Genomic DNA, 57,671 nt, shown 5'->3' with positions numbered 1-57,671 from the left:
AAAAAACGTCACGATCAGAATCATCCTCTAAAAACGTCACATCAATTTTTCCAAAATAAGGAACTTTCAATAGGCGTTCTACTTTTTCTAATTGTTTTGCTGCAGTGGCATTTTGGATATTTAATTGATCGATTTCTCGATTTTTCATTTCCATCATAGCAAAAGTCTCTAAGTTATCTGAGTAACTATCAAAATTTAGTTTGGTATCGCCGCCAAATTGTTCTAGCACCGATTTTCCTGTAGTGTTGACTTCGTCAATAGCTGTTTGATACGTGTCTTTTGCTTGGCTTAATTCTTCGTAAACCTGTTGCAAATGTTGGGTTTCTTGTGTGCGGTCATTTGACATATTGGTTCCTCCTGACATAAATTGCCGTGACCGAATAGTATAAGCTATTTTTTTGAATAAAGCAATTATAAGAAGCTGATAATTTATCGGTGCTGTCCATTCAGCTTTTGGCTAAAATGTGATAAAGTATAGAAGATAGAGGAGGGGTTTACTTGATTTTTGATTCTCATACCCATTTAAATGCAGAACAATTTAATGAAGATATTCCAGAAACAATCGAACATGCAAAAGAATTAGGTGTAACAGAGATGGCGGTAGTAGGGTTTGATACACCGACAATTGAGAAGTCTCTGAAACTTAGCCAACAATATAAAGAAATCCAAAGTATTATCGGATGGCATCCAACAGAAGCTGGAAGTTATACGCCTGAAATCGAGAAAAATCTTCAACAACTATTAACAACACCAAAAGTAGTGGCACTTGGTGAAATCGGGTTAGATTATTATTGGATGGAAGACCCAAAAGAGGTTCAAGATCGTGTGTTTAGGCGCCAAATCGCCATTGCCAAAGAAATGAATTTACCAATCAGCATTCATACACGAGATGCGATGGAAGATACGTATAAAATTTTAAAAGAAGAAGACATTCGTGATATTGGCGGGATCATGCACAGCTTTAGCGGAGATCCTGAGTGGATGGCGAAATTTTTAGATATGGGCATGCACATTTCTCTAAGTGGTGTTGTGACGTTCAAAAAAGCGCTAGAAGTGCAAGACGTAGCCAAAGCAGTTCCGTTAGATCGTCTACTGGTTGAAACAGATGCTCCCTATTTAGCCCCTGTACCGTATAGAGGTAAACGTAATGAACCAGGCTATACCCGTTATGTAGTGGAAAAAATCGCAGAACTACGAGAAGTTCCCTTTGAAGAAATAGCAAAACAAACAACAAACAATGCACATCGCTTATTCAGGTTAGCCGAATGACAGATAAGTTGAGAATTGAAGAAATTATTGTCGTTGAAGGAAAAGACGATACCAGACGAATCCAAGAAGTTGTTGATGCAGATACCATTGAGACGATTGGTTCCGCGATTAATGATGATATTTTAGAACAAATCGAACATGCGCAAGAAACACGCGGTGTTATCATTTTTACCGATCCAGATTTTTCAGGTGAAAAAATCCGAAAAACGATCATGGAAGTTGTTCCTGATGCCAAGCATGCATTCCTTTCACGTCAACTTGCGGCACCTAAAAAAAGAGGAAGTAGTTTAGGGGTGGAACATGCTAGTGATGAAGCGATTTTAGAAGCGCTAGAAAAAATTGTGACCCCTGTTAACGGGTCAGACGATTACCAAGAAATACCTAGACAAACGTTGATTGAATATGGTTTAATAGCTGGAGCTCATGCGAAAGAACGTCGTGAAAAACTAGGCGATGAATTACGTATTGGCTACACAAACAGCAAGCAACTGACCAAACGTTTAAAAATGTTTCGCATTACAGAGAATGAATTGATAAAAGTTATGAATAAATTAGACGTGTTAGCCAATGAAAAATCGGAGGAATCAATTTGACAGAATATAAAGAAATAGCCACACCTTCAAGAACCAAAGAAATTTTGAAGAAACATGGCTTTTCATTCAAAAAAAGTTTAGGCCAAAATTTTTTAACGGAACCGAATATCTTACGGAAAATCGTTGAGACTGCCGGAATCGATACTCAAACCAATGTGGTAGAAGTAGGACCTGGAATTGGTGCTTTAACGGAACAATTGGCAAAAAATGCTGCACAAGTTTTAGCATTTGAAATCGATGATCGTTTGATTCCTGTTTTAGAAGACACAATGAGCCCCTATAAAAATGTTACAGTTGTCCACAACGATGTGCTAAAAGCAGATTTGGTTGGTACGACCAATGAAGTCTTTGAACAAGCACGTCCAATCAAAGTCGTAGCCAATTTACCTTACTATATCACTACGCCAATCATGATGCATTTTTTAGAATCTGATTTAGATGTAGAAGAAATGATCGTCATGATGCAAAAAGAAGTCGCAGATCGTATCTCAGCCAAACCAGGAACGAAAGCTTATGGTTCATTATCCATCGCTGTTCAGTATTTTATGGAAGCAAGTATCGCATTTATCGTACCAAAAACAGTGTTTATTCCGCAACCAAATGTTGATTCAGCAATCATCAAACTGATCAAACGAGATAAACCGGCTGTCGAAGTAACTAATGAAAAAGAATTTTTCAAATTAACGAAAGCGTCATTCCAATTACGTCGCAAAACATTATGGAACAACTTGATTCATTTTTACGGTAAAGATGACCAAACGAAAGCTTGGTTGACAGAAAGCTTAACGGAAGCTGAAATTGATCCATCACGTCGAGGAGAAACGTTGTCATTAGTGGAATTTGGCCGTCTAAGTAACACCTTGGAAAAAAATCGTTAACTTACTAAAGTAAAAAAGTCCTATCTCATATGAGGTGGGACTTTTTATTACTCTAAGTATGCGGATATTTTCAAAAAGATTTTAGTGTGTTATAATTTGTATAGACAAAAGAAAGACGTTGACATTACTACCGCCTAAAGTAAGTAATATCAACGTTGACCGATTCACTAGGAATCTTTTTTTGATAAGATAAGTGTATCATATGTTGATTGGATTTACAAAATCATGAGACAAAAATTTTCAGAATTATCTGATCAAATTGCACTTTTTATAAGAGAGCGTATTTCTTAGAAGTATAGTTAGAACAAATAGTGATAAATAGGATTGGATTATTAAACATTATATGCGTTTTATGAAGTGTAACAACACTTTTGGTAGGTATTTTTGTGGTAATATAAACTTATTAAATTTTATTTAATAAACGTCGGAAAAATCAACTATTGCCAATTCTGTTATTATGGAGTAGAATGAGAGACAGTTTAAATAGACTAAATACTTAATTAAATAAACTAACTTTTGATAACCAGCGCCGGCTGGTTATCAGCAAAAGTGTAGACCGACAATTCTTAGGCCGTAGATAGAATTGTTGGTAGACACTTTTTTTATTTGTTCGCAGTCTAACCTTTCGGAAAAAAGACAAAATCTGCATGTGGCAAAGAGTACCACAACTATTTTTTCTATTTTCCTGTTAAGGCAGAACAAGCTCTTTCATCTTTTAAAATTAGGAGGTATTTACATGAATAAGGATTGGACAAAATTAATGATTGGTGCATTTTTTGAAGTATTATGGGTTATCGGATTGAAACATAGTAATACGTGGTGGGAAGTTTTATTGACGATTGTCTTTATTTTTATCAGTTTTTACGCGTTAGTAAAATCAGGAGAGACGTTACCTGTTGGAACAGCGTATGCAGTATTTGTTGGATTGGGTACAGCAGGTACAGTGATTACAGGTATTTTATTTTTTGGTGAAGAATTCAAGCTTTCTAAAATTCTATTAATCGCAGTCTTGCTGGTGGGTGTAATGGGATTGAAATTTGTAACAGGTGAGAAAGGAGCAAGTCAAAAATGAGTTGGTTATTTTTAATTGTTGCAGGTACATTTGAAATGTTAGGTGTCGGATCGATCAATCGTTTCAACCAAAAAAAAGATAATAAGTCTTTATTTTTATTGTTTCTGACCTTTGGTTGCAGTTTTATATTTCTTTACTTGGCAATGAAGACTTTGCCTATGGGCGTTTCGTATGCTATTTGGACCGGGATTGGAGCGGCTGGAGGAGCTATTTTAGGAATGATTTTTTATGGTGAATCTAAAGATTGGCGTAGAATGATTTTTATTGGTGTTATCTTGGCATCGGTGATTGGATTAAAGCTGATTGGATAATTTAATAAACGGTTTTTTTCTCGCTGTTTATTTGGATTTAGAGCGTGATGCAAAACGAATCTTTTGTTTTGTCTCACGCTCTTTTTATTATGTACTACTTATAATATGAGCAGATACTTAAAGTGTGTATAATAAGTAAATTGTTCTTAGTTTTTATGTGTAAATACTGTGTGTGAGTTTAATTTACTTTTCTGAGTAAGTTTTGTTTTTTGATATGGTTGTAAACTGTTGGGACAGATACATTACACTTTTTTGCGATTTCAGGAACCGATAGATCCGAATTAGTATACAGTTTCATTGCTTCGCCTACCTCTTTTGTTCTTGGTGGTCTTCCTAGCTGTTTGCCATTTTCTCTGGCTGCTTCAAGTCCGGCTATTACCCTTTCACGAATCAATTCAGCCTCCATTTCAGCAAATGCACCCATAACAGTAAAAAAGAAGCGGCCCATTGCGGTCGTTGTATCTATATTATTTTGAATACTGACGAAATGGATGTTTCTCTTATCGAATTCTTCTAGTAAACTGAGTAATTGTTTCGTACCTCTAGATAAGCGATCAAGCTTAAAAATAACGAGTGTGTCGCCAGATTTCAAAGAGGACAAGACTTTATTGAGTTCGCTTCTAGATGCTTTTCGACCACTTTCACGTTCCTTATAAATAAAATCTACTCCGTAGCGCTCAAGCGCTTTTTGCTGAGAATCAAATTTTTGTTGATGCGTACTGACACGCATATAGCCAATAACTGCCATGAATAAACACCTCTATATTTTTAATAGTTTTATTGTTGCTAGTATAACGATGGGCCTTTTTCTTAAATAGTTATTAGTAGAAAAATAAAGCACACTGTCACATCGTAATCACCACCTTTAAGTTCAATAATACAAAGAGTAAAAAATTTTTTTAATACTATTGACATTAAGTTTTCTCTATAATAAACTAATGATTTTTATAGAGCAGAAACGCCTGCATTTTTTTTTAAAAGAAATCATCTGGAAATACGTTATGAAAGGATTTATCCATTCAAGCGTATTTCTTTTTTGCGTTTTAGTTGATTTTCTCAATATCATTAGTTTTTTGGACACTTCAAAAGATGTCAATTCTCTAGAAAAAGAGGTTGTGTTAGAGACTAGTAGCAAGAAAGTGTGAAGGATACTAAAAATTAGTTATTTTTGATAAGTTCGAAGCAAAGTGAGGGTTCAGAAAAATGGTGAGAGAACGAAGCCAGAAACAATCGTCAGACAAAAGACAAAAGAAAAAGCGACCACCAACGAAACAACAAATAAACGATAAAAAAGGAACGAATCGTTCAAAACCAACGAGTAAGGCAACCAATAGGAATGCACATCCTAAAAATAAAAAAAGGAAACCCAATCCAGATTCTAAAAAAACTAAGAATGTCACTCGTCATAAGGATAAGAACCCTGTTTATACGCTGTTATTTAATATTGTTTTCTATGGTTTTATTTTATTTATGATTGCTGGATCGATTATTTTTGCAACCACTAAAAATGCGGATAAGAGTGTTCTAGGTTATCGATTTTTTGGTGTTTTGACGGATTCAATGGTGCCAAGAAATCCTGAAAAACAAAAAGGGGGATTTCATTCTGGGGATGTGATTATCGTTAAAAATATTGCTGGTGAAGCAGCTGAAGTGGGGGATATCATCACCTTTCGCCCAAGTATCAAAAGCCAGGCGTTTTTGACCCATAGAGTGAAAAAAAAGTTAGATCATCTAGGCGAAACCAAAGGAACCTACTATATTACGCAAGGGGATGCCAATTTAGCTGAAGATGTTCCGGTCAATGAAAAACAAGTAGTCGGTAAAAAAATTCTAGTAATCCCTAAAATAGGAGCATTTTTAAATTTTGTACGTGAAAATCCATTCGTCTCAATCATTTTTTTGATATCAGTTTTCGGGTTTATCACGATCATCAGATACTACATTTTGAATAAATAAAGATATTTACTTTTTAATAATGGAGAAAGAATATATCTGTCACTATTGTTAAAAGGTTGATAATAAAAAAATTGGGAGGAAGTTGAGAAATGAACAAAAACAGAAAGAAAAAAGTCCTTGCGTTAGCAAGCACCTTTGCACTTGCAGCACTAGCAGCAGCAACGTTTGCTTGGTTCGCTAGTGAAGACCAAAAGACCAACCACTTTGAAGGTCAAATTGCAACAGGTAAAGATATTGAAGTGGTGGAAACCTTTGAGCCACCAACCGAATGGGATCCGGGTTCAGAAGTAAATAAAGATGTGGCAATCCAAAATATTGGTAAATACAAAGCCTTGATCCGTGTTTCATTAACTGAAACATTACAGTTATTGAAAGACCATCAAGCAAAACCAACAACAGGTGCTGAACTTGAAGGGAAAACAAATAAAAATATTTATGTATTACCAGGAACAGATGCGCCAGCAGGCTTCACAGATTCTACTTTTGATAGTACAGGTGCGCCAAAAATAACTGTGGCAGCTGGTGACTTTGCTGGGGTTTACACATTGAAGGTTAAAGAAAAAGCTGAAACGGTTGGAACCAAAACAACTTATACGTATCGTTATGCTTTTGAAAAAGGTGGAGTTTTATACTATGCAAGCGGCATTGACGGATTTGAACGTAATGCAACCAATCAAATCAAAGTAAAATCAGGTACACCAACCCTTAGTTATGTAGCTTTAGAGTATAACACCTTTGAAAAAGAGTGGACGACAGCACCAATTTATGCACCAACATTTACACAAGACGGGACATTGGTTTGGAATGTGCCAGCAGCAACAGGATCTTCTAATATCCAAATTTCATTTAACAATATCACAACAGATCCAAAAGTTGCGGACAAGTGGTATTTCAATGCTGCTGATGGTTATTTCTATTATACAAGCGTACTAAATCCAGGTGTTAACACAACACAATTGATGGACGCGGTGAAATTACTAGGAACAGCAGGTAATGAATACAGTAAATTGATCTATGACTTAACTGTAAAAGGTCAAGGAATCGCGGCATATAAAGATGCTGTAGATGACTGGCTTCCTGCAGGTGTCAACGATCCTTTAGCAACAGCGCTAAAAGGCTTAGTGCCAGCTAAATAATTGAAAGTAGCTATCTATTTAAGGAGGAAAAAGGATGAAAAGAAGACGCAGGAAAATAAAGTGGTTGCTGGCAAGTTTATTCTTACTAATCAGTTTGCCGCTTGCATTAAAACCTGTTGAAGCAAGTTCTGAATCTAATCTTCCTCCTGGAATAGTAGCTGGCGATGATCAAGGCATTAAAATCAAAAACGATGGTCAATATCTCGTTGATATTCGAGATGTAGCACCAGGGAAAAAATGGTCTACAAAAATTACGATCATCAACATTGAAAAAGATATCCCTTATCACTTAACAATGAATATCAGTAAACCCACAATGGTCAATGGGTCCTTAGATCTGTCTAAAGCTATTCAGATGACTTTGATTTATGAAGGGAAAGAAGTTTATAAAGGGCCATTATCCGGCATAAACAAAACGCTAAATCTACAAGACACATCAACGCCATTAAATTTAGGTACTTTCAAAGGTGGCGATACAAAAATGTTAGAAGCTCATTTTGAATTAGATGGAAAAGCCTACACCAACAGAGATTTTTTTGAAAAAAACGTTGTAGAGAATATCTGGCATTTTAAAGCTGTGAAAACAATGTTGCCGAATACCTTAGATCCAGAAAAACCGGAAAAACCTTTTTTGGAAACGTTAATAAGTAAATTTAAATTACCGAACACAGGTGAAGAATGGCGAAACGCCTTGCTTTTTTCATGCATAGGATTGTTCTTGATTTTAATTTCCTTACTGATAATCAAACATAAAAAACAAGAAAAAAATGGATAGACCAAATAGAAACGACAGTAAATACATGAACGCCAATTGGATTTTTTAGAACGATCAAATGATAGGAGGCGGTACAGCATGAAAAAGAGTAAGCAATATTCAACTAAAAGAAATAGACGAAGAAAAAAGAAACAAGCAAAAGTAAACACGAAGCTGATCATTGCTGTTAGTACCTTTCTCTTTTCTGGTTTGATGGTTCTAGGAAGTACATATGCTTGGTTTGTCTCAGAAGATAGTGAAGTCAACCATTTTGAGGGATCACGATTATCAGCCAAGATTGTAGAAGAATTTGAACCTGAATTTGAATGGCAACCAGGTATAATCACAAAGAAAGTTATACAAGTCAAAAATACTGGGAATATTCCTACCTTTGTCCGAATCAGTTTATACGAGTATTTATTGACGTTCAAAATAGATACAGCAGATCAAACTGGCAATGGTAATTTAGCTATTTCTCCAAACGAGGTACGACCAATAGTTGATCAAAAGGATACAACCTCATGGAAGCCAGCAGCTCAAGCTGGTGGAACGTTTTTGCATGAAGGGCACAATTTCATTGCTGAAAAAGCACTCGTCCCCAATCTGCTAACTGGAACTGAAATGTATAAATTTAAAGATAGTGGCAGAGAAAAAACAGAACTACATTGGTTTCAATTAGCCTTTCCTGATAATATCTATGTTTCCACACCACCAATGGGAACGAAAAATTATTGGTTATATAAAGATGGATACTTTTATTATTCTGAATTGCTTCAGCCTAGCGAAATAAGTGCGCCGGTGATGAAAAACATCCGATTAAGCGAAAGTGCGCCAAACAAATTTAAAGGTGCACTCTATCAATTAAACCCAATCATGGATGCACATGATGGAACTAAAGGACTTTTAAGTTCATGGAATATAGGGACTTCTGGAGAGTTGTATGACTTATATTGGGATCGATTAAGTGACTAAAAGGAGTGGAAAGCGTGTGAAAAAAAAGCAAGGGTTAAAAAAATATTTAAGCACCAAACAACTCTTTTTATTTACAGGATTTGTCGTGATGTTTGTCAGTTTTTCATTTGGTATATATCAAACTTATGCGGCCTTAACAGATAGCGATCAAAAGCAGAATGAATTTAGAGTAGGCAATCTCCAGACGACAATTGAAGAAGAATTCGATCCGCCAACATCATTTGAACCTAACATAGACTATTCGAAAAAAGTAAGGATAAAAAACACGGGAGAACAAGAAAGTTTTATCCGAGTATTAGCATTGCCTATTCTTACAAAGAAACAGGCAAACGGTTCAATCACATTATTACCAGCAACAACTGAGGGTACGGCTCCTGTTTTGAGTATCGATTACAATTTAAATGACTGGATCGATGGGAAAGATGGCTATTTTTATTATAAAAATAAACTAGGAAAAAGCATGTACACCGCTAATTTATTTACGAAAGTAACAATGAATCAGGCAACTATCACAGAAGAATATAAAGGGGCGTTGCTATCATTTGAAATCAAAGTAGAAGGAATCAGCGTAACTAAATTTGCATATAGAGATGCTTGGTGGAACGGAGAAATACCAACTACTAATCCATTATTGCAAATAGATGACCTATTAAAAATTCAAGTAATCAATGAGTAGCCTAGAAATTTACAGACAGGGAGGAATGCTGTTTTGAAGAAAAAAATACAACTAAGATTTTTGAAATGGATCATGCTTATTTTTTGCTTGATTGGTTCTGTATATGTCGTCCAAACTTCATTATTATACACGAATGCACCAATTAAAGCCGCTAAAAAAACAGAATTACAACCTGGACAAGTAAGATTAAGTAAAAAGGCAGAACCTGTAGCTGGTATGGTCAATCAATGGGATATCACACTGCGTATTGAAGGACGTAACCAATTTCCACCGCCCCCAACAGATATTGTTTTGATCGTAGATACATCTTGGAGTATGCATGAAAATGACCGAATGACCAAATCAAAAGCTGCTGCTGAAAAATTTGTAGACTTGGTTTTAAGAAAAGATTATGTGAATAGAATTGCCCTTATTTCATACAACACAGTAGTGACAAATTATACCTTTAATGAAGCTGGTTGGAGCAATCAGTTTGTCGATTCAAAACATAAACAATTATTGATCGATAAAATCAGAGAACTCGAACCAGTGGAAAATGGAGGAACCTTTACTCAAGCTGGAATCAAATCTGCATCAGAAGTGATGTCTAAAGCAAAGGGAGAAAAAAGGAAAATCGTTTTAATCTCTGATGGGGTACCTACATACAGCTATCCGCCAACGGCACCATATAATCAGCTAATAGGTATGCAAAAATTTGATTACTTACAAAATGGATATGACTACTATGAAAGTGTGAAAACAATTCCCAAAGAAAATTTTAATTATGACTATGTCAACAAAGAGGGCGGTAATTATTATGGAAATGGGGCGAAATACCGTATTGGTGCATTTTATCCAGAATATGAACAAATGCCACCAAAATCAAAAAATCGCTTGATGGCGAACCATGCTCATAGCGCAATAGCGGAAGCCACGATTACTAAAAATGAGAAAATGTCGAACGGTGAGCGGTTGATTGATGATTTTTACACAATTGGTGTGGATATGGATTCTACCTCTCAAGATGATGAAGTGGTCACTGGAAATCAAACGATGAAAGAAATGGCTTCTTCAGTAGATAAAAGCTTTTCGGCAACTGCAGATAATCTGGAAGATATTCTCAGCGGTATTGCAGGAGAAATCGTCGGGGCCATCAAATCAGCATTTGTTGTTGATCCAATGGGAGCAGGGTTTGAAATGGAGGACAGTGTCACGTCTACTCAAGGAATCACTGAAATTAAGAATGTTCTTGGCAGTCCTACGATTAACTGGAATGTAGGTGCACTCAAAAAGCCAGTCTCAAATGATCCTGATGAAGATGTTATGTTTGCTGAAATTACGTATCGTCTCAATGCCGAAAATGAGATTTTAAAGCCAAATATTATGGATGATAATGGATTAGCAGCAACTAATGGGAAAACAACTATTGTTTATAAAGACTACAATGACTCGATGAAACAAGCAGAGTTTCTTGTGCCAAAAGTGAAGCCGATCATCGTTAGTTTACAAAAAAAATTGCATAATGAAAATGGAGAAGAGATAGAGAATCAGACAGAATTATTTGATTTCAACTATGGAAAAGATCAATATACAACAAATGATCAATTCTCACTTCATGCAAATAACATAAAAAAAATAGTCCATCCATGGAAAGCCGATCAGGATTATTTTGTAGAGGAAACTTTAAAAGAGAAGCAAGAATATGAAACATCAATAGATATTAATGGCTTAGTCACTCTAGGCAACAAAAGCAAATTTAAATTTGCCGCAGATGCTAATACACGTGCCCATCAGCAAATAATTGTTACGAATAAGAAAATATCCGAAAAGAAATCAGTGATTCTGCACATTCGGCAAAGTGTGCTTAAACCAAACTCGGAGTTAGTCATCCCTTCAAAAGGGTTTTATCGAGCCGTTATAGATGACTCCGATCAAAAATTAAATTTGAATTCTAAAAGTACAACGAAAGACACTTCAACGGAAGTATCAGAAGAACTTTTCGCTCAATATGAAATCACATTGACCAAACAACAAAAACAACTAAAAGTCACTGATTTAATACCAGAATATTATAGAATAGTTGGATTTATTGCTACACCAACAAACGATAACTTAAACGTAACGCATTTATCAACCAACACATCAGCATTAGTGAAGAGTAACAATGTTGTGTTAGATTATCAAAAAAATCATGCGTATTGGGTAACGATGTTCATTGAACCTGAATTGGGGAAAGATAGTCATGGAGAACTCGTTACTTCACCCAGACCTTACAGTTGGGATTATAAAGTAAATACGTTTGGACAGTAATTAGTAACGATTAAAAAAACAAATAAAGGTCAATAAAGTTTACTTTTATTTAAAATTTTTTTATATTCATTTACTGTTTCCTGATAGTTTAAGTTTTCTAAAATAGAAAGATACTTAGTAATGTGATCGCTAACAGGTATTTTTTTATCCGCTACTTGAGCAATCTCGTAATTTAAATTTGCAACAAGCAATTCAAATAGGCGGTAATCAGTTTGAGCGTTTTGCTTTGCCAATGTTGAAAAAAGCTTAGTATTTTCATAATCTTGGTAATTTAGACATAAGGAAGAAAGATTTAGATAAATCCTTAATTTGATTTCTTGATACTGTTCCAGTGTGCTAAGTGAATCGATTTTTGTCCCGACTAAACTTCCTAAAGCAATTGCTTCATGAAGTTCAAAACAATATAAGGAATTATTCAAGAGCTTTAATTCATAGAGGTACCATTTGTCGATACCAACTAAGTAATGTTTGATTGGCTGCATCAATTTTTTTGACGATTCAAAAGCTTTAGGGTCAGTCTCTCCTTTATTCAAACAAGCCATGGCTTGAGTGACCAAGTTTAGGTGGAAGTATTTTTTATTGTTTGTCATTGTATAGATTTCTTGCGTTTCTTTGATAAGTGATTCAAATACTGGCTGATCTTTTTTGAAAACAGCTTGGCTTAATTGATGGTACAAATTATTTTCTGGTGGAAAAGACTCATGATCAAGTAAATCCAGAAATTCTTCAACAGAAATAAAAAGTTTTTCCAATATCATTAAAAATTTGTCAAACGATGGCATACTGACATTTGTCTCAATTAAATAATAAGTTTGTCTGGTCATGATTCCATCATAGATGTCCTTTTGACTAAGACCTTTGTCTTGTCGTATTTTTTTTAACAATGTTCCATAATTTTTCAAAATAGTTCTCCTCTCTATCGGTATAAAATAATTTACCTAGTGAAAAAATTTATAATACTTATGTTATTATAGCAAAAACATTAAATAACTAGTTGTAAATGAAAAGAAAATTAAATTAATTTTTGTTTTTTTTGAAAATATATGAAATATGAGAGGAGTTGGGTGCAATGATCAAATTATTTATTTGGTTTATCACATATTAAATTTATAAGCCAGCAGAGTCAAAAATCAAAATTTTTTGGGGGAGTTTTATTGTATGAAACGGAAAGTTAGCTATTTATTTTATTCACTTGTTTTAATTTTATTAACAATCAGTGCCTTAGGAACGAAGAAAGTTGAGGCAGCAACAGAGAATAATGGATCATGGTCGACGACATCCATTACGAGTAATCAAGCAGGTAATACGCTGTCGAATATACAAAAAGGATATTCTGTAACGCCCAAAGCAACTCCAAGATTCTTTATTCCAGTATTACGTGGGGGCATACAAATAATCAAATCTGATGAGCACACAAAAGCGAGACTATCAGGCGCTCAATTTACGATTTATGATCGTTTTAACCGAGCTGTTCAAGTCATTCAGACAAACTATAATGGTATTGCTGAGACGAGATCATTGCCTCTTGGTTATTACTCGGTCCGTGAAACGAAAGCACCAACGGGTTATCAGTTAGAAAAAACGCCAATGTACTTCAACATTTTTTTACCAGGGCAATTTATTTGTTTAACTAAATGCAATATCCCTTTACCGAGTCAAAAAGGGAGTCTTAAAGTCATTAAAAAGAATGAAAGTAATCAACTTTTAGCTGGTGCTGTTTTTGATGTTTACAATGCAAGCAATCAAATTGTAGGAAGAATTACTACGAATGCTAACGGTGTAGCATCATTAGGGAATCTTTCATATGGAACATATAAGCTAATCGAAGTTAAAGCACCAGATGGTTATCAACTAGATTCGACACCTAGATATGCCACTATTTCTTCAACTGGCGTAGTGACTATCAATGTAGTGAATAAAAAAGTAGTCACAACAGGTGATTTGGAAATAATTAAAAAAGATGAAAATGGTAAAACTTTAGCTGGAGCTGGGTTTATAGTTATGAATAGTGATAGGGTTTTAGTTGGGCAAGTGACCACGAATGCTAATGGAATTGCTGTAGTGAAGGACTTACCATATGGCAAATATACAGTAGTTGAATATATAGCGCCAAATGGCTATGAACTCGATACAACAGCCAAACAGGTTACATTATCTAAAACCGATCCAAATGGTAAGGCAAGTATTACTGTAGTAAATAAAAAACAAATCACAACTGGAGCGCTTGAAGTTATTAAAAAAGACGAGACAGGCAAACGATTAGCTGGTGCAGAATTTGAAGTTCGAGACAAAAACGACAAAGTTGTTGGTAAAATCACAACGAATGCTAACGGAGTTGGGACACTGAAAGATTTACCATTCGGTCAGTATCAGCTTATCGAAACGAAAGCGCCAGAAGGATATGAATTAGATACAACACCGAAAACAGTCGTAATCTCCAAAGGTGATCCAAATGGTCTAATTAGTGTAACTGTGGAAAATAAAAAAGAAAAAACAACAGGAATGCTTGAAATAGTGAAAAAAGATGAATTCTCAACGGTACTAGCTGGTGCAGAATTTGATGTGTATAACGCCAATGATCTGCTAGTTGGCAAAGTCACGACAGATGCAAATGGTATTGCTCATCTAAATGATCTACCTTACGGAATATATAAATTGATCGAAACGAAAGCACCAGAGGGATATGAACTAGACACAACACCAAAATTTATCACACTCTCTAAGAATGATCCAAATGGCAAGGCTACAATTGACATCATCAACAAAAAAATAGAATTACCTGTTACAGGTTCATTGAAAATCATTAAATTTGTGAAAGATTCAAAACCAGTCGTTTATTTACCGGGTGCAGTCTTTGAAGTCTATGACAACAATACGCAATTAGTCGGCACATATACAACGAATGATAATGGAGAAATCCTTTTAGATAATCTAGAACCAGGTAAATACTATGTAATCGAAATTCAAGCACCGCCTGGCTATGAACAAGATTCAACATTTTATGAAGTAACGGTTGAATCTGGGAAAATAGCTGAAATTAGTCATGCCAATATTAAGAAAGAAAACTTAGGTGGTTTGAAAATCACAAAATATGCAAAAGATGAAGATGGTTATGAAACAGATACCGTTTTACCGAATGCAGAGTTTGAAGTAACTGACTCAGCTGGGAATAGTCATAAAGGAGTTACAGATGTACAAGGGGAGCTCTTCTTTCCAGATTTACCTGCGGGAGAAGCCACAATCAAAGAAACGAAAGCCCCAGATGGCTATGATCTTGATGCCCCAGTACAAACTAAAAAAATCGTAGCAGAAGAAATTGCAGATGCAATTTTTTATAACAAACCAAAACAAGAACAAGGTCGTGCGCTAGTTTATCTTTCAAGTAATGATACAAAGGAAGGACTAAAAGGTTTGGAATATAACATCACTTGTACTAAAGGTACAGCTTTTGAAACGACAGTAGTATCGAATACTTTTGGCCAAATCAGTATTTACTTGGCCCCAGGAGAATACGAAATCGAACCCATGGTAAGAGGGTATTCAAAAGAAGCTACACCGACAAAATTCAAAATTGAAGCGAACAAATTCACGGTTATCAGATTAACAATTTAATCTGATTCAGTGAAGAAAAATTGTTTTAGGATAGATTGCCTAAACAACAATCTATTTTAAATAAATGATAATAAAAGTGCACATTTTATTATCCAAAAAACATTTAGGAGGAAAACACACTATGAACAAACAAGCTGAGAAAAAAGTTGGAAAATCTTTCGAGGAATTAACACCAGAAGAAATGAATAAGGTACAAGGGAGTTTCTTTGGATGGAGCTGGTCTTCATCATCATCGTCATCATCATCAAGTAGTTGTTATTCTACAAGATGTAGTTATAGCTGCTGCTCTTCAAGATGTTGTGGATGGTAATCTAAAATAATCAAGTTGAGCCCGGGACAAAACTAAAATTCAGTTTTGTTTCGGGCTTTATATCCGAATAAACGATGGTAAAAAGTAGACTATACTTTGTTTAGATCATATCAACTTCTAAGAGCTGAACCTCTAAGCGATGAAGGCCTTCTTATTTAACGGAGCTAAACGTTTTTGTCTAAACCATACTTGTTTTTAACGAAAGAAATTTTACATAAATAAAAAGAGAAAAGGAGTTTGACATGAGTCTTAAAAATCTAGCAAAAGGCACATCGATCCGACAACGATACGATGCTCTAAAAGAATATTATCAACAAAAGCATATGACCTGTCCTGAAAATCAACGTGAAAATTATAAAAAATGGCGCAAGCGTCCTACGACTGTGACGGATGAGCGATTCAAAGAGATTTTGGACTCATTAGAGTTAACAGAAGAGGATTTCGGTTTAGCAATAAAAGAATTAACGACACAGGAAAAAGAGTATATTGCTACAATAATTTCTAAAGAGCAATGGGTGCAGACTACGAAGCTGATTTTATCACAAGAAGATCGCTTATCTGAAGATGTTTTCGATGAGGAAAAGGCGAATTTTACGTATTCTCTACGTCTGCATATTGATTACTTTGAGAAACAATTACAGCAAATAATAGCTGAATTTCCAACACTTAAGATTCATCCAACCGCCTTAGCAGATTATATCGGTGAAGTGATCAATCGTTTTATGGACATAGGATTACGGACTTTTGTGTACGACTTACATGTAGAAAAAGAAAAGATATCTTTTTCAGAATCACTTGATGAAAAAGAAGGGTTTAAACAATACTTGATCAATCGTTTTGATACACGAGAAAAGCTGATTGATTTTTTTGATCACTACCCAGTCTTAACTAGACTTTACGCAGAAACAATCGATTTTCAGCTTGCTAATTTCCGAGAGTTGATGCAAGCACTTGCTGAAACTGAAACGGATCTAAACCAAGTTTTCCAAGTCGAAAGACCTATTTGTTTAACTGGCTTAAAAATGGGAGCGGGAGATTCGCATGACCAAGGAAAATCGGTAGCGATCCTAACATTTGGTAATGGAATCGATGTTGTTTATAAACCTAAAAATTTGATGATTGGTGCGCGGTTTGATTCTTTTGTACAAGAAGTCAATACGATGGAACCAGCATTTGATTTTTATTTAACCACAAAAATAGTAAAAGAAAATTATACATTTGAAGAGCGCCTGATTTATTCAGAATGCTTAACACAAGACGAAATCACCCATTATTACCGTCAATTTGGTCAAACGGTAGCTTTAGTTTATTTATTGAATGGGAATGATTTTCACTTAGAAAATGTTCTTGCCTTTGGAAAATATCCAGTTTTGATCGATCTTGAAACGATCATCCAAAATCATTTTCCAATGCCGGACAGTGAAAATGCAATCGTGAAAGTAATGCAGGAAAATGGTGAATCTGTCGTTATGAGTGGCTTAGTGCCAATCTATTTGTTTGAAGAACGAGCAGAAGCAGATGTGGAAGGGGCAACAAAAGGAATTCAGTTGAGTGCTCTTAGCGGTGGAGAACAGAAATTACCTTATAAGGTCTTGAAACTAATTAATTTCGATTCGGTCAATATGCAATTTATGTACCAAGAACATATCACGGATGCAGCTGAAAACATTCCTTTATTTAATGGTGAGAAAGTTGATTTTGTCCCGTACATCGACACGATCATTGAAGGATTTAAAGAGTTTTCAGCATTCGCTATGGAAAATAAGGAGACATTGGCTCATTTAGCAGAAAAAACATTTTCAGATTGTCTAGTTCGTAATGTGATCAAAACAACGCAAAGTTATGGTGATTTATTAGATTACTCGACACATCCTACCTGTATGATCGATTATATCGAACGTGAAAAACTCTTTGAAAATCTATGGATGCACGGTTATTCCAATTCAAAACCTGTTCCTTATGAAGTACGTGATATGTTGCAGCATGATGTGCCGATTTTCTTTAATCCAACAAGCACAAAAGATCTGATTGCTAGTCAGGGTGAGATCATCAAAGATATGTATCTAGAAAAAGCTATCGACCTTGAAGTGTTGCGACTAAAAAATTATTCAAAAATAGAAGAAGACCAACAATTAGATTACCTAAAAACCTCGTTTGGTTTGTATCATTCGACCGATTTACAGAAAAAAACAATTCCACTAAAAGAACAGACGCATCAAGTAAACTTTTTGGATGGCGCGCTAGCAGTTGGAGAAGCTGTTCTTGATGCTGCATTTCTTGGGGAAGAGTCGATTGCGTGGAAAGATATTGAAGAAACGTCACCTGATAACTATGTTGTGAATGTCATGAATGAAAATTTTTATGACGGAATTAGCGGGATGTATTTATACTTTAGTGAGTTATATCATGTTACGAACGAGCAGAAATTTCAAAAACCATACGAGTTGGCAGAAGCATTAGTATTGAAACTTGAAGAAGACTATGTAGACAGCGTTTCAGCTTTCTATGGCTCATTTGCCGCAGTGTATCCGTTACTTTATAGCTATAGTTACACTCATAATCTTAAACTACTAAAAGCGGCTGAATCGATTGCTGCACACTATATGACAAGTTACGAAAAAGAGAAAATTGAAAGTTATGATTGGAATGGCGGTACCGCATCAATCATAAAAGTATTTGTTCATTTGTATCAAGTGACAAAAAAAGAAAGATACGTGGCCTTTGCTAAACAACTTCTTCTAGATTTAGATCTTACTAAAATCACGCAGGGCGGTTTTGCTCATGGGTATTCCGGTGTGATTCATGCGGCTAATAGTTTGTTAAAAGTTGAAAAAGATCCCGAAATCACGCTATTGATCAAAAAATGTTTAGTCAAAGAAAGAACGACTTTTGATCCTGTCCAAAAAGGCTGGCTAGATCTTCGACCAACACCTCCAATGGTCAATGATTTATGGTGTTACGGTTCAACAGGAATTGGGTTGGCGTATTTAGATTTGTTAAAGAGTGGTTTTGAAGATTCTCGTTTGGCTGAAGAAGTTCAAATTGCAGCAGAACGATTGATTCAACAGGAAAAAAGAGATGATTGCTTATGTCACGGAAATTTTGGCGATTTGGAATTCTTGATTGAGTATGGAAAAACAACATGGGCAACACAACAACAAAAGGAACATATCAAAATGAAAGTAAAAAATGCGTATCAGAAAATTCATGAAGGAAATTATATTTTTGAAGGTCTGCCAACAATTCCGAAATATGGGTTATTTACAGGTTTGTCAGGCATCGGTCATCAACTTTTACGGATCCATGATGCCAATCAGGCAGCAGACATACTAACATTGGCATTACCAATGGAATAAGGGGGAATCAGATTGACTAAAAAAGTGCCATTTACTGAACAAAGTGAACATAGTGAATGCGGGCTAGCTTGTACAGCAATGGTTTTGAACTATTATGATGACAATGTAACGCTAAGCCATCTTCGCGATGTGTACGGTGTTCCTAAAGGTGGGAATACACTGACCAATCTAAATCAAATTTTATTGGATCGCGGGATCGAAACAAAAGCAATTCGAGTGTTAGATCTAGAAATCTTAGAGGAACAAACCACACCAACAATTTGTTTCTGGGAAGAGCGGCACTATGTTGTACTAGAAAAATTAACAGCAAAAGAAGCAACGATCCTTGATCCAGCAAGTGGACGGAAAAAAATCAAAAGAGCCGAATTTCAAGCAAGTTTCTCTAATATTGCGTTGATTCTAACAGATGTTGATGTTACGATCACACAACGAAAGAAAAAGAAAAACGCAACTTGGACGATTTTAAAAGATATTTTAAGCGATCAAAAATCAAAAGTTGCGCTATTTATTGCTTTAACACTTTTGATCCAAATGGTGACAATTGCAATCCCAAGACTAACCCAAACAATCATTGATAATTCGAATATTGCCGTTTCAAATATCTTTCAAATCGGTTCAACGATTATCATTCTATTTATTGCGTATTATTTATTGCAAGTTGCTAGAGGTTTAGTTTTGATCGTTTTGGAAAATCTATTCGATTTAACTTTGATGAAAGCGTTTATGAAAAAAATCATTCATTTACCATTACGATTTTTTGTGAACCGTTCAACTGGGGATTTGATTTTTAGAGCCAATCTTAGTGTGATAATCCAGCAAATCATGAGTCAACGAATGTTGACGATTTCGGTGGACTTTCTGTTTGTATTTATCTATCTGATTTTAATGGTCAATCTGTCATTGAATTTAACGTTGATCGCGATATTTGGTGCATTTACGATGGGGGCAATTTCAGTCGTCAATTCCAAACGAGTACAAAGTATCACCAACAAAGAACTGATTGCCCAATCTAAAGTACAGCGTATTTTAGTAGAATTATTTGAAGGGATGGAAACGGTCAAGTCATCTGGATCTGAGAATCAATTCTATACGAAATGGCGTAATGAATTCAAAAATCAGATCATGTTGCGAGCAGAGAAGAATCGTTTTTCAACTTGGGTCAGAACGATCCAAACATCGATTCAATTTATTTTACCGATCGTGCTGATTTATGTGGGGCTGTTTCAAGTTACGAAAGGTCAAGTAACATTGGGAGAACTTATCAGCTTTAATGCGTTATCAGGAGCATTTATTGCACCGATCGTGACGGTCTTTGATTCTTATACAGAATTTTTACTGTTGCGTTCTTATTTTGGCAAGTTAAATGAAATTTTAGAAGCTAAAGACAATCCACGCCTGGCGATCGAAGGGGAAAAAATTTCGACAATCGATTCAGTGGATGTTGAAGATGTTTCGTTTAAATATAGTTATTTCGAGGAAGATATCTTGCATTCTGTTTCCTTCCAAATAGAACGTGGGGATAAAGTCGCAATCGTTGGTAAAAGTGGTTCTGGTAAGAGCACACTCTTAAAATTACTAGCAGGGTTATACGATACAACTTCAGGACAAATTAAATTCAATACGATCGATCTAAAACAAATCGATGATGCTTCATTAAAAAGCTGCATCAGCATTGTTAATCAAAAGCCGACGATTTTTAACGCTTCTTTATATGACAATATTGTCTTGAATCAAGAAGATGCAACAGATGATCGCGTAGAACAAGCAATTTTTGATTCAAGAGTTGATGAAATTATCATGAATTTACCTTTAGGCTTGGAAACCCAGATTTCTGAAGGTGGAATGAATTTATCTGGCGGGCAAATGCAACGTATTTCTATTGCGCGGGCATTGGTAAAAGAAACAAGCTTACTCCTAATGGATGAGCCAACAAGTTCGTTAGATAATATCTCGGAAAACTTTATTATGAATCGTTTAAAGACCTACGATTTTACCTGCATCATTGTGGCTCATCGTTTAAATACGATCAAACATTTCGATCGTATAATAGTGATGGATCAAGGAAGAATCGTTGAAGAAGGAACACATCAAGAATTATTAGCTTTAGAAGGATATTATCATTCAATCTATTTTGATCCAATGAATATCGCAGAATAAATGATCGGCATCCAGTTAAAGCGTTTATTCGGACTTTTTGAGGCTGCTATAGAACTCAAAGTGTTATGTCCTGGTTTAAGTACTAAATCATCAAGGTTTGAAGACTTCGGAAATAAGCATGTCTGTTTCAACTTCGAGAATAAGGGGGAGAATAAAATGGCAGTTATTGGCTATATGCGTGTCAGCACTCATTATCAAAAATTTGATTCTCAATATCAAGCATTGAAAGATTATGGTGTCGATAAAATTTTCAAAGAATATGAAAGTGGACGTAAAAGCTTTCGGAACGAATTGAATAAAGCATTGACAATTTTGAAACCAGGCGATACATTTGTGATTTTTAAACTAGATCGGTTGGCTAGAGGAACTAAGCAATTGTTAGGTTTACTAGAAGAATTTGATCGACGAAATATTCATTTTGTCAGTATTGAAAACAGCATAGATACTTCTACTCCAATGGGGCGATTCTTTTTTACGATCATGGGAGCATTTGCTGAAATGGAAGCCGAGTTGATTCGTGAACGTGTTTTAGCAGGGTTGAGCGCAGCTAAAAAAAACGGTGTTATTTTGGGTCGCCCGCCACTTGTCAATCAAGTTAATGAAGCGCTGGAGCTATACCATAACACCGATATGCCAACAGAAAAAATTTCAAAACGTTGTGGTATTTCTACCTCAACGATTTACCATCATTTAAGAAAAGAGGGCGTTTATCGAACAAAAAATACAACTGATGTGTTGCACAGCAGTAAAGTATTAGTCAGTAGTGGAGAAAAGAAATAGAGTAAAAAGAGGCCGAGACAAAAGCGTTTAGCTCCGAGAAATAAGAGGGAATTCACGAAAATTTCTTTTCAAATTTTTGAGAATTTCAGCTTATTTCCGAAGGAGCTGCTTTTTTCTCGCCGTTTATTCGGATTTAGAGCGCGAAACAAAACTTTTCTTTAGTTTTGTTTCGCGCTCTTTTTTATTTACTTATTGTAAAATTCGTGCATATCTTGTAGCAAATTCATTGTTGTAAGCTACGCCGTTTACGTTGGTGCCAACATCCCAGTTAGCAGACCAAGTCATCAAGCCTTTGATTGGATTTCCATCTTTAGCTAGTTGATCAAGCGCTTTATAGACAGCCGTTGGATCAATCACATAGCCACTACCGGCACCATCAACATTGGCAGGAAGTCCAAGAACAAGTTTGTCATTTGGAATCTTTAAGAATGTCCTTGTACCATGGATCATAGAGTCAGACATATAATAAAGAAACTCATATTTCAAAGCATCGTTGCTTTGTGGAATCCATTTATTGATTTCATCCACCCAAACACCATCGCCGCCTTGATTATATAACTGTGGTGCAATGTAGTCATAATAACCTTCTAAGGAAGTAATGTATTTTTCATAAGCACCACCTGGTTTTAGGTAAGGAAATTCAGGCGCCATTGTGATGATGAAATTTTTCCCTTGGGCTTTGTAATGTTCTTTAACTTTTTTCAAAGCAGTTGGGATCACCGTTTGGTTATCACCTGCTGTAATAGCGGACTGTTCTAGATCAATGTCCAGTCCATCAAAACCATAAGTTTCTACTTGACGAATGATCTCATCAGCAAAAGCCTGTTCATCTCCAGATTTTAATTGGATATGAGCATCAGCACCACCTAGCGCAAGCAAAACAGCACGACCTTGACTGTTGAGCAGGGCCACATCTTGACGAAAAGCAGCATCTGTTTTGTTATATGGAGCGAATGTTGGGATCCGGTTGACACCGTCACTTTTCATGAATGAAACGGGTACTACATTATATGCTTTATTCACGTCTGCTAATGAAATATTTGCAGATGTTCCTTGTTTGTAACCATCTCTGCCTTTAGAAGCCCAATTATGCCAATAGCCGACAAGAACTTTTTTATTCGCTACACTGACCATTTCACTAGCAGAATCAGCGGCTTCAACAGGTGTTGTTGCAAATAAACTACCAGCAGTAATACCTGAAAGTAGTAAAAAAGCAGGGATCAATTGTTTGATTTTCATGTATTTAGCTCCTTTCAGTTGTTATTTTACATTAACATCGATTGCTTGATAAAAAGCATTTGTTGTGTCGTAAACGTTCCAAACAGCATAAATCACATGATAGCCTTTGCGATCGCTAGGAACAGTAATTGTATGATTAACAGAAGCTTCAGGAATCGCAGCTTTATCATCGACACGACCGATTAAATCGAAGTTTTTAATATCTAAAGGCTGGTTTGGGTTCCACCCTTGTTTTGTCATATAGTAATCCCATGTAGAAGTTCTGTGACGGGCAGTTAACGTCCAGTTGATTGCAAGAGGGCCTGTTGTAATATCAGATTTATACCAACGATCAGCTGTCTGAACATCTAATGGGTCGAATCCGCTAACGCCTGCACTAGCTAGTTTTCCTGTAATAAATGTATTCTTAGTAGCTTCGATACTTTGAGGTTCCCATTCAGCACGACCAACATTTTTATTTATTTTTCCACCTTGACTACTGCCGAAGTATGCGCGACTTCCTGGCGATGAAACATACCCGTGAGCATGTGTGACCGTAGAAGAAACAAATAAACCTCCTGCTAATAAACTAAGTGTAAGAACGGTTTTGAGCATTGTTTTTTTCATTGTGAATCCTCCTAAAAGTATTTTTTGTAGCGCTTACAATGGTAAATGTAACATGTTGTTTTATATTATTCAAATGATATGCAACTATTTTCAAAATGATAATTTAGTGAGAGTTTTTGTGAAAAAAGTTCTTTTGTACGAAGGCGTTTGTCTGTTGTGGTTTGTTATGAATAAAATAAAAAAACTCCAAAAGTTAGATTTTCAGGTCTAACTTTTGGGGGTCACTGCAATGCTCTCAAAAGTGTTTTTATAATAACGATTAATCTAACGAGTCAATGTTTTTTCATCATTAGCGATAACTGCTAATAAATTTTGATTGTCATTGAAAGCTGCAAAAACTTTTGCACTATTAAAATCTGGTGCTTTTAGATTTGGTGACTTCATAAATTCATTAAAAGCTGCTTCGTAAGCTAAGAGATCTAGCATATACAAAGATTGATAGGTTTTATTTAGGGCAATTCCTTGAGACGATAAATCAAAAGCTGCAGCATAATCTTTGATCAAAGAATAAAATTTCGCAGTATTGAAGAAGACTTTTGTTGCTTCAATTGGCATTTTGATCGTCATTTTTTTCAACATATCAATGGATTTTTCGTAATAAACTTGTGCTTTATCCAACTCATCGGCCATTTCATAGACAATTCCTAAGCTGTTGACTGAAAGAATTGCATAAATTGAATTTGAATCGCCAAGTTCATCGGCTCTGTAAAAATAAAACAAACTATCGGTTGTATTGTTGTAGCCGAGCAGATTAGTGATTCCCATAAAATAGAACCAGCGTACTTCTAACTCTTTATTTTGAAAATCAGCCACATTGATTGATGTTTCTTTTAACAATGAGTGGGCTTTTTTATGTTCAAATGTATTACACAATTCTTCTACTTGGTTTAATAAAGAAGTTAACTTCTTTTCATCATTATCATCTAAGACACTTTCTAGACTAAGATTTAATCTCTTACAGATTGCATCAAGGATCTCAAGGCTATCACAAACATTTTTATTTTCAATATTACTAACAGTTCCTTGTGTACAAATTCCAGCGGCTAAAGTTACTTGCGACAACTTTTTTTGTTTTCTGACTGTGCGGATGATGTCTCCTTTGATTCTCATATTTTTCCCCTCTATGTCTATGCATTATAGTTCTAGTTTATATAATAGTATGGTATTATTCTTTTGGAATCAACTAATTTTTTTGGAGGGATAGACATGGAAACGCTTTTATACTTGTTGAATGAAGTGCTTGGCTATGGTAATACTGGACACGTATAGTGTGAAAAAATTAGTGATTAGAGTTTATTTTTTAACAAATAGGTAGGACTGAAAAACTTTTTAGAATGGAAGAATTCACACTTCTATTTTGAAAAGTTTTTTTTAATATATCCTAAAGATATAGTTATTCCATCATTTTTTATTCTATTAAAGTATATTTTTTTAAGAATTTTTAGTAGAGTGTACACGAACGGAACCAGTACAGATCGTCGTTTTTTTTTATCATCGGTTTGACATATTATGTTATAATTTAACTAGCTATACAAGCATAAAGAGGAGGAGATCCAGTGGCAAAAAAATTTACGACCCCATATGAAGTAGCTTATTATGATGGCGATATTACTAGGAAAATGACGATTCCGTCAATGTTGGCCGTTGTGATCAAAACGTCTGAAGAACAAAGCGATGCCTTAGATAGAGGAAGCGATTTTGTTGCTTCGTTTGGCCTTGGTTGGGTCATAACGAACTATGAAATCCATATCACACGTTTACCTAAAGTGGGAGAAAAACTTGCCGTGACGACTCAAGCGATGGCTTACAATAAATATTTTTGTTATCGGAACTTTTGGATTCATGATGAAGAAGGTAATGAATGCGTATTGATCAAGTCAACTTTTGTCTTGATGGATAAAGAAAACCGTAAAATGAGCAGTGTACTACCTGAGATCATCGAGCCGTACGAAAGTGAAAAAATCAAGAAAATTTACCGTGGTGAAAAAATTGAAAAGGTAGAAAACGGTGAATTTTTACCTTATCGTGTCCGATATTTTGATATTGATGGAAATCAGCATGTTAACAATGCAATCTATTTCAATTGGTTACTTGATGTTTTAGGGTATGATTTTCTAAGTAAGCATGAGCCGACATTTATCAATGTAAAATTCGATAAGGAAGTAGAATATGGTCAGGTCGTAGAAAGCCATTATGAATTGCTTGATACTGAAGATGGAAAAATGACACGGCATGAAATCCGAATTGACGGTCAAACCTATTGTGAAGCAAACATGAAATGGAAAGAAAGCCAATAGGACTGTAGGAGCAAATCATTTTTTGACTGAGACATTTTTTTGTTTTGTCTTGGTCTTTTTTAGTATAAAATAAAAGAGTAATCATTTTAACTATATGTATATAATAGTGGTTTGATGAAAATAGAAAGGATAAACATATGCTATGATTCGATTAGGTTTGACTTCTTTTAATGAACATGATAAATTAACCGGAAAAAAGCGTTCTACATTATACGAATATGCGGGCTACTTACCGCTCGTCGAGATGGATACAGCATACTATGGCATTCCCAAACAAGACTCTGTTAGGGAGTGGACTAAATCAGTTCCTGAAAATTTTCGTTTTGTGATGAAAGTATATAGCGGCATCAGCTGTCAGGGAGAGTGGCAACAGTATTATCAAAATGAAGAAGAGATGGTAGAAGCATTTTTGACAAGCATGGCACCTATGATTGAAAGTGGGAAACTTTTTGCCTTTTTGATTCAATTTTCTGGAACTTTTAGTTGTACAAAGGAAAATGTTCAATATCTAGAAAAGATTCGCCACTGGTTTGCAGGTTTTCCGATTGCGATAGAATTAAGAAATGGTTCATGGTATACGGCTAAATATATTAAACAAACAGTGGCATTTATGAAAAATAATAAGTTTTCATTAGTTGTAGTCGATGAACCCCAGATCCCGACCAATCCAGTACCATTTTTCCCTTATGTTACAAATGACCAATTTGTGTTATTTCGGTTTCATGGACGTAATGCTGCAGGTTGGATGGCAAACGACAAAGATTGGCGTAAAAAACGTACTTTATATCGCTACAATTCAGAAGAAATCGCAGAGTTGAGTGAGGCTGTGGAAAAAGTGGCTAATGAGACACAAGAGGTTGGCGTGATTTTTAATAATAATTCTGGCGGCGATGCTGCAGGCAACCTACTAGAAATGAAAGCTGCACTGAAATTGGAATACAAGAATTTAAACCCAAAACAAATGGGCTTATTTTAAATAACATACAGATTCATTTGAGAAAGGAATACCATGATTAAAGCTATTTTCTTTGATATCGATGGTACATTAGTGAACAAAAATGCTAAGGCCTTGGCATCAACTAAACAAGCAATTGCTAAGGCGCAAGCACAAGGAATCATTTGCGGAGTAGCAACAGGTCGCGGACCAGTTCATTTAAGCCAGCAAGTTGATGAATTGAATCTAGACGTTTTTGTTACTTACAATGGTCAACTGGTTTATACAAAGGAAGAAACGATCCGATCAGAACATTTTTCTGATGAAACATTAAAGCGAATTGTGGCATTTTCAGATTCTTACCATCGTCAAATCACGTTCGGCTCAAGACGTAGTATAGAAGGTAGTTCACTTATGCGTTTTGGGCAAAAGAAATGGGCGAAAAAACTGGTTCATTTTTTTCCAAAGCATTTTCCTACACGACTTGTAAAGAATTTGATCAGTCGCTTCTCGATTCATAGAAAGGCACAACGTTATCATGACCTGGATGTTTTAAAAGAACCGATTTATCAATGTGTGTTATTAAGCCCTAAATCAGAGCTTGATTTTTTGTACGAGAAATTACCAGGTTGTAAATTGACAAGATCAAATCCCTATACAGTGGATATCATTCCCAGTGGCGGTTCAAAACTTGTGGGCATTCAAAAATGTGCTGAATACTTTGGATTTAGATTAGATGAGGTAATGGCGTTTGGTGATAGCTGGAATGATTTAGAAATGCTTGACGGTGTTGCTCTTGGTATTGCAATGGGCAACGCAGAAGCTGAGGTTAAAAAAGCTGCAAAATATGTGACTGGAACAAATGAAGAAGACGGGATTTATCAGGCATTGAAATATTACGGTGTAATTGTTTAGTTGTGCGGACTAAACTTGCGGAAAAAAACGAGTCCGCTCCACTTTTAAATTAGGAGGAACCCAATGAAAATCGATAATCCATTTGAAAAAACTGAAGCATTTCATGCAAAATTTGATAATAGAAAACCTAAAACTCCAACCAATTTTTCTGCTAAACAAGCATCAGATCGAGCTGGTTTTAAAGTGGAAGAATTAGTTGAATTTTTATACGGATCAGCGAACAATGATCCCGAAGTCTTTAACCAATTAGTAAATCAGTTAAAAGTATCTGTCGATCAAGCACAAGTAAAGGTGCTTGATAAGCAAAAGAAAGTAACGGACCCTTTGGTGGAACAAGTAGATGCGCTGATTGATCTATTGTATTTCACGTATGGTTCATTTTCATTATTAGGCGTTGATCCAACAGAAATATTTTCCATCGTTCATGAAGCCAACATGGGGAAAATATTTCCAGATGGTAAGCCACACTACCATCCAGTAACGCACAAAGTATTAAAACCAGATAATTGGGAAGCCGATTTTGCACCGGAACCAAAGATCAAAGCAGAAATAGAGAGGCAAACAAAAGCTGCTGAAACGGAATAAACTTATAGAAAACAGTTAGAGCTCAAAACAAAACTGAAAAGCAGTTTTGTTTTGAGCTCTTGCTTTGAATAAACAGCGGGAAAAAAGCAAATCGTTTGTAGAAAAGTAATTTTTACTCAAAATGATTCCAAAAGTTTTTTTGATAATGACGAATCCACAGAAACGTCACGACGACTATAATTGCGAGTACACCTAAATTAAGTGGCCAAAAGGGCAAATACATTGCGGCGAAACCATAAAGCACCAAACAAATCAAACTGCCAAAAATCGAGCCTAACATGGTAATTACTAAGCCGACATTTCCAGCTCCTCGATTAAACAGTTGACTAATACTTGTCCAATTTAGCGAGATAAAGCGATAATCTCTTGCAAAAAATCGTAGACAAAGTAGATAGCTACCTAACAATGAACCGGTCAATAAACTTAGGATAAAGAGAAGTGGCAACCGGAACACAATCCCACCAAGCAAAGCAATCGCGCCATTTAACACGGTTTGTACAATAAAGCCAACGAAAAATTTTTGTTTCATATATTTAGACATTGAAATAGGCAAAGACTGTACAAAATTGAAATTTTCCTGATCAAGAGAAATTAGATTACTGATAAAAGAAGTCTGATTGATCGTCATCCATGTTAAAGCAATTCCGGCTAAAAAGACAACACCAATAAAACGAGAATCCAAATGACTTAAATTCATTGAACCGCCAATCGCAAACGTCACGATAAAAATGACAGGCATCAGTAAAGAATTAGACAATACTTGCATAATTAAATTGGGTTCTTTCAATAACTGCGTATTATAACTTGTAAGCAATTGTCCTAAATTTTGATTAGCTTTATGTTTTTTCCGACCTGTACCTTTGGCAGTGGTTGAATCGGTCAATTGCTCATAAAATTTTGGCAGAATCAAGACTTTGATAGCCAACATCAACACTAAAAATAAGGCGATCAATCCAACGAAACTGAGCATACCTGACATAGAAAAGGGGTTAGATACAATATGGAACAACGGCAATAAAATGGCAATAGGATGACGATCTATTTGGCCTGTTTGAGTGTCAGAGCTTTGTCCATTCATAAAAACAATTCCGACAATTGCAATCGTCATTGAAATACCTAATAACAAACTAGTAACGACTTTTTTATGTTCTTTAAAAAATTTCGTTCTTGTTAATCCAAAAACAATCAGACAACAAATAGCGAAGACTGTTGCTAAGACTAACAAAAAAAGTAAAATTGCTAGAACAATTGCGAGTGGTAGAAAAATGCCCGCCCGCCATCCTGTCAATAAAAATACTACAAGCATTGGAAAGACAAAGGGGGTGACCGTTAGCACAACAACTAAGATCTTCGCCGTAAAAATCATACTTTGGCGAAAAGGCAGAGGCAAATAAGCTGGTAAATCCTGACTTTCAAAAAAGACGTTATAAATAACTGAGATTCCTTGTGAAAAAGCCAAAATACTAAACAAAGCTACATAATAAGTAAAGAAACCAGGCATCTGACTGAAATCAATAAGGAACATTGTCATCCCATAGATGACTAAAAATAAAACCCCAGAAAGTAAATATTGATTGACTAGTGCTCGAGTTAACGCTTTTCCACTCTTGCCTTTTCTTCGAGCTCGATCTGTTACTTGAGGATTGGCATAACGTAAGTTGACCCGTGTTAATTCAACCAACTGTGTTTTATTCATAACGATCACCTTCAATATGTGCCAATAATTGTGTATCCGATTGACGTCCCGCCATTTTTAAATAAATTGCTTCTAAAGATTCATTGGGGGATTGTTCCAATAATTCATTGACAGAACCGTTGTAGATGAGCTCGCCTTTTTTTAATATAGCCAATTGATCACATAACTGCTGTGCAGTATCTAAAGCATGGGTTGAGAAAATCACTGTTTTTCCTTTAGCAGCGTGCGCTTTCATCATTTCTTTTAAATCAAAGGCCGCTTGAGGATCTAAACCTTGCAAAGGCTCATCTAAAATCCAAATATCAGGGTCAGGTAATAATGCACCGATGATGATAGTTTTTTGTCGCATACCATGAGAAAAACTGGCTAAAGTTTCATCTTGATGACTCAACATATCAAATAAAGAAGCAAGCTCATTCAAACGAGTTTGTTTTTGTGTGTTATCAAGCTCATATGCAGCACCAATCAAATCCCAATATTCACCAGCGGTTAGCTGTAAAAATATATCAGGTGTATCAGGAACATAAGCAATTTTTTTCTTGATTGCTTGCCGATTTTCGGATAGGTCTAAATCATCAACCTTGATTACGCCACTGGATGGTTGAATAATACTTACTAAACTCTTGATTGTTGTGGATTTACCTGCACCGTTATGTCCAAGAAAGCCAAAAATTTCTCCCTGTTTAATCGTCAAACTTAACTCTTTCAAGGCTTGTTTGGTTCCATAAGTTTTACTGACATTCACTAACTCAATCATAATTACCCCACCTTTTCATATTAACTATCTTACTATTATTGTACTCCAATCATTTCACGAATAAAATGCTTTCTATAAAGAAGCACAGAAAACTACTATTTAGAGTTTTCTGTGCATAAATTAGTTAATCAGCTTTTAAAAAATGTTTGATATAATGCCTGAATCGCTTTTGTCTCTTGATCTTCACGAATGCCAAACATAATACTGACCTCAGAAGATCCCTGGTTGATCATTTCCAAGTTGATTTTGTTGAAAGCTAAAGCGGCAGTGCTGTCAGCCATGACCCCAATTCGTTGACGCATCCCTTCACCAACGACCATTAGCATCGATAAACCATGAGTAATCCGCAATTCATCAGGTTCCAGTTCATGTTCTAAACGTTTCATTAATTCTTCTTCGATCTCAATCGTTAACTGACGCTCTCTTAAAATAATCGAAATATCATCAATTCCAGAAGGCATATGCTCGTAACTAAGTCCTAGTTCTTCCAGAATTTGTAGTAAACGCCGACCGAAACCTAATTCTCTATTCATTAAATATTTACTAATGTAAATACTGGCAAATCCTTGGTCACTGGCGATCCCAACTACCGGATCGTGTTTTACTGTTCTAGAAGTGGTGATCAAAGTTCCAGGATGTTCAGGATTATTTGTGTTTTTGATGACCACCGGAATATTGGCACGATAAGCAGGCATCAAGGCTTCATCATGAAGCACAGCAAAACCCGCATAAGCCAATTCCCGCATTTCTCGATAAGTTAGTTCTTTGATCGTTTTTGGCTCGTGAACAATACCAGGATGGGCAACAAAAATTCCATTTACATCAGTAAAATTCTCATAGATATCAGCTTCTACACCCGCGGCTACAATCGAACCAGTGATATCTGATCCTCCTCTGGAAAACGTACAGATATCCCCCGCTTCAGTGAAACCAAAAAATCCAGGAATCACTAGAATCTCTTCTGTTGTTTTAAAGTGATTGATTTTACTTGAAGAAGAAGGCAAAATGCGTGCGTTACCAGGTTCATCTGACACAATGATTCCAAGATCTAAAGGGTTTTTATAACGGGCATTCAAGCCACGTTGTTGGAAAAATGAAGCTACTAATTTAGCATTGTTGTCCTCACCACTAGCCAAAAAAGCATCTAACAAATGGGGATTATCTTCTTTAGGTAAGGTTGCTAAGTTTTGAATCGCTTGCTGAATATTACCTAAAACTTCCTTACTAATACCTAACTCATCTAAAATCGCTTCATAACGACCAACAATTTTTCCGATAATTTCAGTGGTATTTTCATTATTTAAATAGGTATTATAGTAAGTAATAAGTAAATCTGTTACTTTAATGTCTTGTGAAGAACGCTTACCAGGAGCTGAAACAACAACAAACTTTCGTGAAGCGTCTTCTTTTACGATTTGTAAAACTTTCTCTAATTGTGCTGCAGAGGCTAATGAGCTACCTCCAAATTTTATGACTTTCACTTTTTTCACTCCTAATTTTAATAGATTTTTCATTATAATAGTAAAAGAATACCGAAATATGGTCTGAAAAGCAACTGTAAAAATGATAATTATTCGTTCTTTTCCGTTTATTTTCAACAAATTTCTTCATTTTTTTTCAAACTTTTGTTAGACTGGTAGAGCTGAATAAGAATAGTCAAAAAAAGGAGCGCCAAAATGACGCAGGAATATGAAGGAATTATTTTCGATATGGACGGCGTGTTGGTCGATAGTGAAGGGTTTTATTATCAACGTAGAAAAGCATTTCTTAAAGAATATGATTTATCTATTGAACAAATACCGATCCCATCCTTTATCGGAGCAGATATGCGAAGCTTATGGGAGACGATTTTTGAAGTTAATGATACAATCTATGATGAAGCTTTCTTGAGCGAGAAATATCACCAGTATAAAAAGGAACATCCTATTGATTACGCCAATTTGATCGATCCAGATGCTAAACGAGTCTTGCAATTTTTTAAAAGGAAAGGCTATAAAATAGGCTTAGCTTCTTCTTCAACTTTGGAAGTGATTCAAGAAGTCCTGAAAGTTGGGCAATTAACAAGTTATTTTGATGTGGTTGTAAGCGGCACAAAATTTGAAAAAAGTAAACCAAATCCCGAAATCTATAAATACACAGCACAAGAAATGGGCATTGAGCCCCATAATTGTCTGGCCATCGAAGACTCTGAAAAAGGAATTCGTGCAGCACATGATGCAGGCACAGTTGTGTGGGCCTTAAAAGATACTCGCTTTGGAATGGACCAGCAACTGGCTGACCTGCAGTTGGATACTTTAAGTGATATGTGCAAAAAGTTGCAAAATATAGAACAAGTCGGTTAAACTGACTAATAGTTGGAATGGATTTGTTACAATTGTGCAAACTCAAAATATTTCTTAAAAAAATACAATTAGTTAGTGCTTGATGGACTGGTTTGTGCTATAATTTTCTGTAGGTGTTTTTAAGAAAATTTAAGTAGATAAGAGCATAATGTAACGGCAGATAAAACTATTTTTGTTATTTATCGGTTGCTACATATCATATATGGACTAATAAACGGAGGAACCATGAATGAAGAATAATCTGATCATTATCGTAGTTTTAGCTATAATAATCATCGCAGCAGTTTTGTATTTAGTTGGTTATTTTATGAGAAAGAAAAATCAAATGAAACTCGATGATCTGGAAAAGAGGAAAGAAGAACTGTTCGACTTACCAGTGATTGAAGAGGTCGACGATGTCAAAAAGATGCACATGGTCGGGCAAAGTCAGAACACGTTTAGAGAATGGAATCAGCGTTGGACCGAGATTTCTACTCGTTCTTTTGCAGAGCTAGAAAGTCAGATTTTTGAAGTTGAGAATTTAAATGAAACCTTCCGTTTTATGAAAGCGAAAAAAGCAGTTGCTGAAGCTGATCAAACAATGACTGAGATGGAATCAGAAGTTGAGATCATCCGTAATGGATTGAAAGAATTACGTGAAAGTGAAGAACGTAATTCACTTGAAGTCCAAAAAGCTTTAGACGTTTACGAAGAAATCAGTAAATTACTTCATGATGAAAAATCAGAATTTGGTTCTGCCTATCCTGAATTACAAAAGCAAATCAAAAATATCGAAATCGAATTTACTCAGTTTGTGACATTGAATACGTCAGGAGATCCAATCGAAGCGCGTGAAGTTTTGGAAAATGCTGAACGTCATACGTATGAATTAGACGATGTGATGAAACGCATTCCACCACTTTACGACGAACTGAATCGGACATTCCCGGATCAACTAAAAGAGATCGAAGAAGGATACAAACGCCTGCTTGCAGATCATTATGTTTTCCCTGAAAAGAATTTCGAAGATGAACTAAGACGTGTTCAAAAACGTGTCAAAAATTCAACAGTCGATTTAGAGAAGACAGAAGTCGATGCAGTAGAAGTTGCTAATCGTGACACAGCTAATGCAATTGATGCGCTATATGAAATCATGGAACGTGAGATCAACGCTAAAAAATATGTGATGACGAACCATAAAGTGGTCGGAGATTATATTGCTCATGCATTGAAAAATAATCGTCAATTGATGATTGAATTAGATCATATATCACAAAGTTATACATTGAACCATAATGAGTTAGGACGTTCAAGAGGTTTCCAAACAGAGATCGAAGAACTGATTCGCCGTTATGAAGACTTTGAACCAAAAATGAATGAACATACAATTCCTTATTCAGAAGTACAAGCATTCTTCAAAGATTGCTACAAAATTTTGGATGATATTGAAAATCAACAAGTTGAAATTGATGACTCATTAAAAGAATTGCGCAAAGGCGAAAAAGCTGCCCAAGAAAAAGTTGATCAATATGATTTCCGTTTACGCAACATCAAACGATATGTTGAAAAACAACGCTTACCTGGATTGCCAGCTGATTACTTGGAATTCTTCTTTGTAGCAACTGATCGTATTGAAGAATTAAGTAAAGCTCTAAACAGAATTAGAATCAATATGGAAGAAATCAAAAAACTTTCTGATCTTTGTAATGAAGATTTAGACTTACTAGATAAAAAAACCAAAGATTTAGTTAACTCTGCAGCGTTGACAGAACAAATGATGCAGTATGCAAACCGTTACCGTCACACACATGAAGCGATTCGTGTAGCGATGGAAAACAGTTTAGAACTATTTTCAAAAGAATACAGATATCAAGATGCTTTAGATGAGATTGGAACTGCACTTGAACGAGTGGAGCCAGGCGCATTTAGAAGAATTGAAGATTTTTATTTCAACAATCTTGATGCAATGTAATAGTAAGTAAAATGTAAAAAGGCGAGACTGTGGTCTCGTCTTTTTGTTTGTTTCAATTTATTATTTAATGAATTCTAGTAGTTTGGTTGAACTACTAAAATAGAAAGTATATAATAGGAAAGAATTTCAAAAGAAGAAGGTTTTTTAGATGATATATTTTGATAACAGTGCAACAACACCGATTTATCCACAAGCGTTAGATACATATGTAAAAGTAAGCCAACGTATTATTGGGAATCCGTCTAGTCTACATGATTTAGGCAATCAAGCCAGTCGTCTGATGGAACAAGCTCGTAAGCAAATAGCTGATTTGATCCAAGTAAAGTCAAACGAGATTTATTTTACAAGTGGTGGGACGGAAGGCGATAATTGGGTTTTAAAAGGAACAGCTTTAGAGAAGAAGTCGTTTGGTCGTCATATCATTATTTCAAATATTGAACATCCAGCTGTTTCTGAAACAGCAAGGCAACTCGCAGAGAATGGTTTTGAACTTTCAATTGCTCCAGTTGATGAACGCGGATTTGTGAAAGTCGATGAATTAGCTAAATTGATTCGTAAGGATACGATCCTTGTTTCGATCATGGCAGTGAATAATGAAATAGGTTCAATCCAGCCGATTAAAGCAATTAGTGACTGCTTAGCAAATTACCCAACGATTCATTTTCATGTGGATGCGGTTCAAGCAATCAGTAAAGTCAGTCAAGAACAATGGTTAACACCTCGCGTGGATTTTGCCACTTTTTCTGCTCATAAGTTTCACGGTCCTAGAGGTATAGGGTTTATTTATTGGAAACATGGTCGTAAGCTTGCACCGCTATTAACGGGTGGTGGTCAAGAAAATGATCAAAGAAGCGGGACTGAAAATGTTGCTGGGATCGTTTCAATGGCTAAAGCGTTACGTTTGTATACAGACAAGAAAGCAGAAAAACCAGAGCATACTGCAACGATTCGTCGTTATTTGATCGAAGCATTGCAGGAATATACCAATGTTACGGTATTTTCAAAAGAAACATTTGACTTTGCACCTCATATTTTATGTTTTGCTTTAAAAGGAATTCGGGGAGAAGTGCTTGTACATGCATTAGAAGAAAAACAAATTTATACATCAACGACTAGCGCCTGTTCAAGTCGGAAAAAAATGGCTAGCAGCACGTTGCACGCTATGAAAGTACCTGACGCTTTAGCAACATCCGCCATTCGTCTTAGCTTAGATGAAAGCAATACGATTGCAGAAGCGGAACAATTTATGATTATTTTTAATCAACTATATAAAAAATTCTTAGTGTTAAATAGCTAATGGAATAAAAAATCAAGCTTTATAGAAAAGGATTGAAAAATTGTGAAATATACTGAAATTATGGTTCGTTACGGCGAGCTTTCAACGAAAGGGAAAAATAGAAAATTATTTATCTCTCAATTAGCCCAAAATGTCAAAAGAGTACTTGGTGATTTTCCAGCTGTCAAAATCCATGCTGACCGAGATCGGATGCACCTAATATTAAATGGTGAGGACAGTGCACAAATCTTGCCTAAGTTAGAAAAAGTTTTCGGTATTCAAAATTTTTCTCCAAGTGTTCGTGTAGAAAAAACAATGCCAGAAATTCGTGAAATGGTCCAAACGATTATAAAATCAGCCTATCAGCCAGGGCAAACATTTAAAATTACCTCTAAACGTTCTGATCATAGCTTTGAATTGGATACAAATGAATTAAACCGAGAACTTGGTGGTGCTGTTTTTGAGGTTTTTCCAGAAATTGCTGTACAAATGAAAAAACCAAATATTGAAATCCGTGTAGAAATCCGCAAAGAAGGTGCTTATCTTTCTTATGAAACGATTCGTGGTGCCGGTGGATTGCCTGTTGGAACTAGTGGACGCGGTATGTTGATGCTTTCTGGTGGAATTGATTCACCTGTTGCAGGTTACTTGTCAATGAAACGAGGTGTAGAAGTGGAAGCTGTCCATTTTGCTAGCCCGCCATACACAAGTGAGCAAGCTCTACAAAAAGCTAAGGATCTAGCTGCAAAAATTGCGCCTTATGCTGGTAGTATACAGTTCATCGAAGTACCGTTTACGGAAATCCAAGAAGAGATTAAACGAGTAGTGCCTGAAGGCTATTTAATGACGGTGACACGTCGAATGATGTTGCGCTTGACTGATGCGATACGTGTTCAAAGAAAAGGGCTAGTCATCATCAATGGAGAATCATTGGGACAGGTTGCATCACAAACATTACAAAGCATGGTAGCAATCAATGAAGTAACCACAACACCAATCATTCGCCCAGTTGTATCGATGGATAAAGGTGAAATCATCGAAATTGCTGAAAAAATCGATACTTTTGAGTTGGCCATTCAACCATTTGAAGATTGTTGTACGATTTTTGCGCCACCTCAACCAAAAACCAGACCCAAATTAGATAAAGCGCAAGCCTATGAAGCTAGACTAGATATAGAAGGACTGATGGCACGGTCAATGGCTAGTTTAAAAGTTAGTGAAATAACTGAACTGAGCGAACAAAACGAAGAATTTTCTGATTTACTATAAAAGTTGAAAGAACAGACTTGATAACGCTATCGAATCTGTTCTTTTTTATTAGTTTTTTCTAATACCTGCTATTTTTTTCACAAACAAGTTGCCCACGATCTTTAAGCATGCTAAACTATATATATGTGAAAAAAGTAACAAGGAGGTTGGAAAATGAAAGAATTACATAAAGAAAAAAAAATGCCCAAAGCAACCGCAAGAAGACTACCCTTGTATTTGCGTTATCTGAAAATGTTAGGAGATTCCGGTGTAACTCGGATCAAATCGAAAGAATTTAGTGATGTGATCCAAGTACCATCAGCGACGATTCGTCGAGATTTCTCCCACTTAGGTGAATTAGGACGCAGTGGCTATGGCTATGATGTGCCTTACCTGATTGAAGTTTTTAGTCATATTTTAAATACGCAAGAAGAAAAACGCATTGCTTTGATCGGTTGTGGTAATTTAGGAAAAGCATTGGTAAAAAATAATTTCCGAAGAAATGAAAACCTGAACATTGTTTGTGCATTTGATTCTGAAGAAGAACTTGTAGGATTAACGATCGACGATATTGTTATCCAACCAATGGGAAACTTAGCAGAAGAAGTTAAAAAAACGGGTGTGACTGTTGCGATTTCCACGGTACCAAGTCAATTTGCACAAGAGGCGATCGATAAAATCGTTGATGCTGGTATTACTGCAATTTTGAATTTTGCGCCGGACAGAGTAACTGTACCTCATAATGTGAATGTTCAATATATCGATTTAACAACAGAGTTACAGACATTGATTTATTTTGATGAAACCTTTTCAAGTAAACGAGCATAGAAAGCAAGAACTTTGTCTTCTGTTCGTCCTTCCTCTATACTAAATAGAGAGAGAAATTTAACTGAGTGAGCTTTGAAGCTTAAGTATCTAGCTTCATTAACCAACAACGCATTCAGCGTTTAAATTAGAGGAGGAAAAATTAATGAAAGTTACAAGAAAAGGCGAAGAAGTAGAAATAATTGGTGTACAACCTGAGATCGGCACGAAAGCCCCTGATTTTTCATTAGGAAATTTAAACGATAAAATAGTAAATCTATCAGATTTTATTGGAACACCCGTTTTGATCAGTGTTGTACCAGATATCGATACTAGAATCTGTTCATTACAAACAAAACGTTTCAATCAAGAAGCCGCGAATGTTGAAGGGGTAAAATTCATTACGATTTCTAATAATACAAAAGAAGAACAAGCGAATTGGTGTGCAGCTGAAGGTGTCGATATGGAAATTTTACATGATACTGATGGCAAATTTGGCGAAGCATATGGTTTATTTATTCCAGCAATGGAACATTTAGCTCGTGGCATTTTTGTGATTGATAAAGAAGGCAACATAGTTTACGAAGCAATTTCTGCAGAAATTGCGGAAGAACCTGATTATGTTACTGCGTTGGAAAAGGCAAAAGCAGCTCGGTAATTTATTTCAAATTGACTTCTATTCATCTTCAATGTTAAAATGAGTCAAAGACTATGAACAAGAGGAGTATTACTGGCATCGTTATAGAGAGAAAATCACTTGGTGGAAGATTTTCACATAACCAGTAAGAAGGTAGCTTGGGAGTCGATGATTTGAATGTAGTAGAATGATTCGAGTAGTGATCGTTACCTCACGAATGAGTGGTGTTTGGATAGTCAGACACAATTTAGGTGGTACCGCGTATACGTATATACGCCCTAAAATACGAAAGTATTTTAGGGCTTTTTTATATGCTCATCACAGATATTTCAAAAGAATACTAACACGTTATAGAAAGAAGGAATCTACATGACAGAAGAAAAAAATCTGCCAACTAAATACCAACCCACAGAAGTAGAACAAGGCCGTTATCAAAAATGGTTAGATCAAGACTTATTCAAACCAAACGGCAACAAAGAAGCAAAACCTTATTCAATTGTCATTCCGCCACCAAACGTTACAGGTAAACTACATTTAGGTCATGCTTGGGATACAACTTTACAAGATATGATTATCCGTCAAAAAAGAATGCAAGGTTTTGATACTTTATGGCTTCCAGGAATGGATCATGCTGGGATTGCAACACAAGCAAAAGTAGAAGAAAAATTAGCAGAGCAAGATATTTCTCGTTACGATTTAGGTCGCGAAAAATTTGTTGAGCAAGTTTGGGATTGGAAAGAAGAATATGCTTCTCATATCCGTGAACAATGGGCAAAAATGGGCTTGTCACTAGATTATAGCCGTGAACGTTTTACCTTAGATGAGGGCTTGTCTGAAGCTGTCCGCAAAGTTTTCGTTTCTTTATATGAAAAAGACTTGATCTATCGTGGTGAATACATTATCAACTGGGATCCAAAAGCCAAAACAGCCTTATCTGATATCGAAGTTATCCACAAAGATATCGAAGGTGCGTTTTACCATATGAGTTATCCACTGACTGATGGAACAGGCGTTGTGGAAATCGCTACGACTCGTCCTGAAACAATGTTAGGAGATACAGCGATTGCCGTTCATCCTGATGACGAGCGTTACCAAGCAATAATCGGTAAGACAGTTACGCTACCTTTAGTAGACAAAGAAATTCCAATCATTGCTGATGAATATGTGGATATGGAATTTGGAACAGGGGTAGTAAAAATCACACCAGCTCATGATCCCAATGACTTTGAAGTCGGTAACCGTCACGATTTACCTCGCGTAAATGTAATGAATGAAGATGGTTCTATGAATGATTTAGCTGGTAAATATGCTGGTATGGATCGTTTTGCTGCACGTAAATTGATCGTTTCTGATCTTAAAGAAATGGGTCGTTTAATTAAAATTGAAACAATGAATCATAGCGTAGGGCATTCAGAACGGACTGGTGTTGTTGTTGAACCTCGTTTATCCACACAATGGTTTGTTAAAATGGCACCGTTAGCTGAAAAAGCAATTAAAAATCAAGAAACAGATGATGCGGTAGAATTTTATCCACCACGCTTTAACCAAACGTTCTTACGTTGGATGGAAAATGTGCATGACTGGGTAATTTCACGCCAATTATGGTGGGGACATCAAATCCCAGCTTGGTATCATAAAGAAACAGGCGAAATGTATGTTGGCATGGAAGCACCAACTGATGCAGAAAATTGGACACAAGATTCAGATGTATTAGATACATGGTTCAGCTCAGCATTATGGCCATTTTCAACAATGGGGTGGCCTGATGAAAAAGCAGCTGACTATCAGCATTATTTCCCAACAAGCACTCTGGTAACTGGCTACGATATTATCTTTTTCTGGGTTAGCCGTATGATGTTCCAAAGTTTAGAGTTTACAGGACAAGCGCCATTTAAAAATGTCTTGATGCATGGATTAATCAGAGCAGAAGACGGACGGAAAATGAGTAAATCTCTAGGAAACGGCATCGATCCAATGGAAGTCATCGATAAATACGGAGCAGATGCATTACGTTGGTTTATGTCAAATGGTTCAACACCTGGTCAAGATATGCGTTTCAGTTACGAAAAAATGGATGCTTCTTGGAACTTTATCAATAAAATCTGGAACGCCAGCCGTTTTGTGATCATGAATGTTGAGGGAATGTCTTATGAAGATATCGACTTTAGTGGTGAAAAAACTGTCGCAGATCGCTGGATCTTGACACGTTTAAATGAAACAATTGCTCGTGTGACTGATTTATTTGACCGCTTTGAATTTGGTGAAGCAGGTCGTCAGTTATATAACTTTATCTGGGACGATTTTTGTGACTGGTATATCGAAATGAGTAAAGAAATTCTTTACGGAGAAAATGAATCTGCCAAACAAACAACACGCAGTATTTTGGTGTATACACTAGACCAAATTTTACGTCTATTGCATCCAATCATGCCCTTTGTGACAGAAGAAATCTGGGAAAATATTCCTCATGAAGGTGTATCTCTTGTAGTTGCTGATTACCCAGTTGTTCACGAAGCGTTTTCAGATGAAACAGCCGCTCGTGGCATGGAAGTTTTAAAAGAAGTGATTCGTTCAGTACGTAATATTCGTGCTGAAGTGAACACACCGTTATCTAAGCCAATCACACTGTTAATTAAAACTAATGATGAAGCAGTTGATAAATTTTTAATCGAAAACACAAACTACATCGAGCGCTTCTGTAATCCAGAAGAATTAACGATTGCAAGTGACATTATTGCACCCGAATTAGCGATGTCAGCTGTTCTAACTGGAGCAGAGCTGTATCTGCCATTAGCTGGCTTGATCAATGTGGAAGAAGAAATAGCCCGTTTAGAGAAAGAATTGGATAAATGGACGCAAGAGGTCAAACGTGTTCAAGGAAAATTAGCGAATGAACGCTTCGTTTCTAATGCGCCAAATGATGTTGTGGAAGCAGAAAAAGCTAAAGAGAAAGATTATTTAGAGAAACAAGTAGTTGTGAAAGAACGAATTGCACAATTACGTACAGTGAATTAATAAACAAAAAAGACAGGAATGACATTTTTTATGCCATTTCTGTCTTTTTTAATTGTTCTAACTAATCAAAAACCGATTAAACAAGAACAACAACGCATATCCATAAGTCGCAACGGACCAAAGTTTAAAAAGCAATAACACTTTCATATATTCCTTAAACGGCAGATCAGCCAGACCTGCAACCAAACACGTCAAATCATCTGGTGCAAAAGGAATCAATAACGTAACAATCATCAATTTCTTAATTCCTTTTTCAGGCTGGTCCAACATTTTTTCGAATTTTAAATACCGTTTCTTAGAAAGGATAAGCTGGGCAAAAGGTTTCCCATAATAACGTGCTAGCCAATAGACGATAACATCACCTATCATCAAACCAATATAACTATAGAGTAAGCCAGGTAGACTTCCGAACATCAGCATTCCAACAAGTGTTGAAATTCCACCTGGAAGAATTGGCACAATCACTTGAAGCATTTGTAAAAAGATAAAAATCAACACTGCGTATTCTCCAAATTGTTTCATGAAGTCCTGTAAAGATTGAACAGAATGAAAAATACCTTTATAGTATCCATAAACCACTAGACCAGTGAAACAAATAACTCCTACAATAGGCAGTACATAGATAATTCGTTTCAGAATTTTTCTCCCCATGGCTGCAAATTCCTCTCGTTCTTAGGTTGATTTTTGTCGTGTAAAGTATTTTATTAGTTGATAAAATAATACGCTCAAAAGAACAGAAATGCTAATCAAAACTCCTATAATAAAGTTTCGTTGTTGGTAATGCATTTTAATTTGATGCTTACCAGAAGTTAATTCAATCCCAGTAAAATTACCTAAAACCGACTTAGCTTTGACCTTTTTGCCATCGACTGTGATCTGCCAATTTTTATCATAGGGAATCGCCAAGTAAAGCAATGAATTTTCTGGATCAGTTACGGTGATTTTTCCAGTCAAAGTACCTGAGACTTCTTCTTCAAGCTGAATCGCTTTAGACTTTTGTTTGGTAATTAATGAATCAAAGGTTTCTTCTTGTAAGGTTTTTAATTCAATTGTTTTTTCTTCAAGCTCTTTTTCAGATTCAAGTTGTAATTGAACAACGTCATCTTTTTTGAAGTAGCCAAGATTAAATAATTGATTTGTTGCGATATAAACCGCAGGCTGGATTTTTCCCCCATTTACTTTAAAAGAAGTGATCTTTTTCCAGTCGATTTCTGGTGCAAAAAGATAAAGTTCACCATCTGTTGTTGTTTTTGTAGTGAGTGTGTATTGATTGTCTACTTGAGTTGTCCAAGCTACTTTTTGTGTTTCTTGAAAATAACCTTGTTTATTTTCTTGGATCTGTTGTAGAATCATTTCCTGATTTTTTAGAGGCTGATCGTTAGCTAATTTAAGGTCACCGAATTTCTGTGGGACCAAAAAGCCCATGCCAATTGCTTCTTCATTTTCATAAACATTTGTTGAAGGATCACTTGAACTATTCTCTTGGTATGACTTAATTTCTGGTGTGAGCTGATAGTTCACATTTAAAAGTAAGTTGATAACTTTCGACTCATCCACATAAGCGATTCTACGGTCATTTTTTTGATATAAACCTAAAGCATGTAACGTATCTTGGGTTTTAGCATCTAGAGTAGAGGTATAGCTGGAAACACCAGCATAGCCATATAAAATTGGATTATTGTAGCCATTATTTTTTTCATTATAACCTGCATCATCGGAATCAATCGTTTGTTTTATCCTGAATAAATGAGGATGTTTATTTTGTAAATCAGAAATGATTCTATCCTGAATTTTATAGGTTTGTGCAAATTTTTCTTGGTTTCCAAATGGAATATCCTTAAAGCTGATCCAAAAATTAAAGACTAATTCAGAACAAACGACTAGGAATAATAGTACATAAAGGCCGCTTCTTTTTGAGCCGTGCATTTTTTGAATTAAGACAATTAAACCAAATATCAACCAAATACTAAATAGACTGAGAACAACATAATAATCGGACAGTAAAAAGATTTTCTCTTTTGAAAATTTTAAAGCAATATAACCAATAAGCAACAATCCAGAAAAAATACAAGGAACAACTATCTTTAATCTTGCGCCATCCTTCAATTTTAGAAACGCTTCATAGGCAAATTTTATCACCAAAAAACTAAAGATAAACGTATTTCTATACGGAAATCCTGCAGGACTTTGAAACATATGCCAAATCGTATTGACAAGTTCCAACCAGAAACTCAAGAAAATAAACCCAACTAAAAACGCAGCGCCAATTTTTTCTTTCTTAGAAATAGCTGACAGCTGAAAATAAGCAATAAAAAGCAAGGCCATCAAGATTCCAGAAAAAATCGTCGGTAGATGTTCTAAACGCCATTCAAAATTAACGCTGCCAAGACCTAATTGCGAAAGAAAATTAAAACCAAAATTAGGTGTCGGTAAAAATGTTTGCCACTCAAAATTAGTTTTCTTTGTCGCTAACATTCCTTCTACAGCTGGAATCAAAATAAAGCTTGTGCTAATCCCAGTTAGGAAAGAAGTAACGAAAAACAAACGACTTTCTTTAATAAATAGCCAAATCGATTTCTTTTTAGATGGTTCTGTTTTTTGATAATACCAATAAATGCTGTAGCATACAGCAAAAATGCAGAGCATATAGCCCATATAATAATTGGTTACGATGGCTGAAAATAATGAGACTGCATAAAGAACATACTTTTTATGATCCCATAATCGCTGAATCCCCAATACTAGTAAAGGGAGCAAAACCAATGCGTCCAACCACATGAAATTCAAACAATAGACCGTTACAAAGCCACATAAGCTATAAGATGTTGAAAAAAGTAAAGTTGAAATGGTTGATTGCCGATACGTTTTTTGAAGATAATAAAACATCGAGCTGCCCATGAGGGAAATTTTTAATGTAATGATCAATAAGATAGCAATCGGCAATTGCTCATAAGAAAACAGCAAGACTAAACTATTGAAAGGACTTAATAAATAGTAAGCGCTTAAGGGTAAAATAGTTCCACCAAGGGCATCAGAAAATGAATATAAAGAGTAAGTTTCTCCTTGGAAAAACTGCTTCAATGAACTTAAAAATGGCATATACTGTGTACCTAAATCACTTACCAAGAGATTGTTATTTCCTAACGGTGCTAAACCTAAAATCGACCAGAGTATGATTAATAATAGGAAAGGAAGAAGAAAACTTCCAGTGACCAATAAACTTTTTTTTGTTTTTGACATACTATACTGCTCCTCTATTCTAATGATTTGTAACTGTTTTAGGATAAAGGTTCAATCAATCCTTGAAAATCAAACGAACTACCTGCAACAATATTAATTTTGAAAACTCGTTATTTATAAAACAAACGTGGTTAGATTTCTCTCCAAGACTCTAGTTTATCATGGGATTAGGTGTTGGTGCAAAAGAATTAGTAGTTAGTTCATACATAGAGACTTGTTTATTTTATCATAGTAGTTTTTATTTGAAAGTGATGAACCATTTGTTAACTCTTTTTTATAGAATCGATCAATTACAGAATTAAAGGCGTTAATTAGTGAAAAGCACCTCAGCTTTCGATATAATGGATAATGAGGAGTTGATAAGATGTCATTAACGATAGAAGAAGCAATCGATTGGATTCATAGTAGACTACCCTTTGGATCTAGGCCAGGTCTTGATCGGGTGGAGGCATTACTGAAAAGAGTCGGTAATCCTGAAGAAAAAGTACCGACCATCCACATTGCAGGTACAAATGGAAAAGGCTCTACAGTCACATATTTACGCTGTATGTTAGAAGAATTAGGACTTACCGTAGGAACTTTTACTTCTCCGTATATCGAACATTTTAATGAACGAATTGCCATTAACGGACATGGAATATCAGACAATCATATCATCCAGTATGTGGAAAAATATCAAGAGTTGATCAAAGAAATGGATCAAGAGCCTGAGAGTGCAGGAATCACTGAATTTGAAACATTAACTGTTATGGCGCTTGATTATTTTTTAGATGAACAAGTTGATATCGCCATTGTTGAAGTTGGACTTGGCGGTTTATTAGATAGTACCAATGTTGTGAGACCGATGTTAACAGCAATCACTACGATCGGTAAAGACCATACAGAAATATTAGGTGATACACTTGAAAAAATTGCCTTCCAAAAAGCTGGAATCATCAAAGAAGGAATTCCAGTTGTAACTGGCAACATCGAGGAAGAAGCGTTTGTCGTGATCAATGAAGTCGCGACAGAAAAACACAGTAGCGTGTATCGTTATGAAAAAGATTATAAAGCAGAATATCGACATCCCGACAAAAATTGGGGCGAAATCTTTGATTTTTATGGTGACGCAGGTAAGTTACCTAAAGTCAAAGTACCTTTATTAGGTCGTCATCAAGTAGAAAATGCGGCTGTTTCAATCCAGCTGTTCTATCTTTACTGTGAAATGCGCCAAATCAATTTTACAGATAGAGATGTTTATCAAGGGTTAGCTCAGGCTCAATGGCCTGCTCGGATGGAAAAAATAAGTGCTGAACCATTAATTATTTTAGATGGTGCCCATAATGACCATGCGATGCGCCGCTTAGCTGAAAATCTGAAAAAGGAATTTCCAAATCGGGATATCCATATTTTATTTTCGGCATTAGCGTCAAAAAATATCGATCAAATGATTGCGATATTAAGAAAAGTGCCCAATGTTCATTTATATTTGACCACTTTTGATTATCCTAGAGCAATTGAATTAACAAAGATGGAACATTTTGAAGATGATAAAACAGAGATTGTTTCATTGTGGCAATTCGGCTTAGGTGAAATTTTAGAAAAAATGTCTGCAGACGATTTGATGTTAGTGACGGGCTCACTTTATTTTGTTTCACAAGTCCGTGAATTGTTGTTGAACATAGGATCTGGCGATGGGGACTAGTCTCAACTAGACAAGGTCGATTGCGCTATGTATTATCTAGCTTCACGAGCTAGTCTTTCGGAAAAAAGATAAAATATGATTGTGGCTAAAAGTGCCACACTCATAATTTCCTATTTTTCTGTCAAGGCTGAATGGGCTCGTTCAGCTTTTAATTGTATCTAGCTTCACGAGCTAGCCTTTCGGAAAAAAGATAAATTATGATTGTAACTAAAAGCGCCACACTCATAATTTCCTATTTTTCTGTCAAGGCTGAATGAGCTCGTTCAGCTTTTAATTGTATCTAGCTTCACGAGCTAGCCTTTCGGAAAAAAGATAAATTATGATTGTGGCTAAAAGCGCCACACTCATAATTTCCTATTTTTCTGTCAAGGCTGAATGGGCTCGTTCAGCTTTTAATTTAGGAGGAAATCATGAAACAAATTGACGGAGTAATTTTTGATATGGATGGTTTATTATTTGATACAGAGCTGATTTATTATCAGTCAACGCAAAAAATAGCTGATGCAATGAACTTTCCATACAGCAAAGAACTTTATTTAGAATTTTTAGGTGTATCAGATGAAGAGGTACAAGAGAATTATCATCGAATCTATAAGGATTTCGGTAAAGCAAAAGTAGAAGAGTTTATCGAGCGTTCATATGACGATACCTACCAAGTATTTGAATCAGGCAAAGTTCCATTAAAAGAGGGGGTTCTGGAATTACTTGATTTTCTTGATCAACATGAAATTCCAAGAATCGTAGCTTCAAGTAATGTTCGTCCAGCAATTGAATTATTATTAGAGGGCGCTGGAATCAAGGAACGCTTTTCAGGAATTGTTTCAGCAGAAGATGTGACTCGAGCGAAGCCAGATCCAGAAATATTCCAAAAAGCATTAGCCAACCTAGGCACAAAAGCTGATAACACTTTGATTTTTGAGGACTCATTTCATGGAGTAACAGCGGCAAATGCAGCTGGGATTCCTGTGATTATGGTTCCAGATCTGTTAGCACCAACAGATGAAGTTAAAGAAAAAACGTTAGAAATTTTTGAAAGTTTATCTCAAGCTCCAGCTTATTTAAAAAAATAAAAACGTCACTCCTTTGCGTATCTTTTACTAGAAGCGTATAAAGGAGTGATTTTTTGATCAAAGAAGAAAAACTATTTATTAGAGAAATGCCAGAAGATTGTTTACCTCGTGAACGATTAGAGGTCGTAGGTGAAAAAGCCTTATCGAACCAAGAACTATTAGCGATTTTATTAAGAACTGGTTCAAAGAATACGAACGTGATGGAGGTAGCCTCTAAGTTTTTGAATTATTTCAATCATTTATATGAATTGAAAAATGCCACGCTTACCGAAATGATGAAAATCAAAGGAATTGGGCGAATCAAAGCAATCGAACTAAGAGCAGCGATTGAGTTTGGTTACCGAATCCAACAAAGTACCCAGCTAAAATTGGGTAAGGTGTCTTCTAGCTATCAAATTGCTCAAAATTTAATGTATGAATTACAAGATTTTCACCAAGAGCATTTGGTTTGTTTGTATTTGAATACGAAGAATGAGGTAATCAAACAAGAAACAGTTTTTAAAGGGTCGTTGAATCAGTCAGTGGCGCATCCTAGAGAGATTTTTCGTAGTGCAGTGAAATACTCTGCGGCACGTTTAATCCTCGCTCATAATCACCCGAGCGGTAATCCGACTCCGTCAGAAAGTGACATTCATTTTACGCAAAGAATGCAGAAATGTGGAAAGATGATGGGGATCGAAGTATTGGATCATATTATCATCGGAGAACAAGTTTACATCAGCATGAGAGAAGAAAATTTTTTTGCGGCAGACTAACTAGATTTCTTGCAAAAATAAGGGTTCGCATGTACAATGTTAGTGTAATCTTGTTTGGGACAATATAGAAGTTTTAATTTTAAAACCCTCTATCGTATACGGGCAATGTTACAATATTTAGTGCTTAAGCACGAGGAGGAACAAAAGAATGGAACAAGGAACAGTAAAATGGTTTAACGCAGAAAAAGGATTTGGATTTATCTCTCGCGAAGATGGTAGCGATGTATTCGTACATTTCTCAGCAATTCAAGGTGAAGGATTCAAAACAATCGAAGAAGGCCAATCAGTAAGCTTCGACGTTGAAGATTCTGATCGTGGACCTCAAGCAGTTAACGTTGTTAAAAACTAATTAGTCCATTCCAAAACATCTGACAGTTGTCAGATGTTTTTTTTTGCTGTTAAATATTGAGAGTACAATGCAAAGCAGATGTTGAACAGTATTCTTAATTAAGATGTAATACAAAACAAAAAAGGCATCCGTGATTAACATTCACTAGACGCCTTTAAATCGTATTAGAACTTGAATCGCTCATTTAGGTTGATAACTCCTTAAATAGATTTTTTCAATTCTTTTACTGCTTGTGTAATCGTGATACCATAAGCAATGTTTGCTTGGTTATTTGCATCGATAGCCATAAACAAATTTCTCTTTGTATCAAGTGCTACACGGTATTTTAATACTTTATTACCAAATGTCATAATAATTCTCCTCTCTTGATTCTTATGAAAGGCAACGATATCTGATAACGAAATTCCATGATTACTATAACACGGCTTTTTAGAAGTGTAAAGAAGAAAGTTTTTTACGCGGCAAATTTTTTTGTTGAAAGCCCTTTTAAGTAGTATAATAGAAATAACAAAGAAGGAGGTTTTTATCGTGGGAGAATCTTATAAGAATATTTTAGTTGCTGTAGATGGTTCTGACCAGTCAGAAAAAGCTTTTCAAGAAGCAATCAAAATTGCCAAACGAAATGACGCGGCTTTACACGTTTTATCTGTTATTGAAGAGATGGGTAATTATTTTGGTGAACTAACAATGTCGATGGGAACACTGATGGAAGATCTTCGTACAAGAGAAGAAGAAGAGATGAAAGAACGCGAGTCAAAAGCACTTGAACAAGGTGTTTCTCAAGTTTTCACGTATGTTATGTATGGTTATCCCAAAACGTTGATCGCTGATTTTACAGAGTCGAAAGAACCGATCGATCTAATTGTAATCGGCAGAACAGGTTTAAACGGTTTTGAAAGGTTAATGGTTGGATCAACGACTTCTTATGTTGTTAACCATACAAAAGCCAACGTTTTAGTAGTGAATAATGTAGTATAGAGACAAAAAGCAACTGATGGACTTTATCCATCAGTTGCTTTTTTGTATTCACACTCATGAAGTCATGATCATTGGTAAAATCATCGGGTGACGTTCTGTTTTTTCAAACAAGAAGGGTTGTAAAGCAGCTGAAATGGCATCACACAATTTCGCCTCTGTACAATTTTCATCTCGTAATGCTTCACGAATTGCATTGAACAATAAACGCTGTCCTTCATGAATCATTTCTCCCGATTCTCTCATATAGACAAATCCGCGAGATAAGATATCTGGACCAGCTAGAATTTCTTTATTTTTAATATCCACTGTCGCTACTGCTAAAACCAAACCTTCTTCAGAAAGAATCCGGCGATCACGCAAGACAACATTACCAATATCACCGACACCGTTACCATCTACGTAAACATCACTGGCATTGAAATGACCAGCGATTCGAGCTTCATTAGCCGTTAAAGCTAAAACATCACCATTTTCCATGATAAAACAATTGTCCGCTGGCACACCAACATCTTGTGCTAACGATGCATGGATTTTCAACATTCTAAATTCACCATGTACAGGCACAAAATATTTAGGTTTCATTAAACTCAACATTAATTTTTGCTCTTCTTGGCCACCATGACCTGAAGTATGGATGTTATTGATTTTTCCATGAATAACTTCAGCACCTGCTTCTGAAAGCAAGTTGATCAGACGGTTAACACTTGTTGTGTTTCCAGGAATCGGTGAACTTGAAAAGATCACTGTATCACCAGGCTGTATTGAAATCTGACGGTGAGTTCCATTTGCAATCCGACTTAATGCTGCCATCGGTTCACCTTGAGAACCTGTACATAAAATCATTGTTTCGCCAGCAGGAAGTTGATTCAGCTCGCTCGCATCTACAAACGTTCCTTTGGGTACATTGATATATCCTAAATGTTCGCCGTTAACGATTGCATTTTCCATACTACGACCAAATACTGCAATCTTACGTCCCGTTGCAACGGCAGCATCTGCGGCTTGTTGGAGACGGAAAATATTTGAAGCAAAACTAGCAAAGATAATTCTTCCTTCAATCTTTTCAAAAATCTTTAAAATAGAAGAGCCAATCGTTTTCTCTGATTTAGTAAAAGTTGGAATTTCCGCATTTGTACTATCAGAAAGCAGACATAAGACACCTTCTTCACCTAGTTTTGCCATACGGTGCAAGTTTGCAGGTTCACCAACTGGTGTAAAGTCAAACTTGAAATCTCCTGTTGCAACAATATTACCGGAGGGTGTTTTAACGACTACACCTAAAGCATCAGGGATACTATGGGTCGTTCTAAAAAAGCTAATCGCTGTTTTACGGAAGCGAATCACAGTATCTTCATTGATTTCATGCATCTCAGCATCACGTAATAAACCATGTTCATCCAATTTATTGGTGATCAAAGCTAAGGCTAGCGGACCAGCGTAAATTGGTATATTTGCTTGACGCAATAAATAAGGGACACCACCAATATGATCCTCATGTCCATGAGTGATAACTAACGCTTTAACTTTATGCAGATTTTGGACGATATAGCTGTAATCGGGAATAACATAGTCGATCCCAAGTAAATCATCTTCTGGAAACTTGATTCCAGCGTCAATAATGATGATTTCATCTTGAAATTGAACCCCATAAGTGTTTTTTCCGATCTCGCCCAAACCGCCTATTGCAAAAACGCCGGTTTCATTGTTTTTTATATTTACTTTCATATTAAAACTCCGTTAAAGAGAATTCCGCGTGCTCTTGTTCATAAGCTAGGTGATTTTCATCAAGTGCTTGAATGTATTCGATGTTATATGGGGTATTTTCTTCTACTTGTTGGCGCACGATAACATCACTTTCTGCTTCAACATAAATAGATTTTGTATCTTCTCTTTTTGGGTTTCTTACTTTTGTTTCTTGATAATAAACTTTATATATCATATGTGTTTTCTCCTTTATCTGCCAAAGCAGTTAATTATTTATTTTTATATTTTTTACTGTAATTTTTGAACACAACAAAATGAGGTGGCTGTCCACCCTAAAAACAATTGACATCAAAAACATTCGTTGATGATGAAATGAAGCCTCGACTTTGCTTCACTTTACTTGTTTTATGGAAACTGTACTTTCTTTCAACCGTCCCTTGTGTTGTGTTGTACAACAATTAATCGTATTTTATCACAAAACAGCGAATAAGTATAGAAACAGACTTGTTACTTTAAAGAAAAACTTATTATTCATTTGGTTCTTTTAAAGGCGTGACTTTCTTTCTATTGAAATATAAATTTAGACCAACTAAATGTATCAAAAAGATGATAGCTAAAGTAGTTGTCATAATTGGATTGCGGACGATGACACATGGAATCGCAAAAATTACAAATAAAGTTGAAAACAGTTTTACTCGACCGAGAGGAGTGATTTTCTTTTCTAGAATAGACGCTTGAATATATTTTTGATAATAGGTTGATTCGATAAATTTTGTATACAGATATTCGGAGCTACGCATCCAGAAAAATGCAGTTAAAATATAAAAAATTGTCGTAGGTAAAATAGGCAGAAAAATCCCTAACGTACCCAAGCCAAATGCGAGGCAGCCTAAAGAAATATACAGTATTTTTTTCATTACGTTGATCCCATCACTTTCATTCTATTTTAGTGCGAAAATTAAAGTAATCTTCATTATACCATAGTAAAAATGGTCCAGTTTATTATTCAGTTGAAAAGTGTTCGATTTTCATTCAAATATAATTTACCTAGCTATTGGTTTTATGCTATAGTGAAAGTACTGGGTCAAAAATTGGAATAGGAGATGATTGATTGAAATTGATGTGGCGTTACACGATGAGATATAAGAAATTATTGTTTTTAGATTTCATTTGTGTTTTTGGATTTATATTGATAGAACTAGGTTTACCCACGATTTTAGCACGAATGATCGATGTTGGGATCAAAAACAATGATTACGATTATGTAAAACAGCAAGGACTGTTGATGATTGTAATCACGGTTATTGGCGTAGCGATGAATATCATGTTAGGGTACTTTGGTGCAAGAATGACAACAAATATTGTACGTGATATTCGAGATGATCTATTTGAAAAGGTACAGACTTTCTCCCATCGTGAATATGAAACAATTGGTGTATCTTCACTGATTACAAGAACAACAAATGATGCCTATCAAATCATGTTGTTTATGGGGAATATTTTACGGATAGGCTTTATGACACCGATGATGTTTTTTGTCAGTTTATATATGGTCATGCGAACAAGTCCTTCTTTAGGCTGGTTTGTTTTAGGGGCACTACCGTTTCTTTTAGCAGCTGTGGTATTGATCGCTAAAGTATCTGAACCATTATCCAATAAACAGCAAAAAAACTTAGATGGAATCAACGGGATTTTGAGAGAAAACCTTTCTGGTTTGCGAGTAATTCGCGCTTTTGTAAATGAAAAGTTTGAAGAAAGTCGTTTTAGCAAAGTCAATGAAGACTATACTAAAAGCTCTAAGAGCCTTTTCCGCTTGATGGCGGCAGCACAACCAGGCTTTTTCTTTCTTTTTAATATCGTGATGGTGTTGATTATTTGGAATGGTGCACTTCAAATCGATCAAGGGAGCTTACTTGTTGGTGACTTGATTGCGTTTATTGAATATATTTTCCATGCACTATTCTCATTTATGTTATTTGCTAGTGTCTTTATGATGTATCCTCGTGCAGCTGTTTCTGCTCGCCGAATTCAAGAGGCCTTCGATATGGAACCTGTGATTCGTGAAAATGAAGCAGGTATCACAGAAACGAAGACAAAAGGCTATTTAGAATTTAAAAATGTTACATTTGCTTACCCTGGACATTCAGAAAGTCCAGTGATTCGTAACGTTAGCTTTACAGCATCTCCTGGGGAAACCGTTGCATTTATCGGTAGTACTGGGAGTGGGAAATCTACGTTGATCCAACTGATACCACGTTTTTATGATGTTTCAGAAGGTGAAGTATTACTTGATGGAATCGATGTTCGTGATTATAAATTAAGTGCACTGCGTAATAAAATCGGGTATATCCCACAAAAAGCGTTGCTATTTACAGGAACGATCGCAGAGAATATGCGATATGGTAAAGAAGATGCAACGATCGAAGAAATGGAATTAGCTGCTGATATTGCGCAAGCAACCGAGTTTATTTCACAAAAGCCTGATGGATATGATGAACTTCTTTCAGAAGGGGGAACAAACTTTTCCGGCGGACAAAAACAACGTTTAGCGATTGCTAGAGCTGTGATTCGACGTCCTGAAGTTTATATATTTGATGATAGCTTCTCAGCATTGGATTATCAAACCGATGCAAATTTAAGAGCTCGCTTGAAAAAGGAAACAACAGAATCAACTGTTCTGATCGTAGCACAACGTGTAGGGACGATCATGCATGCAGATAAAATCGTGGTTTTAAATGAAGGGGATGTCGTTGGTATCGGTACCCATCGTGAATTACTTGAGAATTGCCCTATCTATTATGATATTGCCGCTTCTCAACTGTCAGAGGAGGAATTAGCATGAAAAACGCACTCTCTTCTATTAGACGTTTAGGCAGATATATCAACCCTTATAAAGGAACCTTTGTCTTAGTAATCATCTTTACTGTTTTAACGGTGGCTTTTAATGCGGCGATGCCATATGTTTCAGGTTTACCGATCACAGAGATCAGTAAGAATGTTGCAGCAGGTGATGGCTTGAATTACGCTTATATTATTCAATGCCTGATTTGGATTTTGATTGTTGGAATCGGGTACTGTGCAGCACAATTTTTATCAGGATATTTAATGGCAGCAGTCGTTCAACATTCAATGCGTGATTTACGTCGAGATATTGATGAAAAAATCAATCGTCTACCCGTTTCTTATTTTGATAAAAATCAACAAGGAAACATTCTATCTCGCGTGACCAATGATGTGGATGCCGTGAGTAATGCGATGCAGCAAAGTTTTATCAATATCGTTTCAGCTATCTTAGGAATTGTAATGGCTGTTGTGATGATGTTTTATATCAATTGGCTGATGGCTCTGATTTCGATCATCATGATTCCTTTATCATTATTTATTTCAAAAACAATCGTTGGTATTTCACAAAAATACTTCCAAGGAATGCAAAATGCTCTTGGAAATCTAAATGGTTACGTGCAAGAAAATATGACTGGTTTTAGTGTTTTAAAACTATATGGCCGTGAATCAGAAACGTTACAAGGATTTAAAAAGGTCAACCATAACTTAAATAGCTTTGGTTTTAAAGCAACATTTATTTCAGGATTGATGTTACCACTTGTCCAAATGACTGCTTATGGAACGTATATTGGTATGGCAGTTTTAGGTAGTTACTATGTGATTACAGGTGCTATCGTGGTTGGGCAATTGCAAGCATTTATTCAATACATTTGGCAGATTAGTCAGCCGATGGGAAATATCACACAATTATCAGCGGCATTGCAAAGTGCTTCAGCTGCGACTACTCGTGTGTTTGAAATTTTAGATGAACCAGAAGAAGAATTAAATGAACATGATATTCCGTTACCCGAAAATGTTCAAGGGTCTGTTCAGTTTGATAATGTCAGCTTTAGTTATGATCCTGCAAAACCATTGATCAGAAACTTGAACTTTGAAGTAAAAGCAGGCCAAACGGTCGCAATTGTTGGACCAACTGGAGCAGGAAAAACAACATTGATTAATTTATTGATGCGTTTTTATGATGTTACAGATGGGGCAATCAAAATCGATGGGATCGATACGAAAAAAATGGATCGAAGTGATGTACGTTCAGTCTTTGGAATGGTCTTGCAAGATGCTTGGCTATACGAAGGAACAATTGCGGACAATATCCGTTTTGGTAAATTAGATGCGACCGATTATGAAGTAGTTGATGCAGCGAAGACTGCCAATGTTGATCATTTTATCCGCACCATGCCTGATGGTTATGAGATGGAAATCAATTCAGAAGGAGACAACGTTTCTCTTGGCCAAAAACAATTATTGACGATTGCCAGAGCCGTGATTTCTGATCCTAGAATTTTGATTTTAGATGAAGCAACAAGTTCCGTCGACACCCGTTTAGAAGCGTTGATTCAAAAAGCAATGGAACGAGTTATGGAAGGGCGCACGAGTTTTGTGATCGCTCACCGTTTATCAACAATTCGTGAAGCAGACTTGATCCTTGTAATGAACCAAGGTGAAATCATTGAAAAAGGAACGCATAACGAGCTATTAGAACAAGGCGGTTTTTATGAAAAACTATATAATAGCCAGTTTGCTGAAGATGGCGACTACGAATAATAAAAAGGAAAGACACCGATTGAGGTTGTCTTTCCTTTTTTATAGGAATAAAGAAGTCTATTCACTACGTAATTTAGCCAAATTTGTTATACTAAAAGCAATAGAAGAGGTGAGAAATATGACAAAAGAATATTTCATTGCAGCAAGTGCAGATGTTTATGGTAATGTGGTGTTGGCTAAAGATACAAGTATTTGGTTTCAATCTGTGCTTAGAGGCGATAACAATTCAATCACCGTCAATACAGGAAGTAATGTACAAGATGGCACAGTGATCCATGTCGATCAAGATGCACCTGTTATTATCGGCGAAAATGTAACGATTGGTCATCACTGTATGCTACATGGTTGTACAGTAGAAGATGGAGCTTTGATTGGTATGAGTTCAACTGTTTTGAACCATGCAACAATCGGGAAAAATAGTTTGATAGGTGCAGGTTCTTTAGTTACAGAAGGGACTGAGATTCCGCCAAATGTTTTAGCCTTTGGACGACCAGCTAAAGTGATTCGTCCTTTGACGAGAGAAGAGATTCGGAAAAACAAAGAAAATGCCCAGCATTATGTGGCGTTATCAAAACAATTTGCTGCTGGAAATTATACGCGTTTAGACTAGGCAAAAACATAGTCTAGGTAGGTACTGTTACTTATGGACGTTAACATTTATAAACTGAATGTTGATTTATTATGTAAGAAAGAGGCGAAGAATTAATGTATTTGAAAATTAGCGACGAAGCTCAAGTAAAATTGACTCCCTATATCGAAAGCAAAGCAGTGATTATTTTGGATTTAGATGATGGTGTGGGTAAGTATTCTAAAATGGGTGTTTGTTCTCTTGATACTAGCTTTCGCTTGTTGTTACTGGATCA

General features: G+C 35.9%; 51 protein-coding genes and 1 other annotated feature (2 of these 52 cut by a window edge). Of the genes, 36 read left to right on the top strand and 15 right to left on the bottom strand.

Annotation, left to right across the window (positions count from 1 at the left end; all coding sequences use genetic code 11):
• Nucleotides 1-346, bottom strand: the start of a protein-coding gene (locus I583_RS11360; RefSeq protein ID WP_010760332.1) for a HelD family protein. It extends 1,829 nt beyond the left edge of the window; the window shows 346 of its 2,175 coding nt (coding positions 1-346); the start codon lies at nt 344-346; the stop codon falls past the left edge of the window.
• Nucleotides 347-498: 152 nt separating this feature from the next.
• On the opposite strand from I583_RS11360, the gene I583_RS11355 reads away from it, so the two are divergent.
• The 5 genes from I583_RS11355 to I583_RS11335 all read left to right on the top strand — a co-directional run bounded on the left by I583_RS11355 (nt 499) and on the right by I583_RS11335 (nt 4,123).
• Nucleotides 499-1,269 carry a TatD family hydrolase gene (locus I583_RS11355; protein WP_010760333.1) on the top strand — a complete coding sequence of 257 codons (771 nt, stop codon included), beginning with the start codon at nt 499-501 and terminating at the stop codon, nt 1,267-1,269.
• Entirely contained in the window at nt 1,266-1,862 is a 597-nt protein-coding gene (gene rnmV / locus I583_RS11350) for a ribonuclease M5 (RefSeq protein ID WP_010760334.1), read from the top strand. The genes I583_RS11355 and rnmV overlap by 4 nt, the downstream gene beginning before the upstream one ends.
• Nucleotides 1,859-2,740 carry a 16S rRNA (adenine(1518)-N(6)/adenine(1519)-N(6))-dimethyltransferase RsmA gene (rsmA, locus tag I583_RS11345; RefSeq protein ID WP_010760335.1) on the top strand — a complete coding sequence of 294 codons (882 nt, stop codon included), beginning with the start codon at nt 1,859-1,861 and terminating at the stop codon, nt 2,738-2,740. The genes rnmV and rsmA overlap by 4 nt, the downstream gene beginning before the upstream one ends.
• Nucleotides 2,741-3,476: 736 nt before the next feature.
• Nucleotides 3,477-3,812, top strand: coding sequence for a DMT family transporter (locus I583_RS11340; protein WP_010760336.1), 336 nt, complete (start codon nt 3,477-3,479; stop codon nt 3,810-3,812).
• A complete protein-coding gene (locus tag I583_RS11335; RefSeq protein WP_010760337.1) occupies nt 3,809-4,123 on the top strand; it encodes a DMT family transporter in 315 nt (104 codons plus the stop codon). Before I583_RS11340 ends, I583_RS11335 begins: the two co-directional genes overlap by 4 nt.
• 178 nt (nt 4,124-4,301) lie before the next feature.
• Here I583_RS11335 and I583_RS11330 read toward each other — a convergent pair whose 3' ends face one another.
• Nucleotides 4,302-4,871: a recombinase family protein gene (locus I583_RS11330; RefSeq protein ID WP_010760338.1), complete on the bottom strand. Its 570-nt coding sequence runs from the start codon at nt 4,869-4,871 to the stop codon at nt 4,302-4,304.
• Between the two features lie 455 nt (nt 4,872-5,326).
• Between I583_RS11330 and I583_RS11325 the strand changes: the two genes are divergently transcribed.
• The 6 genes from I583_RS11325 to I583_RS11300 all read left to right on the top strand — a co-directional run bounded on the left by I583_RS11325 (nt 5,327) and on the right by I583_RS11300 (nt 11,906).
• Nucleotides 5,327-6,079 carry a signal peptidase I gene (locus I583_RS11325; RefSeq protein ID WP_010760339.1) on the top strand — a complete coding sequence of 251 codons (753 nt, stop codon included), beginning with the start codon at nt 5,327-5,329 and terminating at the stop codon, nt 6,077-6,079.
• 89 nt (nt 6,080-6,168) lie between these two features.
• Complete coding sequence (locus I583_RS11320; protein ID WP_010760340.1) at nt 6,169-7,215, top strand: BsaA family SipW-dependent biofilm matrix protein; 1,047 nt, start codon at nt 6,169-6,171, stop codon at nt 7,213-7,215.
• A 34-nt stretch (nt 7,216-7,249) separates the two neighbouring features.
• Nucleotides 7,250-7,990: a hypothetical protein gene (locus I583_RS11315; protein WP_010760341.1), complete on the top strand. Its 741-nt coding sequence runs from the start codon at nt 7,250-7,252 to the stop codon at nt 7,988-7,990.
• Nucleotides 7,991-8,068: 78 nt separating this feature from the next.
• Nucleotides 8,069-8,941 carry a BsaA family SipW-dependent biofilm matrix protein gene (locus tag I583_RS11310; protein ID WP_010760342.1) on the top strand — a complete coding sequence of 291 codons (873 nt, stop codon included), beginning with the start codon at nt 8,069-8,071 and terminating at the stop codon, nt 8,939-8,941.
• A 16-nt stretch (nt 8,942-8,957) separates the two neighbouring features.
• Complete coding sequence (locus I583_RS11305) at nt 8,958-9,617, top strand: hypothetical protein (protein WP_010760343.1); 660 nt, start codon at nt 8,958-8,960, stop codon at nt 9,615-9,617.
• Nucleotides 9,618-9,650: 33 nt separating this feature from the next.
• Nucleotides 9,651-11,906, top strand: coding sequence for a vWA domain-containing protein (locus tag I583_RS11300; protein ID WP_010760344.1), 2,256 nt, complete (start codon nt 9,651-9,653; stop codon nt 11,904-11,906).
• A gap of 29 nt (nt 11,907-11,935) precedes the next feature.
• Here I583_RS11300 and I583_RS11295 read toward each other — a convergent pair whose 3' ends face one another.
• Nucleotides 11,936-12,808, bottom strand: a complete 873-nt coding sequence (locus tag I583_RS11295; protein WP_010760345.1) for a helix-turn-helix domain-containing protein — start codon at nt 12,806-12,808, stop codon at nt 11,936-11,938.
• A gap of 256 nt (nt 12,809-13,064) precedes the next feature.
• On the opposite strand from I583_RS11295, the gene I583_RS11290 reads away from it, so the two are divergent.
• The 5 genes from I583_RS11290 (at nt 13,065) to I583_RS11275 (ending at nt 22,121) form a co-directional block, all read left to right on the top strand.
• Nucleotides 13,065-15,518 carry a SpaA isopeptide-forming pilin-related protein gene (locus I583_RS11290; protein WP_010760346.1) on the top strand — a complete coding sequence of 818 codons (2,454 nt, stop codon included), beginning with the start codon at nt 13,065-13,067 and terminating at the stop codon, nt 15,516-15,518.
• A 121-nt stretch (nt 15,519-15,639) separates the two neighbouring features.
• Nucleotides 15,640-15,828: a serine-rich class II lanthipeptide gene (locus I583_RS16930; RefSeq protein WP_139844071.1), complete on the top strand. Its 189-nt coding sequence runs from the start codon at nt 15,640-15,642 to the stop codon at nt 15,826-15,828.
• Between the two features lie 242 nt (nt 15,829-16,070).
• Nucleotides 16,071-19,184: a type 2 lanthipeptide synthetase LanM gene (gene lanM / locus I583_RS11285; protein WP_010760347.1), complete on the top strand. Its 3,114-nt coding sequence runs from the start codon at nt 16,071-16,073 to the stop codon at nt 19,182-19,184.
• Nucleotides 19,185-19,196: 12 nt separating this feature from the next.
• Nucleotides 19,197-21,341 (top strand): peptidase domain-containing ABC transporter, encoded by a 2,145-nt coding sequence (locus tag I583_RS11280; protein ID WP_010760348.1) that lies wholly within the window; start codon nt 19,197-19,199, stop codon nt 21,339-21,341.
• Between the two features lie 156 nt (nt 21,342-21,497).
• Nucleotides 21,498-22,121: a recombinase family protein gene (locus I583_RS11275; RefSeq protein WP_010760349.1), complete on the top strand. Its 624-nt coding sequence runs from the start codon at nt 21,498-21,500 to the stop codon at nt 22,119-22,121.
• 189 nt (nt 22,122-22,310) lie between these two features.
• Here the strand turns inward: I583_RS11275 and I583_RS11270 are convergent, their stop codons facing one another.
• The 3 genes from I583_RS11270 to I583_RS11260 form a co-directional block, all read right to left on the bottom strand.
• Nucleotides 22,311-23,360 carry a chitinase gene (locus I583_RS11270; RefSeq protein WP_010760350.1) on the bottom strand — a complete coding sequence of 350 codons (1,050 nt, stop codon included), beginning with the start codon at nt 23,358-23,360 and terminating at the stop codon, nt 22,311-22,313.
• Between the two features lie 21 nt (nt 23,361-23,381).
• Entirely contained in the window at nt 23,382-23,966 is a 585-nt protein-coding gene (locus I583_RS11265) for a lytic polysaccharide monooxygenase (RefSeq protein ID WP_010760351.1), read from the bottom strand.
• Between the two features lie 264 nt (nt 23,967-24,230).
• Entirely contained in the window at nt 24,231-25,076 is an 846-nt protein-coding gene (locus I583_RS11260; RefSeq protein ID WP_010760352.1) for a helix-turn-helix domain-containing protein, read from the bottom strand.
• A 446-nt stretch (nt 25,077-25,522) separates the two neighbouring features.
• On the opposite strand from I583_RS11260, the gene I583_RS11255 reads away from it, so the two are divergent.
• From I583_RS11255 to I583_RS11240, 4 genes are all read left to right on the top strand, one after another.
• Nucleotides 25,523-26,263 (top strand): acyl-ACP thioesterase domain-containing protein, encoded by a 741-nt coding sequence (locus I583_RS11255; protein ID WP_010760353.1) that lies wholly within the window; start codon nt 25,523-25,525, stop codon nt 26,261-26,263.
• A 142-nt stretch (nt 26,264-26,405) separates the two neighbouring features.
• Entirely contained in the window at nt 26,406-27,239 is an 834-nt protein-coding gene (locus I583_RS11250; protein ID WP_010760354.1) for a DUF72 domain-containing protein, read from the top strand.
• Between the two features lie 33 nt (nt 27,240-27,272).
• Nucleotides 27,273-28,112, top strand: a complete 840-nt coding sequence (locus I583_RS11245; protein WP_010760355.1) for a Cof-type HAD-IIB family hydrolase — start codon at nt 27,273-27,275, stop codon at nt 28,110-28,112.
• 63 nt (nt 28,113-28,175) lie between these two features.
• Nucleotides 28,176-28,697: a pyrophosphohydrolase domain-containing protein gene (locus tag I583_RS11240; RefSeq protein WP_010760356.1), complete on the top strand. Its 522-nt coding sequence runs from the start codon at nt 28,176-28,178 to the stop codon at nt 28,695-28,697.
• Between the two features lie 112 nt (nt 28,698-28,809).
• Here I583_RS11240 and I583_RS11235 read toward each other — a convergent pair whose 3' ends face one another.
• The 3 genes from I583_RS11235 to I583_RS11225 form a co-directional block, all read right to left on the bottom strand.
• Nucleotides 28,810-30,393, bottom strand: coding sequence for a hypothetical protein (locus I583_RS11235; protein WP_010760357.1), 1,584 nt, complete (start codon nt 30,391-30,393; stop codon nt 28,810-28,812).
• The gene (locus I583_RS11230) at nt 30,386-31,150 is read right to left on the bottom strand and encodes an ABC transporter ATP-binding protein (RefSeq protein ID WP_010760358.1); all 765 of its coding nucleotides are present in this window, start codon (nt 31,148-31,150) and stop codon (nt 30,386-30,388) included. Before I583_RS11230 ends, I583_RS11235 begins: the two co-directional genes overlap by 8 nt.
• 128 nt (nt 31,151-31,278) lie before the next feature.
• Complete coding sequence (locus tag I583_RS11225) at nt 31,279-32,631, bottom strand: aspartate kinase (RefSeq protein WP_010760359.1); 1,353 nt, start codon at nt 32,629-32,631, stop codon at nt 31,279-31,281.
• Between the two features lie 195 nt (nt 32,632-32,826).
• On the opposite strand from I583_RS11225, the gene I583_RS11220 reads away from it, so the two are divergent.
• The 7 genes from I583_RS11220 (at nt 32,827) to I583_RS11190 (ending at nt 42,423) form a co-directional block, all read left to right on the top strand.
• Entirely contained in the window at nt 32,827-33,492 is a 666-nt protein-coding gene (locus tag I583_RS11220) for an HAD family hydrolase (RefSeq protein ID WP_010760360.1), read from the top strand.
• A gap of 229 nt (nt 33,493-33,721) precedes the next feature.
• Nucleotides 33,722-35,443, top strand: a complete 1,722-nt coding sequence (gene ezrA / locus I583_RS11215) for a septation ring formation regulator EzrA (protein ID WP_010760361.1) — start codon at nt 33,722-33,724, stop codon at nt 35,441-35,443.
• Nucleotides 35,444-35,591: 148 nt separating this feature from the next.
• Nucleotides 35,592-36,740, top strand: a complete 1,149-nt coding sequence (locus I583_RS11210) for a cysteine desulfurase family protein (protein WP_010760362.1) — start codon at nt 35,592-35,594, stop codon at nt 36,738-36,740.
• A gap of 42 nt (nt 36,741-36,782) precedes the next feature.
• Entirely contained in the window at nt 36,783-37,988 is a 1,206-nt protein-coding gene (gene thiI, locus I583_RS11205; RefSeq protein ID WP_010760363.1) for a tRNA uracil 4-sulfurtransferase ThiI, read from the top strand.
• Nucleotides 37,989-38,141: 153 nt separating this feature from the next.
• Complete coding sequence (locus I583_RS11200; protein WP_010760364.1) at nt 38,142-38,795, top strand: redox-sensing transcriptional repressor Rex; 654 nt, start codon at nt 38,142-38,144, stop codon at nt 38,793-38,795.
• Nucleotides 38,796-38,937: 142 nt separating this feature from the next.
• Entirely contained in the window at nt 38,938-39,429 is a 492-nt protein-coding gene (tpx, locus tag I583_RS11195) for a thiol peroxidase (RefSeq protein WP_010760365.1), read from the top strand.
• A 44-nt stretch (nt 39,430-39,473) separates the two neighbouring features.
• Nucleotides 39,474-39,692, top strand: a binding site (T-box leader).
• 85 nt (nt 39,693-39,777) lie between these two features.
• A complete protein-coding gene (locus I583_RS11190) occupies nt 39,778-42,423 on the top strand; it encodes a valine--tRNA ligase (protein ID WP_010760366.1) in 2,646 nt (881 codons plus the stop codon).
• Between the two features lie 57 nt (nt 42,424-42,480).
• On the opposite strand, the gene I583_RS11185 is transcribed toward I583_RS11190, so the two are convergent.
• Nucleotides 42,481-43,074 carry a TVP38/TMEM64 family protein gene (locus I583_RS11185; protein ID WP_010760367.1) on the bottom strand — a complete coding sequence of 198 codons (594 nt, stop codon included), beginning with the start codon at nt 43,072-43,074 and terminating at the stop codon, nt 42,481-42,483.
• Between the two features lie 21 nt (nt 43,075-43,095).
• Nucleotides 43,096-45,663: a YfhO family protein gene (locus I583_RS11180; protein ID WP_010760368.1), complete on the bottom strand. Its 2,568-nt coding sequence runs from the start codon at nt 45,661-45,663 to the stop codon at nt 43,096-43,098.
• Between the two features lie 364 nt (nt 45,664-46,027).
• On the opposite strand from I583_RS11180, the gene I583_RS11175 reads away from it, so the two are divergent.
• The 4 genes from I583_RS11175 (at nt 46,028) to I583_RS11160 (ending at nt 49,521) form a co-directional block, all read left to right on the top strand.
• Nucleotides 46,028-47,347 (top strand): bifunctional folylpolyglutamate synthase/dihydrofolate synthase, encoded by a 1,320-nt coding sequence (locus I583_RS11175; RefSeq protein ID WP_010760369.1) that lies wholly within the window; start codon nt 46,028-46,030, stop codon nt 47,345-47,347.
• A gap of 410 nt (nt 47,348-47,757) precedes the next feature.
• Nucleotides 47,758-48,417, top strand: a complete 660-nt coding sequence (locus I583_RS11170) for an HAD family hydrolase (RefSeq protein WP_010760370.1) — start codon at nt 47,758-47,760, stop codon at nt 48,415-48,417.
• An 86-nt stretch (nt 48,418-48,503) separates the two neighbouring features.
• The gene (radC, locus tag I583_RS11165; RefSeq protein WP_034683679.1) at nt 48,504-49,172 is read left to right on the top strand and encodes a RadC family protein; all 669 of its coding nucleotides are present in this window, start codon (nt 48,504-48,506) and stop codon (nt 49,170-49,172) included.
• Between the two features lie 148 nt (nt 49,173-49,320).
• Nucleotides 49,321-49,521 carry a cold-shock protein gene (locus tag I583_RS11160; RefSeq protein WP_010760372.1) on the top strand — a complete coding sequence of 67 codons (201 nt, stop codon included), beginning with the start codon at nt 49,321-49,323 and terminating at the stop codon, nt 49,519-49,521.
• 200 nt (nt 49,522-49,721) lie between these two features.
• Here the strand turns inward: I583_RS11160 and I583_RS16895 are convergent, their stop codons facing one another.
• A complete protein-coding gene (locus tag I583_RS16895) occupies nt 49,722-49,871 on the bottom strand; it encodes a hypothetical protein (protein ID WP_010760373.1) in 150 nt (49 codons plus the stop codon).
• Between the two features lie 178 nt (nt 49,872-50,049).
• Between I583_RS16895 and I583_RS11155 the strand changes: the two genes are divergently transcribed.
• Nucleotides 50,050-50,499 carry a universal stress protein gene (locus I583_RS11155; protein ID WP_010760374.1) on the top strand — a complete coding sequence of 150 codons (450 nt, stop codon included), beginning with the start codon at nt 50,050-50,052 and terminating at the stop codon, nt 50,497-50,499.
• A gap of 54 nt (nt 50,500-50,553) precedes the next feature.
• Here the strand turns inward: I583_RS11155 and rnjA are convergent, their stop codons facing one another.
• From rnjA to I583_RS11140, 3 genes are all read right to left on the bottom strand, one after another.
• The gene (gene rnjA / locus I583_RS11150; protein ID WP_010760375.1) at nt 50,554-52,224 is read right to left on the bottom strand and encodes a ribonuclease J1; all 1,671 of its coding nucleotides are present in this window, start codon (nt 52,222-52,224) and stop codon (nt 50,554-50,556) included.
• A gap of 1 nt (nt 52,225) precedes the next feature.
• Nucleotides 52,226-52,438: a DNA-directed RNA polymerase subunit epsilon gene (locus I583_RS11145; protein WP_010760376.1), complete on the bottom strand. Its 213-nt coding sequence runs from the start codon at nt 52,436-52,438 to the stop codon at nt 52,226-52,228.
• A 292-nt stretch (nt 52,439-52,730) separates the two neighbouring features.
• On the bottom strand, nt 52,731-53,120 hold the full coding sequence (locus I583_RS11140) for a YbaN family protein (RefSeq protein WP_010760377.1): 390 nt from the start codon (nt 53,118-53,120) through the stop codon (nt 52,731-52,733).
• Nucleotides 53,121-53,314: 194 nt separating this feature from the next.
• Between I583_RS11140 and I583_RS11135 the strand changes: the two genes are divergently transcribed.
• From I583_RS11135 to I583_RS11120, 4 genes are all read left to right on the top strand, one after another.
• Nucleotides 53,315-55,045, top strand: a complete 1,731-nt coding sequence (locus I583_RS11135; protein WP_010760378.1) for an ABC transporter ATP-binding protein — start codon at nt 53,315-53,317, stop codon at nt 55,043-55,045.
• Nucleotides 55,042-56,808, top strand: coding sequence for a multidrug efflux ABC transporter subunit EfrB (gene efrB, locus I583_RS11130; protein ID WP_010760379.1), 1,767 nt, complete (start codon nt 55,042-55,044; stop codon nt 56,806-56,808). The genes I583_RS11135 and efrB overlap by 4 nt, the downstream gene beginning before the upstream one ends.
• A gap of 118 nt (nt 56,809-56,926) precedes the next feature.
• Complete coding sequence (locus I583_RS11125; RefSeq protein WP_034683507.1) at nt 56,927-57,418, top strand: gamma carbonic anhydrase family protein; 492 nt, start codon at nt 56,927-56,929, stop codon at nt 57,416-57,418.
• Nucleotides 57,419-57,513: 95 nt separating this feature from the next.
• A protein-coding gene (locus tag I583_RS11120) for an iron-sulfur cluster biosynthesis family protein (RefSeq protein ID WP_010760381.1) crosses the window boundary here: on the top strand, nt 57,514-57,671 show its beginning. The gene runs 205 nt beyond the window's last position; the window shows 158 of its 363 coding nt (coding positions 1-158); its start codon is at nt 57,514-57,516; its stop codon lies beyond the right edge, outside the window.

The organism is Enterococcus haemoperoxidus ATCC BAA-382, from assembly GCF_000407165.1.
Taxonomy (GTDB): Bacteria; Bacillota; Bacilli; order Lactobacillales; family Enterococcaceae; genus Enterococcus_L; species Enterococcus_L haemoperoxidus.
Note: the sequence above shows the minus strand (reverse complement) of the source record. Positions and strands in the feature narration are given on the sequence as shown.

Excerpts from the sequence above, each read along its gene's own strand:
- rnmV (WP_010760334.1), top strand. The coding sequence starts at position 1,266 with ATGACAGATAAGTTGAGAATTGAAGAAATTATTGTCGTTGAAGGAAAA.
- I583_RS11340 (WP_010760336.1), top strand. The coding sequence starts at position 3,477 with ATGAATAAGGATTGGACAAAATTAATGATTGGTGCATTTTTTGAAGTA.
- I583_RS11335 (WP_010760337.1), top strand. The coding sequence starts at position 3,809 with ATGAGTTGGTTATTTTTAATTGTTGCAGGTACATTTGAAATGTTAGGT.
- I583_RS11330 (WP_010760338.1), bottom strand. The coding sequence starts at position 4,871 with ATGGCAGTTATTGGCTATATGCGTGTCAGTACGCATCAACAAAAATTT.
- I583_RS11325 (WP_010760339.1), top strand. The coding sequence starts at position 5,327 with ATGGTGAGAGAACGAAGCCAGAAACAATCGTCAGACAAAAGACAAAAG.
- I583_RS11320 (WP_010760340.1), top strand. The coding sequence starts at position 6,169 with ATGAACAAAAACAGAAAGAAAAAAGTCCTTGCGTTAGCAAGCACCTTT.
- I583_RS11315 (WP_010760341.1), top strand. The coding sequence starts at position 7,250 with ATGAAAAGAAGACGCAGGAAAATAAAGTGGTTGCTGGCAAGTTTATTC.
- I583_RS11310 (WP_010760342.1), top strand. The coding sequence starts at position 8,069 with ATGAAAAAGAGTAAGCAATATTCAACTAAAAGAAATAGACGAAGAAAA.
- I583_RS11290 (WP_010760346.1), top strand. The coding sequence starts at position 13,065 with ATGAAACGGAAAGTTAGCTATTTATTTTATTCACTTGTTTTAATTTTA.
- I583_RS16930 (WP_139844071.1), top strand. The coding sequence starts at position 15,640 with ATGAACAAACAAGCTGAGAAAAAAGTTGGAAAATCTTTCGAGGAATTA.
- lanM (WP_010760347.1), top strand. The coding sequence starts at position 16,071 with ATGAGTCTTAAAAATCTAGCAAAAGGCACATCGATCCGACAACGATAC.
- I583_RS11275 (WP_010760349.1), top strand. The coding sequence starts at position 21,498 with ATGGCAGTTATTGGCTATATGCGTGTCAGCACTCATTATCAAAAATTT.
- I583_RS11270 (WP_010760350.1), bottom strand. The coding sequence starts at position 23,360 with ATGAAAATCAAACAATTGATCCCTGCTTTTTTACTACTTTCAGGTATT.
- I583_RS11265 (WP_010760351.1), bottom strand. The coding sequence starts at position 23,966 with ATGAAAAAAACAATGCTCAAAACCGTTCTTACACTTAGTTTATTAGCA.
- I583_RS11260 (WP_010760352.1), bottom strand. The coding sequence starts at position 25,076 with ATGAGAATCAAAGGAGACATCATCCGCACAGTCAGAAAACAAAAAAAG.
- I583_RS11250 (WP_010760354.1), top strand. The coding sequence starts at position 26,406 with ATGATTCGATTAGGTTTGACTTCTTTTAATGAACATGATAAATTAACC.
- I583_RS11245 (WP_010760355.1), top strand. The coding sequence starts at position 27,273 with ATGATTAAAGCTATTTTCTTTGATATCGATGGTACATTAGTGAACAAA.
- I583_RS11240 (WP_010760356.1), top strand. The coding sequence starts at position 28,176 with ATGAAAATCGATAATCCATTTGAAAAAACTGAAGCATTTCATGCAAAA.
- I583_RS11235 (WP_010760357.1), bottom strand. The coding sequence starts at position 30,393 with ATGAATAAAACACAGTTGGTTGAATTAACACGGGTCAACTTACGTTAT.
- I583_RS11230 (WP_010760358.1), bottom strand. The coding sequence starts at position 31,150 with ATGATTGAGTTAGTGAATGTCAGTAAAACTTATGGAACCAAACAAGCC.
- I583_RS11220 (WP_010760360.1), top strand. The coding sequence starts at position 32,827 with ATGACGCAGGAATATGAAGGAATTATTTTCGATATGGACGGCGTGTTG.
- ezrA (WP_010760361.1), top strand. The coding sequence starts at position 33,722 with ATGAAGAATAATCTGATCATTATCGTAGTTTTAGCTATAATAATCATC.
- I583_RS11210 (WP_010760362.1), top strand. The coding sequence starts at position 35,592 with ATGATATATTTTGATAACAGTGCAACAACACCGATTTATCCACAAGCG.
- I583_RS11200 (WP_010760364.1), top strand. The coding sequence starts at position 38,142 with ATGAAAGAATTACATAAAGAAAAAAAAATGCCCAAAGCAACCGCAAGA.
- tpx (WP_010760365.1), top strand. The coding sequence starts at position 38,938 with ATGAAAGTTACAAGAAAAGGCGAAGAAGTAGAAATAATTGGTGTACAA.
- I583_RS11190 (WP_010760366.1), top strand. The coding sequence starts at position 39,778 with ATGACAGAAGAAAAAAATCTGCCAACTAAATACCAACCCACAGAAGTA.
- I583_RS11185 (WP_010760367.1), bottom strand. The coding sequence starts at position 43,074 with ATGGGGAGAAAAATTCTGAAACGAATTATCTATGTACTGCCTATTGTA.
- I583_RS11180 (WP_010760368.1), bottom strand. The coding sequence starts at position 45,663 with ATGTCAAAAACAAAAAAAAGTTTATTGGTCACTGGAAGTTTTCTTCTT.
- I583_RS11175 (WP_010760369.1), top strand. The coding sequence starts at position 46,028 with ATGTCATTAACGATAGAAGAAGCAATCGATTGGATTCATAGTAGACTA.
- I583_RS11170 (WP_010760370.1), top strand. The coding sequence starts at position 47,758 with ATGAAACAAATTGACGGAGTAATTTTTGATATGGATGGTTTATTATTT.
- radC (WP_034683679.1), top strand. The coding sequence starts at position 48,504 with ATGCCAGAAGATTGTTTACCTCGTGAACGATTAGAGGTCGTAGGTGAA.
- I583_RS11160 (WP_010760372.1), top strand. The coding sequence starts at position 49,321 with ATGGAACAAGGAACAGTAAAATGGTTTAACGCAGAAAAAGGATTTGGA.
- I583_RS16895 (WP_010760373.1), bottom strand. The coding sequence starts at position 49,871 with ATGACATTTGGTAATAAAGTATTAAAATACCGTGTAGCACTTGATACA.
- rnjA (WP_010760375.1), bottom strand. The coding sequence starts at position 52,224 with ATGAAAGTAAATATAAAAAACAATGAAACCGGCGTTTTTGCAATAGGC.
- I583_RS11145 (WP_010760376.1), bottom strand. The coding sequence starts at position 52,438 with ATGATATATAAAGTTTATTATCAAGAAACAAAAGTAAGAAACCCAAAA.
- I583_RS11140 (WP_010760377.1), bottom strand. The coding sequence starts at position 53,120 with ATGAAAAAAATACTGTATATTTCTTTAGGCTGCCTCGCATTTGGCTTG.
- efrB (WP_010760379.1), top strand. The coding sequence starts at position 55,042 with ATGAAAAACGCACTCTCTTCTATTAGACGTTTAGGCAGATATATCAAC.
- I583_RS11125 (WP_034683507.1), top strand. The coding sequence starts at position 56,927 with ATGACAAAAGAATATTTCATTGCAGCAAGTGCAGATGTTTATGGTAAT.